Source organism: Pseudomonas sp. GW821-FHT09A09 (assembly GCF_059418405.1).
Map to the genome: position 1 here is coordinate 54477 of NZ_JBWKPU010000016.1, position 55127 is coordinate 109603.

General features: G+C 62.8%; 60 protein-coding genes and 1 riboswitch (1 of these 61 only partly in view). Of the genes, 20 read left to right on the forward strand and 40 right to left on the reverse strand.

What is annotated here, in order from left to right; genetic code table 11:
• Positions 1-88: 88 nt before the first annotated feature.
• A complete protein-coding gene (locus AC07OV_RS16125; protein WP_495092563.1) occupies positions 89-919 on the reverse strand; it encodes an IclR family transcriptional regulator in 831 nt (276 codons plus the stop codon).
• A 244-nt stretch (positions 920-1163) separates the two neighbouring features.
• On the opposite strand from AC07OV_RS16125, the gene AC07OV_RS16130 reads away from it, so the two are divergent.
• From AC07OV_RS16130 to AC07OV_RS16160, 7 genes are read left to right on the forward strand one after another with little or no spacing between them, the layout of a single operon-like run.
• Positions 1164-2192, forward strand: a complete 1029-nt coding sequence (locus AC07OV_RS16130) for an ABC transporter ATP-binding protein (protein ID WP_495092564.1) — start codon at positions 1164-1166, stop codon at positions 2190-2192.
• Positions 2189-3034, forward strand: a complete 846-nt coding sequence (locus AC07OV_RS16135; protein WP_176996544.1) for an ABC transporter permease — start codon at positions 2189-2191, stop codon at positions 3032-3034. The genes AC07OV_RS16130 and AC07OV_RS16135 overlap by 4 nt, the downstream gene beginning before the upstream one ends.
• 4 nt (positions 3035-3038) lie before the next feature.
• Positions 3039-3833 (forward strand): ABC transporter permease, encoded by a 795-nt coding sequence (locus AC07OV_RS16140; RefSeq protein WP_078743198.1) that lies wholly within the window; start codon positions 3039-3041, stop codon positions 3831-3833.
• Entirely contained in the window at positions 3833-4123 is a 291-nt protein-coding gene (locus AC07OV_RS16145; RefSeq protein WP_457409209.1) for a (2Fe-2S)-binding protein, read from the forward strand. Before AC07OV_RS16140 ends, AC07OV_RS16145 begins: the two co-directional genes overlap by 1 nt.
• A complete protein-coding gene (locus AC07OV_RS16150; protein ID WP_495092565.1) occupies positions 4120-5463 on the forward strand; it encodes an FAD/NAD(P)-dependent oxidoreductase in 1344 nt (447 codons plus the stop codon). Before AC07OV_RS16145 ends, AC07OV_RS16150 begins: the two co-directional genes overlap by 4 nt.
• Positions 5460-6557 (forward strand): NAD(P)/FAD-dependent oxidoreductase, encoded by a 1098-nt coding sequence (locus AC07OV_RS16155; RefSeq protein WP_495092566.1) that lies wholly within the window; start codon positions 5460-5462, stop codon positions 6555-6557. Before AC07OV_RS16150 ends, AC07OV_RS16155 begins: the two co-directional genes overlap by 4 nt.
• A 14-nt stretch (positions 6558-6571) precedes the next feature.
• The gene (locus tag AC07OV_RS16160; protein ID WP_176996548.1) at positions 6572-7603 is read left to right on the forward strand and encodes an ABC transporter substrate-binding protein; all 1032 of its coding nucleotides are present in this window, start codon (positions 6572-6574) and stop codon (positions 7601-7603) included.
• A 105-nt stretch (positions 7604-7708) separates the two neighbouring features.
• On the opposite strand, the gene nadE is transcribed toward AC07OV_RS16160, so the two are convergent.
• The 3 genes from nadE to AC07OV_RS16175 are packed head-to-tail and all read right to left on the reverse strand — an operon-like array spanning position 7709 to position 10396.
• Positions 7709-8518, reverse strand: coding sequence for an NAD(+) synthase (nadE, locus tag AC07OV_RS16165; protein ID WP_495092567.1), 810 nt, complete (start codon positions 8516-8518; stop codon positions 7709-7711).
• A gap of 1 nt (position 8519) precedes the next feature.
• Positions 8520-9737, reverse strand: coding sequence for a nicotinate phosphoribosyltransferase (gene pncB, locus AC07OV_RS16170; RefSeq protein ID WP_494998954.1), 1218 nt, complete (start codon positions 9735-9737; stop codon positions 8520-8522).
• Between the two features lie 11 nt (positions 9738-9748).
• Complete coding sequence (locus tag AC07OV_RS16175; RefSeq protein ID WP_494998953.1) at positions 9749-10396, reverse strand: nicotinamidase; 648 nt, start codon at positions 10394-10396, stop codon at positions 9749-9751.
• A 147-nt stretch (positions 10397-10543) separates the two neighbouring features.
• Between AC07OV_RS16175 and AC07OV_RS16180 the strand changes: the two genes are divergently transcribed.
• Entirely contained in the window at positions 10544-11236 is a 693-nt protein-coding gene (locus AC07OV_RS16180) for an NUDIX hydrolase (protein WP_494998952.1), read from the forward strand.
• Between the two features lie 135 nt (positions 11237-11371).
• Here AC07OV_RS16180 and AC07OV_RS16185 read toward each other — a convergent pair whose 3' ends face one another.
• Positions 11372-12145 (reverse strand): L-iditol 2-dehydrogenase, encoded by a 774-nt coding sequence (locus AC07OV_RS16185; protein WP_495092568.1) that lies wholly within the window; start codon positions 12143-12145, stop codon positions 11372-11374.
• A 20-nt stretch (positions 12146-12165) separates the two neighbouring features.
• Positions 12166-13425: an ABC transporter substrate-binding protein gene (locus AC07OV_RS16190; protein WP_495092590.1), complete on the reverse strand. Its 1260-nt coding sequence runs from the start codon at positions 13423-13425 to the stop codon at positions 12166-12168.
• Positions 13426-13702: 277 nt separating this feature from the next.
• On the opposite strand from AC07OV_RS16190, the gene AC07OV_RS16195 reads away from it, so the two are divergent.
• The 3 genes from AC07OV_RS16195 to AC07OV_RS16205 all read left to right on the forward strand — a co-directional run bounded on the left by AC07OV_RS16195 (position 13703) and on the right by AC07OV_RS16205 (position 16802).
• Positions 13703-14641 (forward strand): AraC family transcriptional regulator, encoded by a 939-nt coding sequence (locus AC07OV_RS16195; protein WP_494998950.1) that lies wholly within the window; start codon positions 13703-13705, stop codon positions 14639-14641.
• A gap of 155 nt (positions 14642-14796) precedes the next feature.
• On the forward strand, positions 14797-15759 hold the full coding sequence (locus AC07OV_RS16200) for a nucleoside-specific channel-forming protein Tsx (protein ID WP_494998949.1): 963 nt from the start codon (positions 14797-14799) through the stop codon (positions 15757-15759).
• Positions 15760-15773: 14 nt separating this feature from the next.
• Positions 15774-16802 (forward strand): purine-nucleoside phosphorylase, encoded by a 1029-nt coding sequence (locus AC07OV_RS16205; protein ID WP_494998948.1) that lies wholly within the window; start codon positions 15774-15776, stop codon positions 16800-16802.
• A 97-nt stretch (positions 16803-16899) separates the two neighbouring features.
• Here the strand turns inward: AC07OV_RS16205 and AC07OV_RS16210 are convergent, their stop codons facing one another.
• The 6 genes from AC07OV_RS16210 to AC07OV_RS16235 all read right to left on the reverse strand — a co-directional run bounded on the left by AC07OV_RS16210 (position 16900) and on the right by AC07OV_RS16235 (position 20203).
• On the reverse strand, positions 16900-17859 hold the full coding sequence (locus AC07OV_RS16210) for a quinone oxidoreductase family protein (protein WP_495092569.1): 960 nt from the start codon (positions 17857-17859) through the stop codon (positions 16900-16902).
• A 31-nt stretch (positions 17860-17890) separates the two neighbouring features.
• On the reverse strand, positions 17891-18064 hold the full coding sequence (locus tag AC07OV_RS16215; RefSeq protein WP_176996559.1) for a DUF1427 family protein: 174 nt from the start codon (positions 18062-18064) through the stop codon (positions 17891-17893).
• An 89-nt stretch (positions 18065-18153) separates the two neighbouring features.
• A complete protein-coding gene (locus AC07OV_RS16220) occupies positions 18154-18918 on the reverse strand; it encodes an AraC family transcriptional regulator (protein ID WP_495092591.1) in 765 nt (254 codons plus the stop codon).
• 76 nt (positions 18919-18994) lie between these two features.
• Positions 18995-19165: a metallothionein gene (locus tag AC07OV_RS16225; RefSeq protein WP_176996560.1), complete on the reverse strand. Its 171-nt coding sequence runs from the start codon at positions 19163-19165 to the stop codon at positions 18995-18997.
• A gap of 89 nt (positions 19166-19254) precedes the next feature.
• Positions 19255-19710 (reverse strand): DMT family transporter, encoded by a 456-nt coding sequence (locus tag AC07OV_RS16230; RefSeq protein WP_495092570.1) that lies wholly within the window; start codon positions 19708-19710, stop codon positions 19255-19257.
• A 4-nt stretch (positions 19711-19714) separates the two neighbouring features.
• A complete protein-coding gene (locus AC07OV_RS16235; protein ID WP_495092571.1) occupies positions 19715-20203 on the reverse strand; it encodes a DMT family transporter in 489 nt (162 codons plus the stop codon).
• Between the two features lie 119 nt (positions 20204-20322).
• Here AC07OV_RS16235 and AC07OV_RS16240 point away from each other — a divergent pair, with 119 nt between their 5' ends.
• Both AC07OV_RS16240 and AC07OV_RS16245 read left to right on the forward strand, forming a co-directional pair.
• Positions 20323-21255 (forward strand): LysR family transcriptional regulator, encoded by a 933-nt coding sequence (locus AC07OV_RS16240; protein WP_495092572.1) that lies wholly within the window; start codon positions 20323-20325, stop codon positions 21253-21255.
• A gap of 142 nt (positions 21256-21397) precedes the next feature.
• Entirely contained in the window at positions 21398-21646 is a 249-nt protein-coding gene (locus tag AC07OV_RS16245) for a type II toxin-antitoxin system Phd/YefM family antitoxin (protein ID WP_495092573.1), read from the forward strand.
• A 13-nt stretch (positions 21647-21659) separates the two neighbouring features.
• On the opposite strand, the gene AC07OV_RS16250 is transcribed toward AC07OV_RS16245, so the two are convergent.
• The 3 genes from AC07OV_RS16250 to AC07OV_RS16260 form a co-directional block, all read right to left on the reverse strand.
• Positions 21660-22979: an Nramp family divalent metal transporter gene (locus AC07OV_RS16250; protein ID WP_176996565.1), complete on the reverse strand. Its 1320-nt coding sequence runs from the start codon at positions 22977-22979 to the stop codon at positions 21660-21662.
• A gap of 41 nt (positions 22980-23020) precedes the next feature.
• The gene (locus AC07OV_RS16255; RefSeq protein WP_495092574.1) at positions 23021-24574 is read right to left on the reverse strand and encodes a DUF726 domain-containing protein; all 1554 of its coding nucleotides are present in this window, start codon (positions 24572-24574) and stop codon (positions 23021-23023) included.
• Positions 24575-24661: 87 nt separating this feature from the next.
• Positions 24662-25444: an AraC family transcriptional regulator gene (locus AC07OV_RS16260; RefSeq protein ID WP_495092575.1), complete on the reverse strand. Its 783-nt coding sequence runs from the start codon at positions 25442-25444 to the stop codon at positions 24662-24664.
• A 103-nt stretch (positions 25445-25547) separates the two neighbouring features.
• On the opposite strand from AC07OV_RS16260, the gene AC07OV_RS16265 reads away from it, so the two are divergent.
• Together AC07OV_RS16265 and AC07OV_RS16270 are read left to right on the forward strand one after the other, a co-directional pair.
• Complete coding sequence (locus AC07OV_RS16265) at positions 25548-26435, forward strand: EamA family transporter (protein ID WP_176996568.1); 888 nt, start codon at positions 25548-25550, stop codon at positions 26433-26435.
• A gap of 86 nt (positions 26436-26521) precedes the next feature.
• Positions 26522-26923, forward strand: a complete 402-nt coding sequence (locus tag AC07OV_RS16270; protein ID WP_176996569.1) for a RidA family protein — start codon at positions 26522-26524, stop codon at positions 26921-26923.
• Here the strand turns inward: AC07OV_RS16270 and AC07OV_RS16275 are convergent.
• The 3 genes from AC07OV_RS16275 to AC07OV_RS16285 all read right to left on the reverse strand — a co-directional run bounded on the left by AC07OV_RS16275 (position 26913) and on the right by AC07OV_RS16285 (position 28595).
• On the reverse strand, positions 26913-27809 hold the full coding sequence (locus tag AC07OV_RS16275) for a LysR family transcriptional regulator (protein WP_495092576.1): 897 nt from the start codon (positions 27807-27809) through the stop codon (positions 26913-26915). The genes AC07OV_RS16270 and AC07OV_RS16275 overlap by 11 nt on opposite strands.
• A gap of 122 nt (positions 27810-27931) precedes the next feature.
• A complete protein-coding gene (locus AC07OV_RS16280) occupies positions 27932-28237 on the reverse strand; it encodes an XRE family transcriptional regulator (RefSeq protein ID WP_495092577.1) in 306 nt (101 codons plus the stop codon).
• Positions 28230-28595, reverse strand: a complete 366-nt coding sequence (locus tag AC07OV_RS16285; protein WP_495092578.1) for a type II toxin-antitoxin system RelE/ParE family toxin — start codon at positions 28593-28595, stop codon at positions 28230-28232. Before AC07OV_RS16285 ends, AC07OV_RS16280 begins: the two co-directional genes overlap by 8 nt.
• A 450-nt stretch (positions 28596-29045) precedes the next feature.
• Between AC07OV_RS16285 and AC07OV_RS16290 the strand changes: the two genes are divergently transcribed.
• Together AC07OV_RS16290 and AC07OV_RS16295 are read left to right on the forward strand one after the other, a co-directional pair.
• A complete protein-coding gene (locus AC07OV_RS16290) occupies positions 29046-30854 on the forward strand; it encodes a monovalent cation:proton antiporter-2 (CPA2) family protein (RefSeq protein ID WP_495092579.1) in 1809 nt (602 codons plus the stop codon).
• A gap of 72 nt (positions 30855-30926) precedes the next feature.
• Entirely contained in the window at positions 30927-31496 is a 570-nt protein-coding gene (locus AC07OV_RS16295) for a DcrB/PsbP domain-containing protein (protein WP_178919717.1), read from the forward strand.
• A 135-nt stretch (positions 31497-31631) separates the two neighbouring features.
• Here the strand turns inward: AC07OV_RS16295 and AC07OV_RS16300 are convergent, their stop codons facing one another.
• The 3 genes from AC07OV_RS16300 to AC07OV_RS16310 are packed head-to-tail and all read right to left on the reverse strand — an operon-like array spanning position 31632 to position 33718.
• Positions 31632-32351, reverse strand: coding sequence for an alpha/beta hydrolase (locus AC07OV_RS16300; protein WP_494998938.1), 720 nt, complete (start codon positions 32349-32351; stop codon positions 31632-31634).
• Between the two features lie 11 nt (positions 32352-32362).
• A complete protein-coding gene (gene cobF, locus AC07OV_RS16305) occupies positions 32363-33118 on the reverse strand; it encodes a precorrin-6A synthase (deacetylating) (protein ID WP_176996575.1) in 756 nt (251 codons plus the stop codon).
• A gap of 45 nt (positions 33119-33163) precedes the next feature.
• Positions 33164-33718, reverse strand: a complete 555-nt coding sequence (locus AC07OV_RS16310) for a histidine phosphatase family protein (protein ID WP_494998937.1) — start codon at positions 33716-33718, stop codon at positions 33164-33166.
• 26 nt (positions 33719-33744) lie between these two features.
• Positions 33745-33885: riboswitch (cobalamin riboswitch) on the forward strand.
• A 32-nt stretch (positions 33886-33917) separates the two neighbouring features.
• Here AC07OV_RS16310 and AC07OV_RS16315 point away from each other — a divergent pair.
• Positions 33918-34130 carry a CbtB domain-containing protein gene (locus AC07OV_RS16315; protein ID WP_065905961.1) on the forward strand — a complete coding sequence of 71 codons (213 nt, stop codon included), beginning with the start codon at positions 33918-33920 and terminating at the stop codon, positions 34128-34130.
• A 19-nt stretch (positions 34131-34149) separates the two neighbouring features.
• Positions 34150-34878, forward strand: a complete 729-nt coding sequence (locus AC07OV_RS16320) for a CbtA family protein (RefSeq protein ID WP_494998936.1) — start codon at positions 34150-34152, stop codon at positions 34876-34878.
• Position 34879: 1 nt separating this feature from the next.
• On the opposite strand, the gene AC07OV_RS16325 is transcribed toward AC07OV_RS16320, so the two are convergent.
• Entirely contained in the window at positions 34880-35419 is a 540-nt protein-coding gene (locus AC07OV_RS16325) for a DUF4865 family protein (protein ID WP_176996578.1), read from the reverse strand.
• A 93-nt stretch (positions 35420-35512) separates the two neighbouring features.
• On the opposite strand from AC07OV_RS16325, the gene AC07OV_RS16330 reads away from it, so the two are divergent.
• Complete coding sequence (locus tag AC07OV_RS16330; protein WP_495092580.1) at positions 35513-36379, forward strand: LysR family transcriptional regulator; 867 nt, start codon at positions 35513-35515, stop codon at positions 36377-36379.
• A gap of 248 nt (positions 36380-36627) precedes the next feature.
• Here AC07OV_RS16330 and AC07OV_RS16335 read toward each other — a convergent pair whose 3' ends face one another.
• From AC07OV_RS16335 to fliF, 18 genes are all read right to left on the reverse strand, one after another.
• A complete protein-coding gene (locus AC07OV_RS16335; protein ID WP_495092581.1) occupies positions 36628-37605 on the reverse strand; it encodes a LysR family transcriptional regulator in 978 nt (325 codons plus the stop codon).
• 52 nt (positions 37606-37657) lie between these two features.
• Complete coding sequence (locus tag AC07OV_RS16340) at positions 37658-38599, reverse strand: peptidylprolyl isomerase (protein WP_495092582.1); 942 nt, start codon at positions 38597-38599, stop codon at positions 37658-37660.
• Positions 38596-39075 carry a YbjN domain-containing protein gene (locus tag AC07OV_RS16345; RefSeq protein ID WP_176999480.1) on the reverse strand — a complete coding sequence of 160 codons (480 nt, stop codon included), beginning with the start codon at positions 39073-39075 and terminating at the stop codon, positions 38596-38598. The genes AC07OV_RS16340 and AC07OV_RS16345 overlap by 4 nt, the downstream gene beginning before the upstream one ends.
• Positions 39076-39095: 20 nt before the next feature.
• On the reverse strand, positions 39096-39722 hold the full coding sequence (locus AC07OV_RS16350; RefSeq protein WP_176999481.1) for a DNA repair protein: 627 nt from the start codon (positions 39720-39722) through the stop codon (positions 39096-39098).
• An 18-nt stretch (positions 39723-39740) separates the two neighbouring features.
• Complete coding sequence (locus AC07OV_RS16355) at positions 39741-41441, reverse strand: putative porin (protein WP_495092583.1); 1701 nt, start codon at positions 41439-41441, stop codon at positions 39741-39743.
• 42 nt (positions 41442-41483) lie between these two features.
• On the reverse strand, positions 41484-42188 hold the full coding sequence (locus tag AC07OV_RS16360; protein ID WP_495092584.1) for an energy transducer TonB family protein: 705 nt from the start codon (positions 42186-42188) through the stop codon (positions 41484-41486).
• Positions 42189-42191: 3 nt separating this feature from the next.
• Positions 42192-42617 carry an ExbD/TolR family protein gene (locus AC07OV_RS16365; RefSeq protein WP_176999484.1) on the reverse strand — a complete coding sequence of 142 codons (426 nt, stop codon included), beginning with the start codon at positions 42615-42617 and terminating at the stop codon, positions 42192-42194.
• An 11-nt stretch (positions 42618-42628) separates the two neighbouring features.
• The gene (locus tag AC07OV_RS16370; RefSeq protein ID WP_495092585.1) at positions 42629-44428 is read right to left on the reverse strand and encodes a DUF2341 domain-containing protein; all 1800 of its coding nucleotides are present in this window, start codon (positions 44426-44428) and stop codon (positions 42629-42631) included.
• 24 nt (positions 44429-44452) lie between these two features.
• Positions 44453-46039, reverse strand: a complete 1587-nt coding sequence (locus tag AC07OV_RS16375) for a ShlB/FhaC/HecB family hemolysin secretion/activation protein (RefSeq protein WP_495092586.1) — start codon at positions 46037-46039, stop codon at positions 44453-44455.
• Positions 46040-46101: 62 nt separating this feature from the next.
• Positions 46102-46695: a transposase gene (locus tag AC07OV_RS16380; RefSeq protein ID WP_495092592.1), complete on the reverse strand. Its 594-nt coding sequence runs from the start codon at positions 46693-46695 to the stop codon at positions 46102-46104.
• Between the two features lie 1028 nt (positions 46696-47723).
• Positions 47724-48068, reverse strand: coding sequence for an Hpt domain-containing protein (locus AC07OV_RS16385; RefSeq protein ID WP_176996186.1), 345 nt, complete (start codon positions 48066-48068; stop codon positions 47724-47726).
• Between the two features lie 30 nt (positions 48069-48098).
• Entirely contained in the window at positions 48099-49817 is a 1719-nt protein-coding gene (locus AC07OV_RS16390) for an ATP-binding SpoIIE family protein phosphatase (RefSeq protein ID WP_494998750.1), read from the reverse strand.
• Entirely contained in the window at positions 49814-50119 is a 306-nt protein-coding gene (locus tag AC07OV_RS16395; protein ID WP_494998751.1) for an STAS domain-containing protein, read from the reverse strand. The genes AC07OV_RS16390 and AC07OV_RS16395 overlap by 4 nt, the downstream gene beginning before the upstream one ends.
• Before the next feature lie 172 nt (positions 50120-50291).
• Positions 50292-50741: a flagellar export protein FliJ gene (gene fliJ / locus AC07OV_RS16400; RefSeq protein ID WP_176996189.1), complete on the reverse strand. Its 450-nt coding sequence runs from the start codon at positions 50739-50741 to the stop codon at positions 50292-50294.
• A gap of 3 nt (positions 50742-50744) precedes the next feature.
• A complete protein-coding gene (fliI, locus tag AC07OV_RS16405) occupies positions 50745-52103 on the reverse strand; it encodes a flagellar protein export ATPase FliI (RefSeq protein ID WP_176996190.1) in 1359 nt (452 codons plus the stop codon).
• Entirely contained in the window at positions 52093-52857 is a 765-nt protein-coding gene (fliH, locus tag AC07OV_RS16410; protein WP_176996191.1) for a flagellar assembly protein FliH, read from the reverse strand. The genes fliI and fliH overlap by 11 nt, the downstream gene beginning before the upstream one ends.
• Positions 52858-52867: 10 nt before the next feature.
• Positions 52868-53887, reverse strand: a complete 1020-nt coding sequence (gene fliG, locus AC07OV_RS16415; RefSeq protein WP_016972027.1) for a flagellar motor switch protein FliG — start codon at positions 53885-53887, stop codon at positions 52868-52870.
• Positions 53880-55127 carry the 3' portion of a flagellar basal-body MS-ring/collar protein FliF gene (fliF, locus tag AC07OV_RS16420; protein WP_176996192.1) on the reverse strand. Its footprint extends 528 nt past the window's final position, so only the last 1248 of its 1776 coding nucleotides appear in the window; the start codon falls outside the window, past its right edge — the gene reads right to left on this strand; the stop codon is at positions 53880-53882. Before fliF ends, fliG begins: the two co-directional genes overlap by 8 nt.

The following is a 55127-nucleotide window of genomic DNA, read 5'->3' on the forward strand; positions in this document are numbered from 1 at the left end:
CCCCCCCCCCCCCCCCCCCCCCCCCCCCCCCCCCCCCCCCCCCCCCCCCCCTGCTCCTACATTTGATCTGCGGTGTTGCACCTATTTTTTATCCGCCAAAGGTTTGTGAGGGGCGGCGCAGTGTGGGATCGAAGGGGTTGATCCGCGGCCCGATCGCCGCCGCTTCGCGCTTGAGCAACTCCACCACCATCGGCAACCGGCTCGGCCCCAGCCGGTCGCTGATGGTCGCCACACTCAAGGCCGCCACTGCGTGGCCATCGCGGTTGAGGATCGGCACTGCCAACCCCGCCATGCCTTCGAGCACACCGGTATTGCGCGCCGCGTAACCCAGGGTGCGTACGTTCTCTACCTCCGAACGCAACAGCACTTCGTCATACAGGTGGAAGTCCTTGAGCCGTGGCAGGTTGTAGCGAATCACCGTTTCGCGCTCTTCCTCGGGCAGGAACGCCAGGATCGCCAGGCTGCCCTGCCCCACGCCCAATGCCACGCGCCCGCCGATATCGCCGGTGAAGGTGCGGATCGGGTACGGGCCTTCGCTGCGGTCCAGGCAGATCGCGTCAAACCCCGAGCGCGCCAGCAGGAACAGCGAGTCCCCCAGCGATGCACTCAGGCGCAACATGCTCGGCCGCACCAGGTCGCGCAGGTTGCCGGTCTTGCCCGCATTGGCCGCCAGGGCGAAGAACTCCAGGCTCAGGCGATAGCGCTTGCTGCGCGCGTCCTGCTCGACCATGCCTTCGTCCATCAGGCTGCGCAGCAAGCGGTGAGTGGTCGGTTGCGACAAACCGACCTGCTGCGCCAATTGGGTCACGCGCTCGCCGCCCCCCGGCACCTCACCCAGGGTGCGCAGCAGCGCGAACAGCCGGGACACTCCACCGACGCCGACTTCCCTGGCGTTTTCGTTTCGTTCATTGGAATCCATAACAACAGATCTCTTGGTAAATTCCGGTGAGTGAATAAAACTGAAAATAGTAGTCCGTTCAGTGAAATTCTATCTTTCGCCCATCCTAGTCTTCGTCCTAATCTGCGTCCACCAGGGGCGAAATGAACAACAACCGGCAGCCGACTAAAAGATCGAGCGCCACCGCACCCGCAACACTCTTTTCGCATCTGCCCAAAACAACAAAGCGCGTGTCGACGCGACTTAAAAAAGGTGGAACGCAACCATGGCATTTCTCCAACTCAACGCCTTGAGCAAACGCTACGGCGCCGTCGATGCGGTGGTCGCCACCGACCTTGCGGTGGAAAAAGGCGAGTTCGTGTCCCTGCTCGGCCCGTCGGGCTGCGGCAAGACCACCACCCTGCAAATGATTGCCGGCTTCGTCGACGTGAGCGGCGGGCAGATCCTGCTCGACGGCCGCGACATTACCCACGCCAAGCCCGCCAGCCGTGGCCTGGGGGTGGTGTTCCAGAGCTACGCGCTGTTCCCCCACATGAGCGTGCGCGACAACGTCGCCTTCGGCCTGAAGATGCGCAAAGTGCCCGCCGCCGAGATCGCTGCCAAGGTCAAGACCGTGCTGGAACTGGTGCGCCTGGCGCCCCACGCCGAACGCTACCCGCGCGAGTTGTCCGGTGGTCAGCGCCAGCGCGTGGCCCTCGCCCGTGCCCTGGTAATCGAGCCGCCGGTGCTGCTGCTCGATGAACCGCTGTCCAACCTCGACGCCAACCTGCGCGAAGAGATGCAGTTTGAGATCCGTCGCATCCAGTGCGCGGTGGGCATCACCACCCTGATGGTCACCCATGACCAGGCCGAAGCGCTGTCCATCAGCGACCGCGTGGTGGTCATGCAGGCCGGCCGCGTGACCCAGGTGGATGCGCCCTACAAGCTGTATGAACACCCACGCACGCGGTTCATCTCGGACTTCGTTGGCAAGGCCAACCTGCTGCCCGGCGACTACGACCAACTGGGCGTGCCGCAAGTGCGTCATGAAAGCGGCCACGGCGAGCTGACCCTCAGCCTGCGCCCGGAAAAAATCCAGCTGGTGGATGCAGGTCACGGTCGCCTGCAAGGCAAGGTCCTCGACCGCTACTTCTTCGGCAGCCAGTGGCTGTACCGCATTCACACCCTGCTGGGCGAAATCACGGTGGTGCGCAGCAACGACGGCAGCGCGCCACTGGGCTGCGGCGCCCTCGTGGGCCTGGACTGGCAGGCTGAGCTGCTGCGCGTGCTGGCCACCGATGAGGTGCGCGCATGAGCCGGGGCTACCTGTTGTCGCTGCCGGCCCTGGCGCTGTTCACCGGGCTGCTGGTATTGCCGCTGCTGATGACCCTGGTGCTGTCGTTCAACGTGTTCGACTACCAGGTGGGGGTGAAGGCGGATGAATGGACCCTGGCCCACTACCTGTCGCTGTTCAGCGATGCGTACTTCTACGAAATCTTCTGGCGCACGTTCTGGATCAGCGCGCTGGTGACCCTGCTGTGCGTGGTGATCGGCGTGCCCGAGGCCTACATCCTCAGCCGCATGGGCACCCCGTGGCGCTCGATTTTCCTGATCCTGATCCTCACGCCGCTGCTGATCTCAGTGGTGGTGCGCGCCTTCGGCTGGAGCCTGTTGCTCGGCGCCGACGGGTTGGTCAACCAGGTGATCCAGGCCTTGGGCGGGCGCCCGATGAAACTGCTGTACACGCCCTTTGCGGTGGTGATCGCGCTGGTGCACGTGATGCTGCCGTTCATGATCATCCCGGTGTGGACGTCCTTGCAGAAGCTCGACCCGTCGGCCGAACAGGCGGCGTTGTCCCTCGGCGCGAGCCAGGCCACGGTGATGCGCAAGATCGTGCTGCCGCAGGTGATGCCCGGTGTGCTGTCCGGCACCTTGATCGTGTTCGGCCTGGCCGCCAGTTCGTTCGCGATCCCCGGCCTGCTCGGCGGGCGTCGCCTGAAGATGGTCGCCACGGTGGTGTACGACCAGTACCTCTCGGAACTCAACTGGCCCATGGGCGCGACCATCGCGGTGGTGCTGCTGTTGGTCAACCTGCTGATCATGCTGAGCTGGAACCGCATGGTCGAACGCCGCTACAAAAAGTCCCTGGGGGTTTAAGCGCATGTCCAGAAACGGCCCTTTGGCCCTCGGCTTCCACGGCCTGGTGGTGCTGTTCATGATGGCGCCACTGGTGGTGGTGTGCCTGGTGGCCTTCACCCCGGAAAACACCTTGAGCATTCCAACGTCGGGCTTCTCCCTGCGCTGGTTCCGTGCGGTGTTCGAGCGCGCTGACTTTATCCAGGCGTTCTATAACAGTCTGATCCTGGCCTTTACCGCCGCCAGCCTGGCGACATTGATTGCCGTGCCGGCCGCCTTGGCGATCAGCCGCTACCAGTTCCCGGGGCGCAACTTTTTCAGCGCCCTGTTCCTGTCGCCGATCATCATCCCGCACCTGGTGCTGGGCGTGGCGATGCTGCGCCTGTTCGCCCTGATGGGCGTCAATGGCAGCTTCACCTGGTTGATGCTGGCTCACGTGGTGATCATCACCCCCTACGTGCTGCGCCTGGTATTGGCGGCCGCCATCGGCATTGATCGCAGTGCCGAGCAGGCCGCCGAATCCCTCGGTGCCAGCCGCTTTACGCTGTTTCGCCAGATCACCTTGCCGATGATCCTGCCCGGTGTGGCAGGCGGCTGGTTGCTGGCGTTCATCAACAGTTTCGATGAGGTGACGCTGTCGATCTTTGTCAGCTCGCCGGCCACGCAAACCCTGCCGGTGCGCATGTACGTGTACGCCACCGAGTCCATCGACCCGATGATGGCCGCCGTTTCCGCGCTGGTGATTGCGCTGACCGCCGCGACCATGATCCTGCTGGACCGGGTCTACGGCCTGGACCGTGTGTTGGTGGGGAAACACTGATGGCTTTGTTCAAACGCTTGGCCGAGACCGGGCGCCCTGCCCTGGCCTTCACCCTCGATGGGCAACCGGCGACCGGCTTGCTCGGCGACACCGTACTCACCGCCGTACTGACCTGCGCCGAGCACCTGCGCGGCAGCGATTTCAGTGCCGAACGGCGCGCCGGTTTCTGCCTGATGGGTGCCTGCCAGGATTGCTGGGTAAGGCTTGCCGATGGCCGGCGCGTGCGCGCGTGTTCGACCCTGCTGGAAGCCGGCCAGGCGATCAGCCGCGACCCGGGACGCCAGCCATGAAGCCGGTGGTGATTGTGGGCGCAGGCCCGGCCGGCATCAGCGCGGCGCGCACCTTGCTCGACCATGGCATCAAAGCGTGCCTGGTGGATGAAAGCGTGCGTGGCGGCGGGCAGATCTATCGTCGCCAACCGGCGAATTTCCAGCGCTCGGCCAAGCAACTCTACGGTTTTGAAGCGGGCAAGGCCGAGGCCGTGCACCGCACCATGGACGAATTGGCGCCCTTGATCGACTACCGCCCGGAAACCCTGGTGTGGAATGCCGAGGATGGCCGTCTCGACCTGCTCAAAAACGGCCGCGCCGAAAGCATCGAGTATTCGCAGATCATCGTCGCCACCGGCGCCACCGACCGTATCCTGCCGGTGCCGGGCTGGACCCTGCCCGGCGTGTACAGCCTGGGCGCGGCCCAGATCGCCCTGAAGTACCAGGGCTGCGCCATCGGCGAGCGCGTGGCGTTTTGTGGCAGCGGGCCGTTGCTGTATCTGGTGGCTTATCAGTACGCCAAGGCCGGCGCCCAGGTGGTGGCGGTGCTCGACAGTGCGCCGTTCAGCGCGCAGTGCCGTGCGTTGCCTGCGTTGCTGGGTCAACCGGCAACCTTGGCCAAAGGTTTGTATTACCGCGCATGGCTCACTGCCCACGGCATTCCGGTGCACCAGGGCGCCACGCTTGCGCAGATTGACGGTGAGCAACGGGTCACCGGGATTCGCTGGGGTTCGCGCACCCTGGAATGCGATGCGGTGGCCTTCGCCCATGCCCTGCGCAGCGAGACGCAACTGGCGGACTTGCTCGGCTGTGAGTTCGCCTGGAACGCGTTAAATCGCGCCTGGCTGCCACAACGGGACAGCGCCGGACGCAGCAGCGTGAACGGCGTGTACCTGGCGGGCGATGGGGCCGGGATCATGGGCGCCGACGCCGCACAGATGGCCGGCGAGCGGGCAGCATTGGCGGTACTGGAAGATTCGGGCATCGCAATTGACCAGCGCCGCACCGCCGTACTCGAACAACAACTGGCCGGTATCCAGCGCTTTCGCCATGGCCTGGAAACCGCGTTCCCCTTCCCCGAACAGTGGGCCGCGCAGGCACCGGATAATTTGATCTTGTGCCGCTGCGAAGAGGTCAGCGTGGGCGATGTGCGCGCCGTGGTGGATGAAGGCCACTGGGAAATCAACCGGGTCAAGGCTCACTGCCGCGTCGGCATGGGCCGCTGCCAGGGGCGCATGTGCGGCTTGGCGGCTGCCGAGATTGTGGCCGAGCGCAGTGGCCGGGGCATTGACGAGGTCGGCCGGTTGCGTGGCCAGGCCCCCATCAAGCCCCTGCCGTTTGGCGTGGAGGTGCAGCCATGATCGACGTGATCGTACTGGGCGGCGGGATCGTCGGCGCCTCGGCGGCCTTGACCCTGGCGCAAAAAGGCCAACGTGTCGCACTGGTGGAGCGAGACTTCTGCGGCTCCCATTCCAGCGGCGTCAACTATGGCGGCGTGCGGCGCCAGGGGCGGCCGTTGCATCAACTGCCGTTGTCGCAACGCGCCCATGAACTGTGGGCAGACTTGCCGGGGCTGATCGGCATCGACGGCGAATACGTGCGCTCCGGGCATCTGAAACTGGCGCGCAGCCATGCCGATTTCGCCGCCTTGCAAGCCTATGCCGAACAGACCCTTGGCTTTGGCCTGGGCTTGCAGCTGCTCGACTACACCGAGCTGCGCGCACGTTTCCCGTGGGTGGGCGATATCGCCGTGGGCGCGTCGTTGTGCCCGGAAGACGGCCACGCCAACCCGCGCCTGGTGTCGCCGGCCTTCGCCCGTGCGGCGCAACGCTGCGGCGCCACGGTGTACGAGCAGGCGGAAGTGATCCGCATCGAACACGACGGCCGCCAATTCCAGGTGAGGTGCGCCAATGGCCTGCAGTTGCAAGCGCCGTGGCTGTTGAATTGCGCCGGCGCCTGGGCCGGTACCGTCGCCGCGCAGTTTGGCGAGCCGGTGCCGATCACCTCGGCGCACCCGGCCATGCTGGTGACCGAGCCGTTGCCGGTGGTGATGGACGTGAGCACCGGCGTGGAAGGCGGCGGCATCTATGCGCGGCAGGTCGCCCGGGGCAATTGCATCCTCGGCGGCGGTCGTGGCTTTGCCCTCGGCCCGCAGCAGGCCCGACCGGGGCAAGCGGCGGTGCTGGAGATTTTGCGCAATGCCGGCGAGCTGTACCCGTTTCTCAAGGGTGCCCAGGCGATCCGCACCTGGAGCGGCACCGAAGGTTACCTCCCCGATCATGAACCGGTGATCGGCCCCAGCAGCACCCAACCCGGCCTGCTCCACGGTTTCGGCTTTGCCGGCGCCGGGTTCCAGCTCGGCCCCGCCGTCGGTGAAGCCCTGGCAGAGATCGTCTGCGCCGGGGCCAGCCGGCAACCCATCGAAGCGTTTTCCATCCGTCGTTTCCAAGCCTGAGAGGAAAAACATCCATGAACCCACGTATTGCGCTGTCCTGCTTGTCCCTCGCCCTGCTCGCCTCTACCGCCCACGCCGCGCCCACGCTGTACCTGGGCATGAACGGCGGCACCATGGAACGGGTGTACGCCGACAAGGTGTTGCCCGCGTTCGAAAAGGCCAACAACGTCAAGGTGGTGATCGTGCCCGGCACCTCGTCGGACATCCTCGCCAAGGTCCAGGCCAACAAAGACAATCCGCAGATGCACGTGATGTTCCTTGACGACGGCATCATGTACCGCGCCATCTCCATGGGCCTGTGCGACAAGCTCACGCCGAACCCGACCCTCGACCAGATCCCCGCCAAAGCGAAGATCAAGGAAGAGGCCGTGGCCGTGACCCTCGGCGTGACGGGCCTTGGCTACAACGCCAAGATGTTCAAGGAAAAAGGCTGGGCAGCGCCGACCTCGTGGATGGACCTGGCCGACCCGCGCTTCAAGGACAAAGTGGTGTTCCAATCCCTGGCGTCGTCCACCTTCGGCCTGCACGGCTTCCTGATGTTCAACCGTATCCAGGGCGGCGACGAGACGAACGTGGAGCCGGGCTTCAAGGCCTGGCCAAAAACCATCGGGCCGAATGTGCTGGAGTACATCGCCAGCTCGGCGAAGATCTCCGAGATGGTGCAAACCGACGAAGCGGCGATCTTCCCGCTGACGCCGACCCAGGTCACCACTCAGAAGCTGCTGGGTGTGCCGATGGAATATGCGCAACCCAAGGAAGGCGCGGTGGTGCTGAACGTGGCCGAATGCGTGATTGCGCGCAATGACCAGCCGGAACTGGCGCAGAAACTCGCGGCCTTCCTGCTGACCGCCGAAGCCCAGGCGCCGGCGCTGGAGGAAGGTGACCAGATCCCGTCGAACCCGACCACACCGACCACCGACAAGACCCGCGCGCGGGTGGAAGCGATGCAGGGTTACTTGCAGACGGCGATCTCGATTGATTGGGACAAAGTGAACCTGGCGCGGCCGGAGTGGAATGCGCGGTGGAGCCGCTCGATCGAACGCTAATCAGCATCTCCTGTGGGAGCTGGCTTGCCTGCGTGCTCGTTAACGATAACGCGGGCATTCTGGAGAAACGCGGTGCCGTTGCGATCATCGCCGGCAAGCCGGCGCCTACAGGGGAGTGATGGGTAACGCGCGTTTGTGGGCGGTCTTCAGGTAGGCTTGCTCCACGATGTGGCGTACCCGCTCGCTCACCGGTTCGCCCATCAGGTACGCGTCGATCTCGGCATACGAGCAACCATAAGCATGTTCATCCAGCTTGCCCGGCACCAGTTCTTCCAGGTCGGCGGTGGGGTGTTTGTGCACCAGGTTGTCCGGCGCCCCCAGGGCCGTGGCCAGCAGGCGCACCTGGGTCTTGGTCAGGCCCGACAGTGGCGCCAGGTCACAAGCACCGTCGCCGAACTTGGTGAAGAACCCCATCAAGGCTTCGGCGCCGTGGTCGGTGCCGACCACCAGGCCGTTGTGCAGGTTGGCCACGGCGTACTGGGCGATCATCCGCGCACGGGCCTTGACGTTGCCTTTGATGAAGTCGACATGGGCCGCGCTGGCTTCGCTGGCGGTGAGGCTGGCCATCAGGCCGTCGACACTGGCGGCGATGTTCAGGGTATCGATCTGGTCCGGGGTGATGAAACCCAGGGAGGCCTGGGCGTCACGCTCGTCGGCCTGGGTCTTGTAGGGCAGGCGCATGGCGATGAAATGCGCGGCATACCCTTCGCTGCGCAATTGCTCGGCGGCCAGCTGGCACAGACGGCCAGCGGTGAGGGAATCGACGCCGCCGCTGATGCCCAGCACCAGGGCCTTGCCGCCAGAACTGCGCAAGGTGGCCTTGATGAAGTCGATGCGCCGCTGGACTTCCTTGGCCTCACCGCCCTTGACCAGTTGCCGATTGATGTTCAGTTCCTGTGCGATACGGTCTTGCATGTCACACCTCCACCTTGCCCACATTGAACACTTGTGCTGCGTACTGCAAAAACGAGGCGTCTTCGCAGACGTTCTTGATCGGGTCATCCGAGAACTTCACCACCGGCTCGCCGTGCACCCGCACCAGTTTCATCACGATGCTCAACGGCTCCACGCCTTCCACATCGCAGGCCAGGCTGGTGCCCATGCCGAAACCGAACCTGGCCTTGCCGCGCACGTGACGCAGGATCGGCAGGCATTTTTCGAAGTTCAGGCCGTCGGAGAACATCAGGTCCTTGGTCATCGGGTCGATGCCCAGCTGCTTGTAGCGGGCCAATACCTTGTCGGCCCAGGCGATGGGGTCGCCGGAGTCCTGGCGCAGGCCGTCATACAGTTTGGCGAAGTACAGGTCGAAGTCCTTGAGGAAAAAGTCGGTGCTGATGCAGTCGGTCAGGGCAATGCCCAGGCGGCCACGGTATTCACGCACCCAGTTTTCCAGCGCGGCATTCTGGCTCTCGCGCAGGCGCCCCAGTTGCTGGTGCACCATCAGCCATTGGTGGGCCATGGTGCCGATCAGCGGCAGGTCGAATTCATAGGCAAGGTGCGCGTTGCTGGTGCCGACGAATTGGCCGGGAAAATCACGGCGCATGATGTCGACCACTTCACGCTGGGCCTTGAACGACAAACGCCGGCGCGTGGAGAAATCGGAAACACGCAGGTCGGCCAACTCGTCGCGGCTGAGGTTTTTCTCCAGCCAGTCGAACTTCTGGTAGAGCTTGCGGGTGACGTCTTCCAGGGTCACGTCGGGGTACTTGTCGCGGTTGCGCAGCTCGCTCACCAGGGCCAGCACCGGCTGCTCGAACATGATGCAGTGCAGCATCGGCCCGACCACGCGGATGTTGAGTTGGCCGTCGACTTCACTGACGTGGATGTAACGCAGGTTGAAGCGGAACAGGCCGAGGAAACGCTCGTAGTCCGGGGTGAGGTATTCGCGAAAACGTGGGTTGAACAGAAAACGCAGCTCACCTTCGCGCATGTGCAGGCCGGCCATCTTCTCCAACTCGGCGCGCAGTTCGGGGATCAGGTGGCCGAGTTTTTCCCTGGACCGAACGATGAAGTTGTACTCGACATCGACGTTCGGGTGCTGGTGCAACACGGCCTGCATCATGGTGAAGGTGTAGTAGTCGGTGTCGAGCAAGCCCTGGATCACCGGGGCTTCGTAGTCGTAGGCACTTTCCATGGTGTGTCTCCTTAACGCGCGGCCATCGCGGCCAGTTCTTCGCGGGTGCTGCTGATGACGGCACCGGCCTTGAGCAACGCATTGACGGCCTGCACGCCGCCCTCCTCGCTGATACCCCGGCAGGCCGGCAGGTGCAGGATCACCTCGAAGCCCGCCTTGAGCAGTTGCATCGCGGTGGTCTTGACGCAGTAGTCCAGGGCCAGGCCGCCGACGATTACCCGGCTCACGCCCCTGGCGTTGAGGTACTCGATGACGCCAGTGGAAAGTTTGTCGTGCAGGTCGTGGTAGCAGGCGCCATAGGGGTGCAGGTCGGGTTCGACGCCTTTCCAGATGAAGTAGTCGTACTCATAGGGCGTGGGCAACTCGTCGAGCAAGGTGAAACCCTCGGTGCCCGGTACACAGTGGCTCACCCAGGTCACGTCGGCGTGGGCCAGGCCAGTGGGTTGCAGCATGTCGCTGTGCTGCGTCACCACCCATGGGGCGTGCGGGGTGTGGGCGTCCTTGCTGCCGACGCGGTGGCCGGCAAGGCTGGCCATGTAGTTGAGCTCGGCGCCGATCCTGTCGCCACCGGCCACCGGCAACTCGTTGGGGCACAGGGGCGTGAAGCTCTTCTGGGCGTCGACGTCGAATGAGGCAATGGCAGTTTTCGCAAGGGTCATGGTGGTTCTCCTGTGGCCTGGAAACAAAAGTACACGTCATGTACTTTCATTGCAAGAAACATTTAGTTATCTATGCTGGAGCGAGTACATGACATATCTGCTCGATCCGTTAGACTGTGCCCCGCCACTGTTTACAAGGAATGCCCGATGCCCCTTCACGCCTACCTCCATACCGTCGACCTGTGCGTGCTGTTCTACTGCCGCGCCACCGGCGAGCTGAAACTGCTGCTCAACAAGCGCGACGCCGAACCCTTCGCCGGGCATTGGGCGCTGCCAGGCGTTGTGGTCAATGGCGACGTGCAAGATCTGAGCCTCAAGGATGCGGTGGAACGGTTGCGCGCCAGTGACAAGGTCGGCCTGGCACTGGCCTGGAGCGAGCAAGTGGGCACGGTGGGGGATGCGTTTCGCGACCCACGTTGCTGGTCGTCGTCGACCTATTACCTGGCAATCGTCGCCGACGAGGTGGCGCTGGGCGAGCATCAGGCCTGGTTTTCACTGGATGACGTGGCGGATGGCAGCCTCAAGCTGCCGTTCGATCACAACCTGATCGTGGCGGCCGTGCAGGAGCGGCTGCTGTCCAAATCGCTGTACAGCAGCTTGCCGCTGATGTTTTTGGGTGAGGAGTTCAGTGCACCGGAAGCGACCGCGATTTTTTCCCTGGTGCTGGCGCGGCCGGTGTTGAAGACCAGTATTCGCCAGCGGTTGTTGAAGCTGACTGAGGCGGGGTATCTGCGGGAGACGGGGCGTAAAAAGCACGGTGAAGGTGGCCGGCCGCAGGCGACGGTGGCGGCGCTGAGACCGGGTGAAATCTACTTCTTCGACCGCAGCTTTGCGGAATGAAACACCCCTTGTAGGAGCCCGGCTTGCCGGCGATGGGGCCCCTGAGATTTCTGCAACATCAAAGGTCGCCATCGCCGGCAAGCCGGCTCCTACAAGGTGTGTGGGGTCAGTTCATTCAGTTATAGGTGTGTGGGGTCAGTTCATCCAATTGCCGCCATCGACGTTGTAGGTCTGGGCGACCACGTAGTCGGCGTCCTTCGAGGCGAGGAAGATCGCCATGCCGGTCAGGTCCTCTGCCGTGCCCATGCGCCCGAACGGCACTTCGGCCCCTACCCGCTGCTTCTTCTCGCCAGGCGCCAGGCCTTCATGCTTGGCGAACAATGCATCCACCCCGTCCCAATGTTCGCCATCCACCACGCCCGGGGCGATGGCGTTGACGTTGATGCCTTGCTTGATCAGGTTAAGCCCCGCCGACTGCGTGAGGCTGATTACCGCCGCCTTGGTCGCGCAGTAGATCGCCACCAACGGCTCGCCCCGGCGCCCGGCCTGGCTGGCCATGTTGATGATCTTGCCGCCGTGGCCCTGGCTGATCATCTGCTTGGCCGCGGCCTGCAGGGTGAACAGCGTGCCGGCAACGTTGATCGAGAACAGCCGCTCATAGCTGTCGCGGGTGATGTCGACGATGGGCGCCAGGTCGAACAGCGCGGCATTGTTGATCAGGATATCCAGCTTGCCGGCGTGGGCCACCACGGCGGCAATCGCGCCGTCGATGGAGGCCTGGTCGGTCACATCCATCGCAACGGCATACGCCTTGGGGCCGAGTTCAGTGGCGGTGGCCTGGGCCCGTTGCAGGTTGATGTCGGCGATGGCAACGGTGGCGCCTTCAGCGATATAGGCCTTGGCAAAGGCGCGGCCGATGCCGCGCGCCGACCCGGTGATCAACGCGCTTTTACCTTCCAGTCGTTTCATGAAGTTCGTGTCCTTGGGCATTATTTGGGGTAGCCGGCGCGTTTCATCTCGCGCTCGGTGGTGGACTGGGCTTCGAGCAACGCCTGGTCAACCGACATGCCACCGGTGAGCGCGGCGGAGAACAGCTTGCCCACCGACGTGCCGATCGCCTGGAACTCAGGGATGGTCACGTATTGGATGCCCACGTACGGCACCGGCTTGGCCGACGGGTGTGCAGGGTCGGCGTGCTTCATCATTTCCAGGGTGACCTGGGCAAACGGAGCGGCCTTCAAGTACGCCTCGCTGTAGGTGGACTGGCGGGTGCCTGGCGGTACGTTGGTGATGCCTTCTTTATCGGCGACCAGTTGGATGTAGTCCTTGGACGTGGCCCAGGTAATGAACGCCTTGGCCGCGTCCTTGTGCTTGGAGGTGGCCGGGATGGCCAGGGACCAGGCGTACAGCCAGGAGGAGCCCTTGTCGGTGACCTCGGTGGGCGCGGCGGCGAAACCGACGCTGTCGGCGACCTTGCTCTGGCTCTTGTCGGTGGTGAAGGAGCCGGCGACGCTGGCATCGACCCAGATCGCGCACTTGCCGCTGTTGAACAGCGCCAGGGTTTCGTTGAAGCCGTTGCTGGAGACGCCAGGCGGGCCGTAATTTTTCAGGGTGTTGACGTAATAGTTGGCGGCGGCCGTCCACTCGGGGCTGGTCAGTTCGGGCTTCCACTGCTCGTCGAACCAGCGCGCACCAAAGGCATTGGCCATGGTGCTGAGCAAGGCGATGTTCTCACCCCAGCCGGCCTTGCCACGCAGGCACATGCCGTATTGGTCTTTGTCTTTTGCCGTGAGCTTGGAGGCGAATTCGCCGAGCTGGGTCCAGGTCGGGTGCGCGGGCATGCTCAGGCCGGCCTGTTTGAACAGGTCGGTGCGGTAATAGGTAACGGTGCTTTCGCCGTAGAACGGCAAGGCGTACAGGGTGTTATTGACCGACAGGCCCTGGCGTACCGAGGGGAAAATATCGTCAGCGTCGTACGCGGCTGGCAGCTGCGTCAGCGGTTCCAGCCAGTGCTTGGCACCCCACAATGGGGTTTCGTAGGTGCCGATGGTCAGCACGTCGAACTGCCCGCCCTGGGTGGCGATGTCGGTGGTGAGGCGTTGGCGCAGCACGTTTTCTTCCAGCACCACCCAATTGAGCTTGATGTCCGGGTGCTGTTCTTCAAACACCTTGGACAGGCGCTGCATGCGGATCATGTCGCTGTTGTTGACCGTGGCGATGGTCACGGTGTCGGCGGCGTGGCTGGGCATGGCCAGCGCCAGGCCGGAAAGCAGGAACAACACTTGCGGGAGCTTGCCTTTGCAGATCTGGAACATGGCGGTTTCCACCTGTTGTTTTTGTTGTTGAGGCCTGATTACAGCAGCTTGCCCACCCCCTCACAAACGAATGGCGAATGCCCGACTGATACTTTTTTAACTTATCCACCCGGATCAAAAAAGTATCAGTGCCGGGCGAAACCGGGGGTAGCGCTCACCCGTGCGGGGCGCGTATTTTGAAGTGAGTCCACGCCCACCCAGAGGCCGCATCATGCCTGTCAGCCGCGCCCAGCTGTTCGAGCACCGCCCTGCCGAACTCGAAGTGATCCTGCCCGAGCCGGACCACTGTTTCCGCTGGTTCGAACACGACTACCCCTTTGATCTGGCACGCTGGAACCACCACCCTGAATTCGAAATCCACCTGATCCGCCAGGGCAGCGGCAAGCTGGTGGCCGGCGACTACATCGGCGCTTTCAGTGCGGGGCATGTGGCGTTGATCGGTCCGGACCTGCCCCATGACTGGATCGGCGAACTGGCCCCGGGCGAGTACCTGACCGGCCGCGACGTGGTGCTGCAATTCGACGGCGCTGCCCTCCTCGCCCTGCGCAAGACCCTGCCGGAACTCGGCGATCTGCAGCAGCTGTTCGAAACCGCCCGGCGCGGCCTGGAATTCAGCGACGACACCGCCGTGCAGGCGGCGCAGTTGATGGAGGCCATCGGCAAGGCCCACGGCCTGCAACGGCTGATCCTGTTCCTGCAATTGCTGAACACCCTGAAGAACGCCCCCGTGCAGCACGTCCAGGCACTCGCCAGCCCCTGCTACGCACCGACCCTGGACGCGCGCAGCGCCGAGCGAATCAACAAGGCCTTCGACTACCTGATGCGTGAACTCACCGGCGACTTGCGCCTGTCGGTCATCGCCCAACAGTTGGAGATGAGCGAGCCAGGGTTTTCACGTTTCTTCAAGCGCAACACCGGCCACGGCTTTATCGACCTGATGCGCAAGTTCCGCGTGCAACGCGCTTGCCGCCTGTTGCTGCAAAGCGATATGTCGGTGGCGGATATCTGCTTTGAAGTGGGCTATGCCAACCTGTCCAATTTCAATCGGCACTTTCGCATCGAGATGAACCAGACGCCGAGCGAATACCGTCGCGAAACCGCGATGCACCTGTTCAATCGCATCGAAAAAATGACACCCAGTCATTTCTGATCAAAAGGTCGACTAATCCCCATTTTTTTCAAGCTGATCAACCGATTGAGAGAAGTTGGTACAGCCTGTGCAAACGTTTGCGGAACGAACTTGGCAACCAGGTTCACCTTTACCCGAAGAATCGGGTTCAAACCGCGTACGAATAGGGATTTTCAATGCACCCCACCTCAAGGCGTCCTGCTTCCCTTGGTGTTTCTTTGCTACTGGCCGCCGTTACGGGAGTACTCAGCGCCCCCCTTTTGGCGCAGGAAACACCCATCGATGACTCAGCACAGGGCGAAACACTGAGCCCCGACACGAAAAACCCTGAAGCCAGCCCGGCGAAAAAAGGCGTCTATCTGTCGGAATGGTTCAACCAGGACCTCACACTGATCGGCAGCAAAGACATCAGCTTCGGCCCCAAGCCACAGGATGATGTCTACCTGGAATACGAGTACTTCGGCCGCAAGGGCCCGTTCGAGCTGTACGGCTACATCGATGTGCCGAAGATCCTCGGCATCGGTAACAGTAATGACAAAGGCGTGTGGGACCATGGCTCGCCGGTGTTCATGGAACACGAGCCGCGCATCTCCATCGACTACCTGGCGGGCCGCAGCCTGGCCATCGGGCCGTTCAAGGAATGGTATGTGGCGTTCGACTGGATCTACGACCACGGCAGCAACAAGGCCAACCGCGCCAACACCTTGTACAGCGGCTTGGGCACCGACATCGACACCCACTCGCGGGTCAACCTGTCGGCGAACTTCTATGGCCGTTACCAGTGGGAAAACTATGGCGCCAGCAACGAGTATTCGTGGGATGGCTACCGCGCGCAGATGAAGTACATCGTGCCCATCAGCAGCTTCGACAACGGCGCCTCGCTGACCTACATCGGCTTCACTAACTACGATTTTGGCTCGGACCTGCACAAGGACAATCCGGCGCGTACCGCCAACTCGGTCGTGGCCACCAACGTGCTGCTGTATTCGTTCACCCACCTGCGTTTTACCCTGGTCGGCCGTTACTTCCATAACGGCGGCAACTGGGAAGATGGCAGCGAGTTGAATTTCGGCGAGGGCAACTTCCGCGCCCGTTCCGACGGCTGGGGTTACTACGCCGGCGTGGGTTACCAATTCTGATCAAGGAGCTTTACATGAACGTGTTTACCCGTCTCTCGATTGCCGTGGGCCTGGCCCTGCTGGCCCCTGCGGTATTGGCCGATACGCCGGCGCCGATCAAGCCCAAGGTGATGCTGATCACCATGTTCGCCCCCGAGGCGCAAACCTGGGTCGATCGCCTGGAACTCAAGCGGGAAGTCCGCGTGCCGGGCTTGTCCGCCGAATATCCGGTGATTCGCTGCAACACCCAGGACGTGTGCCTGCTGGTCACCGGCATGGGCCAGACCAATGCCGCCGCGTCCACCCTGGCGCTGGCCTTGTCGCCCAAGTTCGACCTGCGCCAGAGTTATTTCCTGATCGCAGGGATCGCGGGTATCAGCCCTAAACACGGCACTATCGGCACGGCGGCCTGGGCCCATTACCTGGTGGAATTCGGTACCCAGTGGGAACTGGATTCGCGGGACGCGCCAAAGGACTGGCCGACCGGTTACATCGGCATCAACACCAAGGGGCCCAACGAAAAACCACCGTTGGACTACAAGACCGAAGTGTTTGAGCTCAACCCCAAGTTGCAGGCTAAGGCGTTTGCTTTGTCGCAAAACGTCGAACTGACCGAAAGCAAGGAATCCAGCGCCTGGCGCAAGCACTACCCTGCCGCACCGGCCAACCAACCGCCGCAAGTCACCCGCTGCGACACCCTGGCGGGCAATACCTGGTTCTCCGGCACACGCCTGAGCGAGCGCGCCGAGGTCTGGACCAAGCTGCTGACGGACAACAAGGGCGAGTACTGCACCACCCAGCAGGAAGACAACTCCACCTATGAAGCCCTGCTGCGTGCCAGCCGTGAAGGTTTGGTGGATATCCAGCGCCTGGCGGTGGTGCGCGCCGGCTCCGACTTCGACCGGCCGTACCCTGGCTACAGCGAAGTGGACAACCTGCTGAAATACGCAGACCAGGGCGGCTTTGTACCGGCGCTGGAGAACCTGTACCGCACGGGCAACCCGCTGGTGCAGGCGATTCTGAAGAACTGGTCGGCGTGGGAAAAAGGCGTTCCCGAGGCCTGATGATCCCCTGTAGGAGCCGGCTTGCCGGCGATGGCGTCCTCGAAATCGCCATCGCCGCGGTGCGACGACTCGACAAGCCGGCTCCTACAAGGATGTGTCAGGGCAGGAAGATAATCTTGTCCGCACTGCCGCTGTTCACTTCTTCATAGCACTGCAAACCGTCGGCCAGCGCCACTTCGCGCAGGCCGCTTGGCAGGGGCAGCAAGCCCTCGTCAAAGAAGCCGCCGAACTGCTCCAGCATCACAGCGCACTGCTGGCAGTTGTAGAGCAATGAATTGATCCCCACCACCGAACCACCCTTGCGGTACAACGCCAGCGCCGGCAATTGCACGTGGCCGTCAACCGGTGCGGCGATGATCGCGATACGCCCGAACGGCGCCAAGCCAGCAACCGCCGCCGGCAGCCAGAAACCCGTGGTGTCGAAGATCACCTCGGCGCCGCCCTTGAACACCGCATTCACCTGCGCGCCCAACGCCTCCGGCTCTCCCAGGGTGATTGCATCAAAGCCTTGCGCCTTCAGCACCTCGACCTGATCCGCCTTGCGCACCGCGCCCAACACTTCGGCACCGAGAATCTTGGCCAGCGCCAATGCTGCGCTGCCCACCGCCCCGTTCGCGCCGATCACCAACAAGCGCGTGCCCTGAGTAACGCCGCTGCGCGCCAGTGCATCCCAGGCGGTGGTGTATGGCACGCCAAGGCTGGCGGCCTGGGCAAAGCTCAGGTGGGTCGGTTTATGCGCCACGCCTTCGGCGGCCACCGTGAGGTACTGGGCGTGGGAGCCATCGGCAAAAAAGCCGAGGTCGCGGCCAGTGCCCCACACTTCCTGGCCGATCAGCGCTTGCGGGCCGTCCACCACAACGCCGGCGAAGTCACGCCCGGGAATGCGCGGCAATGTGGTGTACGGGAAGCGGCCGAGCACGTTTTTCACGTCGCTGGGGTTCAGGCCGGCCGCCTTGACCTGCACCAGCACCTCACCGGCAGCGGGCACCGGGGTGGCGACGTCGACAAAGCGCAGGGACGAAAGATCGCCGGTGGCGGAAAATTGCAGTGCTTTCATGGCCAATATCCATCGAAGAGAAGGAAAGAATTCAGGACAACCAACCGCTGACCAGCTGCCGGCCCACGGGCCAGAGCTTTTCACCCAGCAGCATGCCCATCAGGCCCACCAGGGCGATGGCGGGTGGCGCGGGCGAACGGAAATCCAGGGCACCGTAGATCACGCCGACCAATAGGCCGATGGCGAGGGAAATCAGGTAGTTCATGGGGGTCATGCCAGTTGGGTGGATGGGCTCAGTGTAGAGAGCCCATTGCTGAAGCATCGGCCAAGTGCTTCAGGATTTCGGCCAAACCCTCAACCGACGTACTGCGAAGGCGCCACGCCGAGCGCGCGACGGAACATGTCGCTGAAACTGCTGGGCGAGTACCCCAGGGAGCGGGCGATGCCGCTGACGGACTGGCCCTGGATCAGCTCCGCCACCGCCGTGGCCAGTTGCACCTGGCGGCGCCATTCGGCAAAGCCCATGCCCAGATGGGTCTGGAACAGGCGCGACAAGGTGCGCACGCTGGCACCGGCGGCTTCGGCGTGCTGTTCGAACGGGATTTCCAGGGACGGCGCCGCCATCACCGCCTGGCAGGCATTCACCAGTCGCCGGTCGGCCTCCACTGGCATGGCGATGCGGATCTGCGAACGGCGTGCCCGTTGCAGTTCCAACAGGGCCAGGCTGACCACCGCATCGTAATACGCTGGCTCGCCGTTATCGCCCTGATCGACCAGGGTGACGATCAGCTCGCGCAACAACCCGCCCACCTCGATCACCTGCACCTGGCGGTCCAGCGTCGCCGCCAGCGCCGGGCGCAGGTAGATATTGCGCATCTGCAGGTCCGAGACCACGCGGATCCCATGCTCCACCCCCGGCGGTAGCCACACCGCACGCTGCGGCGGCACCACCAGGGCTTCGCGGGGCGTTTCGACCCACATCACCCCGCTCATGGCATACAGCAACTGGCCCCAATCGTGGCTGTGGGGTTCCACATACAACCCACGCGGGTAGGTGCGCGCCAACGGTTGCACGGGGACGGCGTGATCAGAGAGGTCGGGAGGTGCGGCCAGGGCCATGAAGAAGGCATCGATCAAGGGTGAGCGGCCATGGTAATGACCGCCACCGGATAATCCGAGCGGATTTTTACAGGTTTCAGCCGTGGGCCGATTTGGCGCACTCGCAACCCGACGCCGAGGCGCAGGGCTCGCCATGGGCATGGTGCTCGGCGCAGCCTTTGCAGCAATAGCCTTTACCGTCCTTCATCACCGCATCCTTGCCCAGTACGCACTTGCAATGGGGGCAGGCACAGGTTTTATCAGCCATGGTCAGACTCCTTTTTCATGGTCGTCCAGGTGCAGCGGGCGCCACACCTTAAGCAGTGACTATAGGCAAGCCATCCGGGTTCAGCGCCGTTAATCGGCCAGACGGCTATTGCTGCGGTACATGAACACCAGCGCCAGCGCCAACAGCAGCATCGCCACGAGTCGGCTGCCCGACAGTTCGATGGCCGGGTTGCCCAGCCAGCCGAAATTATCGATCAGCATGCCCATGCCCAACTGCCCGACGATCACCGCCACCGTCGCCACGGCCGTGCCCACCACCGGCACCGCACCGACCATCACCATCATGTACACCACGCCAAACAAGGCACCGGTGAGTTGCCATTTCGGTACGTCCAGCAGGCTGATGGCCTGGGCCGGTTCAAAGAAGAAAATCAGCAGCGCCGTGCTGATTGCACCGACCGCAAAGGTCAGCAAGCTGCTGCGCAATACGCCCACCGCCTGGCCCAAACGCCCGTTGATCGCGGCTTGCACGCTCAAGACCGCGCCTGCGGCGATCACCAACACCAACAACAAAATCAGATTCATCGCCTTACCCTCGTGCAATCAGAACAAGTGCCGCCACAATCAACGCCAGGGCAATCCAGCGCTCGCCATTGACCCGCTTGCGCTGGGTGCCGAACCAGCCGAAGTGGTCGATCAACACGCTCTTGCCCACCTGCCCTGACAGGATCGCGATCATGGTCATCGCGATACCGATGTGCGGCGTGGCGAGGGTCAACACCACCACATACATCGGCCCCAGGAACCCGCCGATCAACTGCCAGCGTGGCAAGTCGGTCAACGCCGGGCCTTTTTGCGGGCCACTGAACAGCAGCAACAGAAACAAAATCGCCGTACCGACCCCGAAAATGCTCAGGGTTGCCCACAAATGCCCTACTTGCACACCCAACGGCCCGAGCAACCCGGCCTCTACCGACAGGCCCATGCCCGCCAAGATCACCAGCGGCAACAACAGCAGCCGCAAAAAGTTTTTTTTCGGCGTGGCCGAAGCCGCACCCGCCATGGAACTCGCTTGCATACATCACCTGCGCATCAAAGAAAGGAAACATGGCGCGCATTATCCAGTGGCCGTGCTGTGCGATAAATGGGAGCATGCAGACAACACCTTTGCGCAAAACGCACAGCCTGGAGACCACGATGCAGGGCTTGAATGAACTGAGTTTCAAGGCGCTTCGACTGTTTGTCGCGGTACTCGACCACGGCAGCTTTTCTGAAGTCGCCCGCCGCGAGAGCCTGGCGCCCTCCTCCATCTCCCGGCAGATCCAGTTGATGGAACAGGCGCTCGGCCAACAGTTGTTGTACCGGCACACTCGCGCGGTGAGCCCCACCGAAGCCGGCCGCGTGCTCGGGCGCCATGCGCGCTTGATGCTCGAACAACTGGAAAGCGCCAGCCAGGCCCTGCAGGAGCAGGAGCGCGAGCCCAGCGGCCTGGTGCGCATCAACGCGCCGATGGTGTTCGGCCAGCGCCACCTGTCGCCGTGGCTCGGCGAACTCTGCCGGCGTTACCCGAAGTTGCAGCTGGATATCCAGCAGACCGACACCTACGTCGACCCGCTGCAAGACGGCACCGACCTGCTGTTTCGCATCGGCGTACTCAACGATTCCAGCATGCAGGCGCGCATCTTCGCCCCCCAACGCTTTCGCATCGCCGCAAGCCCGGCTTACCTGGCCCGGCATGGCACACCCCGGCACCCCGACGAACTGGCCCACCACCAATGCCTGGCCTACAAAGGCATCACCGGCCAGCAACGCTGGTTCTTCCGCCGCGACCAGGGCGACTGGACCCCGTATAGCGTGAAAGGCCCCATCACCGGCAACCACGCCGACACCCTCACCCACGCCGCCGAACAAGGCCTGGGGCTGGTGGTGTTTCCGTCCTGGCTGATCGGCGGAGGCCTGCGCGCAGGCACCTTGCAGGCGGTGCTCACTGAATACGAAGTGGCGACCACACTGGAGCCGCAGCAGATTGCCGCACTATGGCCAGGCAGCCGCCGGCTGTCGCTGAAGGTGCGCACGGTGATTGATTATTTCGTGGAGTGTTTTGGGACGGTGCCGTATTGGGATCGGTGAGCGATCGGGGTCACATGGCTCACGCTGTTTGAGGAAACGTCCGAGGGCAAAACGTAGGCAAGTTCTGTTTTTGTGGGCCACTATTTTTGGGCGAATGACGCTACCGGCACAATTCGATGACTTCCACTCTTGGATAGCCATCATGACTGCAACACGTTCGGCAATTTCCGTCACTCTACGTCAAGCAAAAGCCGGCCTCTCAGAGTTGGTTGCCCAGGCCGCTGCCGGTGAAACAATCATAATCACCAGACAAGGCAGAGCCATTGCTCGCCTTATAGCCGCTGAACAATCAGCAACGCAACGGATCGGGGCGATGAAAGGAAAGCTGGTTCTTCCTGACAAATTCGACGAACGCTTACCAAGCGAGCTACTGCATGAATTCTACGGGTGAACCAGTCAAACGATCAAAACACCCACTGCCCAATCAACCAGGCATTCGCCCCACTGATCACCGCGAACAAAAACCACGCCAACAGCTTCGTGGGCCAGCGATTCACGAACGGCCCCATCAATTGCTCGTCGCCGGTCATACGGATCAACGGGTACAGCGCAAACGGCAGCTGCAGGCTGAGCACGACCTGACTGAGGATCAGCAGTTTGCCAATGGCGTCGTCGCCCATCAGCCACACGCCGAGGAACGCGGGGATCAGTGCGAGCCCGCGGGTAATGAGGCGGCGTTGCCAGCAGGGAATCCGCAGGTTGAGGTAGCCCTCCATGATCACCTGGCCGGCGATGGTGCCGGTAAAGGTGGAGCTTTGCCCGGAAGCCAGCAAGGCGACGCCGAACAGGATGCTGGCGAACGCGCCGCCCACCAGGGGATCGAGCAAGTGGTAGGCGTCCTGGATCTCGACCACATCGGCATGGCCGGTGTTATGGAAGGCGGCTGCGGCGAGCACCAGGATCGCGGCGTTGACCAGCAAGGCCAGGGCCAGAGAGCCGATGGTGTCGATCCGTGCCAGCTTGACGGCGTCCCGCTTGCTGGCGAGGTCCTTGCCGATCAGGCGGGTTTGCACGATCGACGTGTGCAGGTAGAGGTTATGCGGCATCACCGTGGCGCCCAGAATACCGATGGCCAGGTACAGCGGCGCGGCATCGCTGATGGCCGACAAGGACGGCGCGAAGCCGCTGAGCACGTCCGGCCAATACGGTTTGATCAGTACCAGTTCAATGAAGAAGCACACGCCGATGGTGGCCACCAGCGCCAGCATGATCGCTTCCAGGCGGCGGAACCCACGGTTCTGGAGGGCCAGGATCAGCAACGTATCAAAGGCGGTAATGACAATGCCGGTGGTCAGTGAGACGCCCAGCAGCAAGTGAAACGCCAGGGCACAGCCCAGCACTTCGGCAAGGTCAGTGGCAATGATCGATATTTCCGCCAACACCCATTGGGTGCGAGCCGAGCGCTGGCTATAGCGTTCGCGCGACAGCTGCGCCAGGTCCTTGCCGGTGGCGATGCCCAGCCGCGAACACAGGCACTGCACCGCCATGCCCGCCAGGCTGGCCAGCAACACCACGAACAACAGGCTGTAGCCATAGCGTGAGCCCGCCTCGATGGCGGTGGCCCAGTTGCCGGGGTCCATGTAGCCGATGGAGATCAACAGGCCGGGGCCGGCGAACATCAGCATCCGCTTGAAAAACGAAGCCTTGGGGTCGACGGCGACGGAGCCGGCCACTTCTGGCGGGCAAAACGGGGCGGTAGCGATTTTCGGCAGGCTGAATTTCACGCAGTATCCCAGGCAAACACACAAGACAGGGAAACAGCTTATCAGTCAGACGCGACCGTGCGCATCACCGTGTCCCGGGGCAGGTCGAACGCCTCCACCACTTGCACCACCAGGTCCATCTCCTGGTTCAACGCCTCGCGTTCCATGCGTTGGCGAATCACGCCCACCACCAACACCGCCAGGGTGGTGATCGAGTAAGCCGGGCCGGAAAACGCCCGCACACTGCTCACCAGCAACATCGCCGCCGCCAAGGCCTGGCCCACCACCGGAATGGCCGTGGCCGCCCCGCGCCGCAGCATGAACCCGGTGAGTCCCGCCAGGGCCGTGCCGCTCAAGGCGGTCGTCGCCGAGCGGCCCACGTCGAAGCGATTGAACACACCCTGCTCTTTCTGCGCCGCCGCCTTCAGTTCGGCGTCGAAGGCCTGGCGGTCGGCGCGGCTGAGTTTGTCCTTGTATTGCTCGATGAGTGTTTCCGCGACCTGTGCCTCAATGTCTGCCAGCGCCACACTGTCGAGCGGTTCATCGAACTTGATTCCCAGGCGCTGCGCTACATCTTCGGCGATCTGCCGATAACTCACGCCATGGCCACGGGCCAGGTTCATGAACGTGTCGCCGCCCATGCGCTGCAGTTCAATCGCCAGCTTCAACGGTTCGCGCACGCTGGCATCAATCGACGCACTGCGCTTTTGCGCCATCAGCTCGGCGAGAAACTTCAGTTCTTCGGGGCGGGCCTGCACCAGCGCCGGGAACAACTCGACGTCCTCCTCGGCAAACCGCACCTCAGCACTGCGCTGATCAGAGCGAATCAGGCCGCGACGTTCCTGCAACAGGTCGGTGTATTGCACCACCGTCTTCAACTGCGGCCAGTACGCGGCATGGTCGAAGGTGGCCAGGTGCACATTGGTCACCTTGGCCTTGAGCGCCGGGGTCAGCGGGATTGCATAACGGCCGATGCAGCGCTCGGTGTCCGGCTTCATCGCCAGCGCCCAGTCCTTGCTGGAATGGCAGTTGATCACGCGCCCCTTGAGCGGCGCCGACACCTCGTCCCAAGGGCTCGACGTACAAATCGCACCGCCCATCAACAGCAGGTTGTTCAGCGGCAGCTCACGGGCGATATCCGGGCGAGCCAGCACACTCTTGACCAGGATGCGCGCCCCCAGGGAGTGCCCGATCAGGTTGATGCGCCGCACCGGCAACGCTTCGGCGTGCAGGTAACCGGCCAGCTCCGGCAACAGGGTCTTGGCCACTTCATCGACACGGGCCTCGACACTTTTGTAGTGGTCGAGAAAATACGCGATGGCCTTGCCCACGCCCACAGTGGCCGCGCCCAGGCCACCACCGCCGAGCATCGAACCTATCACCTCCTTGAACGGGGCAAACAGGTTCTCCAGAAAATGCCCCGCCGGCCAGAACAGCATCAGGTTGGTCGAGCCTTCGATGCTGGCCAATTGGTCTTTGAAGCTGCCCAATTGCTGGCGGTTAAAGAACGCCGAGTAACCGTGAACGTAGAGATTGAGCACATCCCCCTGGGGCTCGCCACACAACACAAAGGTGGGCTTGCGGGTGCGGTGCATTTCATCCCACTGGTGCTGCATGGGCCGGTGACTCCTGGTGACGATGGAGGGCGATACTACCAAAGCGCGGCCGCAAAAGAGGTGAATCCTGACCGACGTGTTGAAGATTCAGAACAACGCGGCCGCCTTCGACTTGGCCAGGTAGCGCGCCGGCGACTCGCCCAGGTTGCGCCGGAACATCGAGGTAAAGGCGCTGGAACTGCTGAACCCCAACTCCAACGCCACCGCCGTGATCGAGGCGCCATGACTCAGGCGCGCCGTGGCTTCCAGCAGGCAGACTTGCTGGCGCCAGGCGACGAACGTCATGCCGGTGCTTTCGAGAAAATGGCGGGTGAAGGTGCGCCGGCTCATGTTCGACCAGGCGGCCATTTCATCCAGGGAAATGGTTTGCGTGGGCGCCTCCAGAAAGCGCTGGCAGGCCTGGGCCAGGCGTGGTTCGCCGGGCAGCGGCGCACTCAGGGGTAGCTCGGGCATGGCGCCCATTTCATCGATCAACAGCGTCAGCACACAGCGCTGTCGCTCACTGGCAGGCGCCGACGGCTCGAATGCCAGCGCCGCCTGCAGCAGATGGCGCAACAGTGGCGATACCTCGAAGACCTGGCAACGCGCCTGCAAACCGGCGCGCTCGGCGGCCTGGTCGTCCAGGTAAGTGTTGAGCATCACCACCTCGCCGCGCATGTGCATCTCATGGGGCACGCCGGCGGGCACCCAGATCGCCCGCTGCGGCGGGACCACCCAATTGCCGAGGTCGGTGAACATCTTCAGTGCGCCGGTGGAGGCATACGCAAACTGGCCACGCGGGTGGGTGTGCCGTGGGAAGACGGTGCCGCACGGGTATTCACGCAGGGTGACCAGCGCTTCGGGGACATGGGCATCAAAGGTCGGAATCATGGCCCGATAATGTCAAAGCATGGCCCGACATAGCAAGCGGGCCATCCGGCAGCGCCCTAACCTGTTCGCCATCGAACAGCCCTGCCTGCCCCAAGGATTTCCCATGCACAAGAAACACCTCGCCCTGGCCGTACTCGTCACGCTGATCTGGGGCTTGAACTTTCCCATCACAAAACTGGGCCTGCGCTCGATCGACCCCTTTGTGCTCACGGGCATCCGCTTTGCCCTCGCCGCCTTGCCCCTGGTGTTCTTCATCAAGCGCCCCCGCGTCAACTTCGGCTATGTCGCCGCCTACGGCGTGATCTTCGGCCTGGGCATGTGGGGCGTGATCAATTACGGCATCCAGGTCGGCGTCAGCCCGGGCATTGCTTCGCTGATCATTCAACTCAGCGTGTTTTTCACCCTGGGCTGGGGCTGCGTGTTGTTCAACGAAAAGATACGCGGCAGCCAGTGGGTGGGCGCCCTGCTCGCGCTGATCGGCCTGGGTGGCATCATCGCCACGCAACAGGGTGAGCATGCGGTGCTGGGGGTGATGATGATCGTGTTTAGTGCTCTGGCCTGGAGCGTCGGCAACGTGATCATCAAGCAATCGGGGGTCAAGGAGATCTTCTCGTTCATGGTATGGGCCAGCCTGTTTCCGCCCATCCCACTGGGGCTCATGGCCTGGTGGCTGCACGGCAGCGCGTCGTTCGCCCAGGTGCAGGTCAGCCTTGACCTGACCGCCGTGCTGTCGATCCTGTTCCAGGTGTACCTGGCCACGCACGTGGCCTACTGGGGCTGGAATTCGCTGCTCAAGACCTACCCGGTGTCCACCGTGGCGCCCCTGTCGTTGCTGATTCCCGTGTTCGGCATCGCTAGTTCCGTATTGATCCTCGGCGAGCAGGTCAGCACCACCGAGCTGATCGCCATCGCAATCATCATCACCGGCCTCGCCGTGGGCCTTTACCGCAAGCCAGCTCCGCGCGTGCCGCCCGATTGTGCACACCGATAGACAGTCATGGCAGAAAACCGGGATTTTTCCGCTGCAGCGTGTTCACTAGGATTCACAGGGTCTTCCATTGACCCGAGGTCACCCCCATGAGCACACCTGAATTCTTTGTCACCCCAGGTTATGGCGATTACATGCGCGAGCACCTGCACTATTCCCAGGCGGTGAAAGTCGGCAATCGCATTGAAACCTCAGGCCAGGGCGGCTGGGACGATGAGTTCCAGATCCCTACCGACCTGGCCGAAGAAATCGCCCAGGCCTTTCACAACCTGGAGCGTACCCTCGCCAGCGCAGGCGCCGGTTGGGAGCATGTGATCCACGTCAACTCCTACCACGTCGGCGGCTTCCCGCCCGACGTCAACGAGGCAATGGTCAAGCAGTACCGCCGCTACATGCCCAACCATGCGCCCATCTGGACCCAGGTCGGCGTCGAAGCCTTGGGGTTGCCCACCATGCGCGTGGAGATCCGGGTGACGGCCATCATTCCTTGACGCCGAAGGTGCGGATCACCCACTCGGTAAACACCTTGAGCCGCGCACTCTGGTGGCGATTGGGCGGGTAAAGGATGTGCAGCGGCGTGGGCGGGCGTGACCAGTCCGGCAACACGCGGATCAACTGGCCCGCATCGATGTAGTACTGCACGATTGATGTGAAGTGCTGCCCGACGCCCAGCCCGGCGAGCAGCATTTCCTTGAGCCCGTTGCCTTCGTTGGTCGAGAACGCGCAATCGCCCACTTCAATGCGCTGCTCACCTTTCTCGAAGATCAGGGGTTCAGGCTTGCCGGAACCTGCAAAAAAATAGCCCGCCCGCAGGTGGTTCTGCTCCAGGTCCTGCGGCGAAACCGGCAGGCCACGGCGCTGCAGATAGCTGGGCGCGGCGCAGGTCAGGTACTCCAGGTCGGCCACCTTGCGCCCGATCATCCCCATGTCCTCAAGCTTACCGGCCCGGATCACACAGTCGGCCCCCTCCCCAACGATGTTTACCGCACGGTCGCTGATCCCCAGGGCAACCGTGATATCCGGGTACTCGCGATGAAAATCCACCAGCGCGGGGATCAACAGGCAATTGGCAAACGACGCCGGCGCATCCACCCGCAAATGCCCACGGGGCTTGAGGATCTGCCCACGGGCCAGGCTGTCCACTTCATCCAGCTCCGTCACCAGGCGCCGTGCATGCCCGTAATACTCCAGCCCTTCAGCGGTGGGTGCCAGGGTGCGGGTGGTGCGGTGCATCAACTTGATGCCCAGGTGTTGTTCCAGGTCGGTGATCAGCTTGCTGACCGTGGAACGTGGCAGCGCCAACTGGTCGGACGCCCGGCTGAAGGAGCCGGTGTCGACGACACGGACGAAGGCACGCATGGCGAGGAGTTGGTTCACAGGGGTTATTCCGCGGGTGGGAGTGACGGCTATTGTCCACCAAGTTGCACAATACCGACACAACGCCGGGCAACAAAAAGCCCGGCACTCGGGCCGGGCTCCTGCCCATCACGGTTGCGCCTCTAGCAGGCGAAGTTGTCGATCCTGACCTGGCCATCCGGGAACGTTGCGATTATTTCCAGCTCCCCTCCCATCGCGCGGATGTAATCACGCAAGGTGCTGATGTACATGTCAGTGCGACGCTCCATCTTGGAGACTGCCGCCTGGTTGATGTTCAGCGCTTTGGCCAGGCTCTCCTGGCTCAACTGCTGCGCCTTGCGCAGTTCATGCAACGGCATTTCCTTCAGGTGCTGACGCAGTATCTGCTCGGCATCGGCGCGCGCCTCAGGCGTCATGCGCGCTTGAAGGTCAGCGAATTTTTTAGCCATGGTTACGGCCCTCTTTACGCAATGTTTCCAAATGCACGTCATACAGCTTTTCTGCCATGGGAACGTGCACGTCGTACCAACGGTGCTGTGCAGTTTTATCGCCGCCAATCAACAGAACGGCACACCGCCTGGGATCGAATGCATACAACACCCGAAAAGGCCGACCTGCGTGCTGTACGCGCAACTCGCGCAAGTTGCCATGTCGAGTGCCCTTGATATCGCTGCTATGGGGAAAACGCAGGCCCGGCCCAAAAAGCCCAAGCAGGTCAACGCTGGCAGATACCGACGATTGCTCCCGTGCATCAAGACCGCCCCACCAGTCTGCGAATTCATCCGTGTATTCAATGTCCCAGACCATGCAAATATGCCACCCAAGGAATATAAACTCAAGGGCATAACTTTAGGATCACAGCGGCCTCTGTCACCACCCGGGTTTCTAGGCAAATTGTTTGTACATTCTTCAGCACGCACGTGCTTCCACACTCTCGGCGCTTGCAGGGTTCTTTGAATAGGATTCAAAAAATTCCAAAAAAAACCGCCCTTCCGGGCGGCTTAAGGAACTCGGCTTTGATCAGAAACCGAGGTAGAAATTGACAGTGACAACAACAGATCCTGTGAGCCAAAACGGTAGTCGACCCTCGAAAACGTCAGTGAATTAAATGGTATTAATACTTTCGTAAATGCCCTACAGGAATGGAGACCCACCCCACATCCATCGCTGCACGCGGCAAAAATACAATTATTCAAGATGTAAAAAGCGCTCTAATAGCCCCTGTTTTGATCCGCTTCAACGATCCTGGAGTTCGCAATGCCCCATGAAGGCAACCTGTTACAAGCAGCCGTGGTGTTCCTGCTCGCCGCCGTGCTGACCGTGCCCCTGGCCAAACGCCTGCAACTGGGTGCGGTGCTGGGTTATCTGTTCGCCGGTGTGATCATCGGCCCTTCGGTGCTGGGCCTGGTGGGCAACCCGCAAAGCGTCGCGCAGTTCTCTGAACTGGGCGTGGTGTTGCTGCTGTTTATCATCGGCCTGGAGCTGTCGCCCAAGCGTTTATGGGTGATGCGCAAGGCGGTGTTTGGCGTCGGCCTGGCCCAGGTGCTGCTCACCGGCCTGGTGATGGGCGTGGTGGCGCTGTGGATGTTTGGCCAATCGTGGAACAGCGCCATCGTGCTTGGCTTGGGCCTCGCGCTGTCATCCACCGCGTTTGGCCTGCAAAGCCTGGCCGAGCGCAAAGAACTCAACCAGCCCCACGGCCGCCTGGCCTTTGCGATTTTGCTGTTTCAGGACATCGCCGCCATCCCGCTGATCGCCATGGTGCCGCTGCTGGCTGGCAGTGATCACCCGACCACAGAGGCCCAAGGCTTGCAGCATGTGCTGCAAATTCTCGGCAGCATCGCGGTGGTGATCATCGGCGGGCGCTACCTGCTGCGGCCGGTGTTTCGCATCGTGGCCAAGACCGGCCTGCGCGAAGTGTCCACCGCCACCGCGCTGCTGGTGGTGATTGGCACCGCCTGGCTGATGGAACTGGTGGGCGTGTCAATGGCCCTGGGTGCGTTCCTCGCCGGCCTGCTGCTGGCAGACTCCGAGTACCGCCACGAACTGGAATCCCAGATCGAACCGTTCAAGGGCCTGCTGCTGGGGCTGTTCTTCATCAGCGTGGGCATGGGCGCCAACCTCAGCCTGCTGCTCAGCACGCCGCTGGTGGTGATCGGCTTGACCCTGTTGCTGATCGGCCTGAAGCTGCCCCTGCTGTACGCCGTGGGCCGCCTGGTGGGCGACCTCAACCGCGAAAGCGCGCTGCGCCTGGGCGTGGTGCTGGCGGCGGGCGGTGAGTTTGCCTTTGTGGTGTTCAAGATCGGCCGCGACCAGGGCCTGTTCGACCCCCACCTGTACGACGTGCTGGTACTCACCATCACCCTGTCCATGGCGGTGACGCCACTGCTGTTACTGGTGTGCCCCAAGCTGTTCAAGCCCAAGGCCAAGCCGGTTGAAGTGCCCGAGGAATACCGCACCATCGAAAGCGATGCGCCCCGCGTGGTGATCGCCGGCATGGGCCGCATGGGCCAGATCGTCGCGCGTATTTTACGCGCGCAGAACATCTCGTTCATCGCCCTGGACACCTCGGTGGAAACCATCGAGCTGACCCGCAGTTTCGGCGGCATGCCGGTGTTCTACGGCGACCCGCAACGCCCCGAGATCCTGCACGCGGCCAAGGTTGACCAGGCGGAATTCTTTGTGATCGCCATGGACGACCCGGAAATCAACATCAAGACGGCGGAGCTGGTGCGCAACCTCTACCCGCACATGAAGATCATCGCCCGCGCCCGCAACCGCCAGCACGTTCACCGCCTGGTGGACCTGGACGCGTCACCGGTGCGCGAAACCTTCTACTCCAGCCTGGAAATGAGCCGCCGCACCCTGGTCGGCCTCGGCTTGACCCAGGCCCAGGCCGATGCGCGCATCACCCGCTTCAAGAACCACGACCTGCAAGTGCTGGCTGCCCAGCACGCGGTGTACGACGATGCGGCCAAGGTGATGCAAACCGCCCAGGAAGCCCGGACAGAACTGGCAAGGCTGTTTGAGATGGACCGGCTTGAGGAGGAGTCCGACAAGATGTGAGGCAGCAGATGAACGATATTGCGAATTTTCTGACAGAATACGCCGCAATTTCGTTCATCTCTGGAGCGCTACATGGCCACCCTCACCAAGACCGCCGCCCTGCTGGCCCTCGCGCTCAGTGCAAGCGTTGCCTTCGCGGCCAGCAAACCCGCGCCACAGAAGGCCGACACCCAAACCATCTCGACACTGGGCGGCAAGTTCACCTTCAAGCTGCCCAAGGCGTATGTGGCCGACACGCTGCCCACTGGCAAGGCCGAAGACGGCACCGCCGACACCCAGGGCACGCTGTACGCCAACCAGACCACCAAAAGCGTGGTGATCGTCGCCGAAACCGCGCGTAAAGATGGGGTTACGATCCAGGACAACGACACCCAGTTCCTCGATGGCGCCGTGGCCGGTTTTATCAAGGACCAAAGCGCCGCCCTGCCGGACTTCAAGAAGCAAGGCGAAAAGAAGCTGACCTTCAAAGGCCTGGGCCTGCGCCAAGTCGACAGCACCGCCACCCAGGGCGGCGGCAAGACGCTGAATTCCACGTTCCTAGGCGGTTCGGGTAATCACCTGCTGGTGATCCAGGCCATTTCCCGTGGGGATGATGTGAAGGGACATGCGGAGTTGGTGAAGCAGATCACCGGCGGTAAGTAACCTGATCTCTCTTGCAACTTAGCACCCCTGTGGGAGCTGGCTTGCCTGCGATAGCGGTGTATCAGTCAACGGCGATATCGACTGATCAATCGCTATCGCAGGCAAGCCAGCTCCCACATTTTTTTGAGGTGCGGGTTATTTCAGGCTTTTTTCCAGCCAGGCCTTCAGGTCCTGCACTTCGGCCTCGCTCACGGTATGCGGCATGCCCGGGTAGCCGTGAAATTCCGGTTTCAACCCCAACCCCGTCAGCACTTCGTTCGCCCGCGTCGCCGACGCATAAGGCAGCGCCTGGTCCAGCGTGCCGTGGCCGATGAAGATCGCCAGCGCTCCCAACGCGTCATTCGGTTTCAGCTCGGCCTTGAGCACTGGCAGCACACTGCCACTGAGCGCCGCGATCCCACGTACCAGCTCCGGCTGCCGCAACCCAACCTCGTAGGACATGATCGCGCCCTGGCTGAAGCCCACCAGGAATACCCGGTCGGGCCGGGTGTGGTACTTGGCGGTAGCTTTGGCCACAAAGTCTTCGATGAGCTTGGCGCTGCGCTGCAGGTCGGCCGTTTCGCCGTTGTACTCAGCGTCACCCTGGGTCTTGGCAAACCAGCGATAGCCGTGAGGGTCCACCGGCATGGGCGCCCGCGCCGACAGGTAGGTCCAGGTGGACGGCAGCGCATCCTTGATGCCAAACAGGTCTTCCTCGTTGCTGCCAAAACCGTGCAGGAAAATCACCAACGGCTGGTTGCGCGCATCGGTCTGGGTCTGTTCCAGGTACGCCAACGGCAGGTCGGTGTGCAGCGAATCGTCGGCATGAACAGCGCCAGCCACCAGGGTCAGCGCCAGGGCAAACAATTTGAGCATGGGACGTTACCTCAGGGTTTGCGCAACAAATAGGTGTCCATGATCCAGCCATTGGCCAGGCGCGCGGCCTTGCGCACCCGTTGAATGTCGTCCGCAACGTCGGCCACTTTACCGCTGATCAGGATCTCGTCCGGTGTGCCCAGGTAGGCACCCCAGTAAATATCCAGGTCCTGATCGGCCACGGTACGGTAGGAGTCTTCGGCGTCGAGCATCACCACCAGGGTGTCGGCATCGCTGGCCTGCCCTGCTGCCAACCGGCGCCCGGTGGTGATCTCGACAGACTTGCCAATACGGTTCAGCGGCACTTTGTGCTGCGCTGCCAGGGCCTGCACGCTGGTGATGCCAGGGATCACTTCGAATTCAAAGGTGCAACGGCCACTGGCCAGGATCGCCTGCAGGATCCGAATGGTGCTGTCGTACAGCGCTGGGTCGCCCCAGGCCAGGAATGCACCCACTTCGCCGTCAGACATTTCCTCGTTGATCATGCGCTCGAAGGTCTGCTGTTTGTCGCGGTTCAGGTCCTGCACGGCGGTGGTGTAGTCGATATCACCACGCACACGCTCGGGGCAGTCGGCCTCGACAAAGCGGTAGCCGGGCTCGGTGATGTAGGTCTCGCAGATCTCGCGGCGCAGGTCGATCAACTTGTCCTTGCTCTGGCCCTTGTCCATCAGGAAGAACACGTCGGTGCGGTTGAGCGCCTTCACGGCCTGCATCGTGATGTAGTCAGGGTTGCCGGCGCCAATGCCGATGATCAGGATGCGTTTCATGGGTTGCTCTCATTGCGGGGCGTGGATTTTGCCATGTTCGCGGGGTCAGGCGTGAGTTTCCAGGCGCAGGCGCCACACACGGTTGAAACGCAGCTCGGTGCAGGACAGCGGCTCGACGTCGACCCGGTAGAACATCGACAGCGGCAACTGCAGCACGTGCAACAGCGCGGCACGGATCACAAAGGGATGGGTAACGGCCACGACATGCCCCGGCTGGCTTTCCAGGGCTTTCATCCACTGCCCGACCCGCAGGCAGATCTGGTCCACCGACTCGCCACCGTGGGGCGCGCTGGCGCTGTCAGTGAGCCAGGCATTCAAGGCCTCGCCTTCCAATTGGTCGATGGCCTGGCCTTTCCAGTGGCCAAAATCACCGTCGCGCAAGGCGTCTTCCACCTGTGCGTTGTCTCCGAACAAGCTGGCTGTCTGCCGGGCCCTGGCTTCCGGCCCGCAGATCAGGCGGTGTTTTTTCGGGTAGCGACCGGCCAGGGATAACGCCTCACGCTGCCAGTCCAGCACAACGGGTTCGTCATCGGGAAACCGCCCCTGCTTTTGCGCCAGCGTGGCGGCATGGCAGATCAGGCTTAAACGGGTGGTCTGCATCACAAATTCACTCTGCTTCGGTGCGCAGTCAGCGTAGACTGGCGAAGTTGTTTCAACATGTTACAACGAACATGAAACAGGAAGCCGGTTCAATACCGGCGCGGTCGCGCCACTGTATTCGGCCCCACAGCCGTAAGCCAGACCCTGTTTCAGCTCCCTATGCTTTCCATTTCGGGACGCGTCATCCCTGGAGGTTTTCATGGCTAACACCGCTGCAACCCACCCTGATGTCTATGTGCCAACGATTCCCCTGGGCGAAATCCTCCCCTGGGCAATCTTCGGCGGCCTGCTGTTGATGCTGGCGATCTACTTCGTTGGCGCCGAGCAAGGTGCCACGGCGGTTTTCAAAGGCATGTACGTGCACGAATTCGTCCACGACGGTCGCCACCTGCTGGGCTTTCCCTGCCATTAATCAATAAGAGAGACATGACATGACAGGGCAATTACTCGTTCGCGGGATGCTGGTGGGCCTGCTCGCCGGCGTATTGGCGTTCGGCTTCGCCAAGACTTTTGGCGAACCGCAAATCGACAAGGCCATCGCCTTCGAAGACCAGATGGCACAGATGCACGGCGATACGCCGGAAGAAGAACTGGTGAGCCGCGACGTGCAAAGCACCTTCGGCCTGTTCACCGGCGTGGTGGTGTACAGCGTTTCCCTGGGCGGGATTTTCTCCCTGGTGTTCGCCTACGCCCTGGGCCGCATCGGCAAGGTTGGTCCCCGTGGCCTGGCGGCGCTGCTGGCATTGGCGGCATTTGTAACGCTGATCCTGGTGCCCGGCCTGAAATACCCGGCCAACCCGCCATCGGTGGGCGACCCGGAGACCATCGCCCAACGCACCCAGCTGTTCTTCCTGATGTTGCTGGTGTCGGTCGCGGCCGCCGTGATCGCGACCAACGCCGCACGCAAGCTGATCGCCCGCCGTGGCGTGTGGGCCGGGGCAGTCCTGGGCGTGGCGCTGTACATCGTGATCGTGTCGGTGGCGGGCAGCCTGTTCCCGGTGATCAATGAAGTGCCGGAACAATTCTCGGCCGTGCTGCTGTGGAAATTCCGCGTCGCCTCGCTGGGCATCCAGCTGGTGCTGTGGACCACCCTGGGCCTGGTGTTCGGTGCGGTGGCCGAGCGCCTCTTGAGCCAGCCACGCGCACGCTTGAACTCCTGAACTAGATTCCGGGATGGGCCAGGTAGAACACCTGATAGCCCGTCCCGGGATGCGCCCCATCCAGTGCCTTGGCCGACAAGGTGATCCGCACCAAACGCCAGGCTTGCACATCCAGCGCCAGGAACACCGCAAAGGTGTCACGGCTGTCCGCCACCTGCAGGTTGCGCGCCTTCTCCTCAGCCAGTATCGCGGCCCGGTCCGCCCCCGGCGCCAGTGGCCACTCTTCCCGATACAAACTCAACGCCGCCTGCGCCGGCCCACGTTGCACATCCAGCGGCAGCCAGCTTTCGATATGCGGGCGGCCGAAACTGTCGAGCACTTTCTGGAAGCGTGACCCCAGCAGAAAGTCGGCGGCCTGCAATGGGTCTGACCACAGGTACACCGACGCATACACGTTGCCGCCCTGCTCCTGGGCGATAAAGGCCTTGAACAGCAACCCCTCGGCGTTATCCCACAATGGCCCCAACTGTGCGGCGCGCCGGCGAATCACGCCCATGTCGTAGTCGGCGGGCAAGCGGTGCGAATACTGTTTGGCGAACATATAAAAACTCCCGTGCAAGATGAGGTTCCAGCTTGCGCAGCAGCGATGATTTCAACAAGATATGACCCGATATATGTGCGATAAGGAACTGATATGACTGACGCACCCAAACCCCTGGATATCGACACCGTGCACGCGTTCGTGCTGGTCGCCGATTTCACCAGCTTCACCCGCGCCGCCGAGGCGCTGGACACCTCCCAGGCCGCCATCAGCCTCAAGCTCAAACGCCTGGAAGAACGCCTCGGTTATCGTCTGCTGGAACGCACGCCCCGGCATGTGCGGCTGTCGCCCCAGGGCGAGCAATTCATCGTCGCCGCGCGCGCCCTGCTCAACGCTCACGAACGCGCCTTGGGCGACATGGCCGCCCAAGTGCAGCGACGCCTGGTGATCGGTATCAGCGACCACGTGGCCGGCCCCGACCTGCCGCTGTGGCTCAGCCGCCTGGCGGCCTACGACCCGCTGGTGATCCTCGAGGTGCGCATCGCCTCGTCCCGCGACCTGGTGGCCGCGTTCGACCGCAACGAACTCGACGCCGTGATCGTGCGCAACGAAGGCGACCGCCAAGACGGCGAAGTCCTGGCCGTGGAACGCTTTGGCTGGTTCGCCGCCCCCACCTGGCAACACCCTCCCGGCACGCCGCTGCGCATGGCAACCATGGCCGCACCGTGCGGCGTTCGCCACCTGGCCACCCGCGCCCTGGACGAAGCCCACATCGACTGGACCGAAGTCTTCGTCGGCGGCGGCGTAATGGCCGTGGGCGCCGCCGTGAGCGCCGGCCTCGGCGTCGCCGCCCTCGCCCACCGCGTGGCCCCGCCCGGCGCGGTGGACGTAAGCACGCAATTTGGACTGCCCGCATTGCCCGTCAGTGAAGTGGTGCTCTACAGCCGGATCAGCGATGCACGCTCACGGGAAACCTTGCGCGCGCTGAGTGCAACCTTCCGTGGGGTGCTGCAACGCTGAACCCGGCGCCCGGTTTGGCACATGCCTGATTCACCGAGGCGCCTGCCTCGCCGGCAAGCCGGCTCCTACATTTGGACCGCGCCGACAGTTGGAAACCGGCCAACCCCAATCCCTGTAGGAGCCGGCTTGCCGGCGATGGCATCTGCTCGGAGTGCCTGATGTACCGAGGCGTCTGCATCGCCGGCAAGCCGGCTCCTACAGATCCACACCACTCAGAAGTAGCCGTTACCGCAGAAACGGATATGTACTCAATCGAACCACTCCCGCCGCCCCTCAAACGTCCCCACAATCAACTCCACCACCATCCTCACCGCCTCAACATCCTGCACCCGCGCATTCACCGCCAACCACACCTGCCGCTGCATACTCTCAGCCAGCAACCCCGGCAACGCCACCAACCCCCGGTCAAAACTGCTCATGTAATGCGGCAACAACCCAATGCACGCCCCACAGCGAATCATCTCCAACATCAACGAATACGCCTGCACCTGCACCACCGCCGCCAGCCGCTGCTCCACCACCGCGTTCCAGGGTTGCAACGCCTCCACCTGCACATCAGGCTGCCACTGCACCAGCATGTAATCGTCCAGGTCTTCGACACTGTCCGGCCGCGTGGTCAACCGCGAATACCGCTTGGCGATATGCGGCAAATAGTGCAAACGCGCCAGCGCCCGAGGCGGCTCCGTCGGAAAACTCGGCCCCGGCAACGGCCCGTCGGCATCCGACAGCCACAACACCACATCCGCGTCCACTGCCTGCAAGGACAACTGACTGTCCAGGGAAATGATCTCCAACCGCACACTGGCATTGCGGCGCAGCAAGGCGATCAGATCGCGCCCGAGAATGTCATGCAGGATCGGCTCGGCCACCGCCAGGCGAATCAGCGGTTGCTCCACCACCGGCAAACGCCGCTCATGGGCCAGGGCCACCAGGTGCGCTTGCAACTGCTGACCGTCACGACTGAGCACCAGCCCATTGCCCTGGTAGGTGAACAACGAATGGCGCAGCTGTTCCTCCAACTGCGCCAGGCGTTTGCGCAGCAACGTCGCCTTGATATTCAGGCTGCGCGCCGCCTGCATGAAACAGCCACAGCGCGCGCTCACCAGGAAATAGCGCGCCACCTCCGGTTCGATCTCGTCGGCCTGGGCCAACCAGGCGCTGCGCGGCGCCATCGGTTCACGATAGGGTGCAGCCCCCTGGGGGGCAGACGGTTCTAGAAATGCCATGGGAGACTCCCTGTCTTGTAGGTCTTGTGCATCCAATGCGTGTTTGCGTGTGTTACTCCAGCACCTTGTTCAATTCGGCACCGTCGATGCTCAAAGTGGCGGTATTGAGCATGCCTTCCAGATAGGCCTTGGCAATCTGCTCCTGGCGTTGGGCGCGCAGGGCCTGGGTCAGGCGTTCGCGCAGTTCATCGAGCGTGGCGGTACGTGACGGTTGCTGGCCGATCAGCTTGAGCACATGGAAACCGGCCGGGCTTTGCACCACCTCCGACACGGCCCCTACCTTGAGCCGCGACACCGCCTCGCGTACCTGGGGCACCAGTTGCTGCAACGGTTGCATGCCCGAGTCGCCACCGCGCTGGGCGGTGTCCGGGTCCTGGGAATATTGCGTGGCCAGGGCGGCGAATTCGCCCGGTGCGGCTTGCGCCCTGCGGCTCAGTTCCAGGGCCTGGCGGCGCACGGCGTCGGCGCCTTGTGGGTCGTTGACCGCCAGGAAGATCTGGCTCACCCGGTACATCGGTGGCGTCACCCACTGAGCCTTGCCGCTGTCGTAGGCCTGTTGCAGTTCAGCGGCGCTGGGGTAGTCGGCCGGCACTTGGCTGACCGACAGCATGTAGTCACGGAACACGATCTGCTCGGTGGCGGCGCGGGTCTGCTGCTCCACCTCAGGGCGCTGGCGCCAGCCTTGGGCGTCAGCCTGTTCGAGCACGGCCTTTTGCGCCAGACGCGAACGAATCCAGGTCTCCAGCGCGCCACGATTGCCGCGCAGTTGCTCGCGGGACTCGGCGGGCAAACTCGCCAGCACGCTTTTCAGCTCGGGCACGTCGATCTGCTGGTTGCCCAGGCGCGCCACGGCCGGGCCGTCTTGCAGCGGCTTGCCGGCAGGTGTGGGTTGCTGCGCAGCCACCGGGTCGTTGCCCGGGCGCAAGCCCAGGCCCACCGCAACCACCAGCAACGCCAGGGCACCGGCGCTGACCATCAGGGTTGGCTTTTTCACAGGACTGGCGCCTCTTCACCCTCAGGGGCGGTAGCGGCCTGCGCCTGCAATTGGGCAGCCTGCTGGCTGTACTCGCGCAGGTAGACAATGAACTCCTGCAACAGGCGGTCCCACAGTTCCAACTGGCTGCGCAGGTGGGTAGCGCCGACACCGGCCACCACCACGTCCATTTCCATCAGCAGGAATTCACCCTGCAATGACAGCCGTGCAAAACGGCGCGAAGCGTTCCACACCTGGGCCAGGCCTTCGGGCAGCTCACCTTGTACTCGCAGTGCGCAGCTGTAGGTGAAGTCCACGTAGTTGCCCGGCTCTACCGCCGCATTGCCAAAACGCACGGCAAAGCCGATGCCCTGGCTGGCGCTGAGCAATTGCACAATGCCGTTCTGTTCGGTCTGGTTGACCCGGTAGCCGGCTTCCTGCAGCAGCTCGGTGAGGCTCTGTGGGGTCACGCTGGTGATCAGTTGAACGTCGCTCATCGTAGTCTCTTCCTTGTCGATCAATGATTAAGGGCGGTATGCGGCGCATCGAAGCGGTTTTGGTAAAGCTCGTCGCCAAACCCCTGGGCCAGTTCCTCGAACTTGACCCGCGCGCTGCTGGCGAAGGGTTGGCGGATGCTCATCACTTCGGCCACGTCGATTTTTTCGTAGGCCGCGAGCAACTGCCGGGCCACGCCGTACATCTGTTGATTCTTGACTGAACATTGCTGCACTTGTGTGTCACGTTCAGTCAGTTGCGCCTGCAAGCGGGCGCGCTCGGTTTCCTTGCCCTTGGCCAGCACCAGCAACTCGTCATAGGCCTTCTTGAACTTGCCGATCTGCTCATTGCTCGCCGCCACCTGGGCCTGCGCCTGGCTGTGCAGGTTCTGTTGCTGGCCGGCCAGTTGTTCGGCTACGCCACGGGCTTTTTCCAGTTCGGCGGTCAGCTGCTTGATCTGCGCCTGGGCCTGCTTGGCCTGGTTTTCGGCGGCAATGCGCGCCGCACTGGCCTGGGCCTGTTCGCTTTGCAGCGCCTGCAATTGCTGGGTGGTGCTGCGCAGTTGCGTACGCAGGCGCTCTTCCATGCCTTCCGCCGAGGCCGCCGTGGCGACGAACAGCAACAACAGCCCGCCAATTCGCATGTTCATGTGGCATCTCCCTGCGCATCAGAAGCGCGTGTTGAGTTCCAGTTGCATCACATCCACTTCGAACGGCGCGCCGTACACTTCCGACGCGCTCAACCAACGCGCACTGGCGTAGATGTTCTTGTCGAGGCCGTAGTTGGCGCCAATGAAGTAGCCCTTGGCGTTGGTGCCGCCCAGGTGGAAGGACGAGTCGTTGAAGCCGTCGGGCAAAGCGTCAGGCTGGATGTACTTGTAGCCAGCCAACACGTTCCAGTCGCCGCGCTTGCGCATCTCCAGCGCACTGCCGAGGGTGAACTGAACCATCAACGCATTGCCGCCACTTTCAAACTGGCCCTTGCTGTTGATGTTGTTGACGATCTCGCCTTCGCTGCGCTTGAGCATCTCGCCCTTGTCGTAGGCCAGGTTGTGAATGAAGTTGCCTTGGGTGCGCAACTTGAAGTCGCTCGGCAGCTCGGCGTCCCACGCCAGGTTGAGGTCCAGCACATCGAACTTGGAGGCCAGGCCCACGTACTGCGGCTGCGGGGTCAGGCCAGGCGTGGCTGGGTTGGGCGAGATATTGCGCAGCAGGAACAGACTGTTGCCCTTCTGCATGAAGGCCAGGCGTGAACCATCGGAGTCGCAGCCGGGCGCACCGGCCCAAGGCGCACAAGGGCTGGAGCGCTGGCCTTCGATATCGTCGAAGTGGTAGTAGGCCACCGCGCCCTTCAGGCTGTTGTCGCGGTTGATCTTCCAGTTGGCGCCAATCTGCCCGCCGAACAGCCATTTGGTGTCGCTGTCTTCCTTGTCGAAACCGTTGCTGCTGGCCGCGTCGGAGGTGTACTCCACCGGGAACACACCCAGGGTGCCGAACAGCCCCCACTGGTTATTCAAGGCATGGTTGAAGTTGGCGGCGATACCGTCGAAGTTCAGATCACCCGAATACATCATGTCGGTGGAATAGAACGGGTTGGCGAAACGACCGGCCGTGAGGGTCACGTCCTGCGTGGCCTTCCAGCTCAGGTAGCCCTGGTCGAGCCAGATGTCCTTCTTGCCAAAGCCGCCCCCCAGGGTCTGGGTGGTGGATACCGGGTTGTTGTCCGAGCCGGTGCCGATGCGGATACCCGCGGTCCATTCCGGCGAGATCACCGCTTTCATGCCCAGGCGGGCACGCAGGCGGAACAGGTTTTCCCGGTCCTTGGTGGTATTGAGCAGCGGCGGTAACTTGGTGTTGGTGTCTTTGTTGACGTCGTACGGCCCGCTTTCATTGAGCTTGGCGTAATCGACCAGCTCATTGCTGTTGTTGCCCGAGAAGTAGCGCGACTCGTCCCGCAGGCGAATGTCGCCGTCAAAGCTGATGCGCGACACCCAATCGGGAAAGGTGTTGGGCTGGGCCCAGTTTTCATTCTTGGCGGTGGCCATGACTTCGGCCTTCACCTGATCACGGATCTGATCACGCACCGCTTGCGGCACGTACTGCACCCGCACATCCCCAGGTGCTGCCACCGGGCCGCTGGCAACCACCGGCGCGGCGTTGGCCTGGCGCGCCTGCTGGGCTTCTTTTTCGGCCTGGGCGATCAGCCCGTTGGCGGTGTCCTGGGTCAACACGCCCTGCTGCACCAGCAGGCGGATCAGGTTGATGGTGACGTTTTCCGAGGGGGCGACCGGCGCTGCTGTCGCCTGGCCGACCAGGGTCGCGATGACCATGCCAACCGCCAGGGTCAGTCGATTCACGGGGGAAATCATGTGTACGCAACTCCTGTAAAAAACCGTAGAAAGAGGGTTCGATCAATCCGGACGCCGGCCCTTGAGGGACAAGCGCATGGGCAGCGTCAGCGACGCCGGCGGCTTCTGTGTGGCGCGCGGTGCCTGCACCAGCGCGAGCATCTGGGCGTCGGTCTCACTGTCACCACTGGACTTGGCCACCACCGCCCGCGTGACCTGACCATCCGCGCCCAGCCACAGGTCGATCTGTATGGCAAAGGCCTTCTTGCGCAGCTCCCGGTCCTCGCGCATCAGGCGCTGGTAGGTGCCCGCCAGGTACTGTTTGTAAGTGCCAGTGCCCAACCCGCCGCCGCCACTGCCCGCCATGCCGCCGCCCTTGCCGGCGCCGATGTTGAAACCATCGTTGCCGGACTGCGCATCGCCATCGATCTGCATCGGGTTGGCCAAGTCGTCCGCCGGTGAAGGCGGTGCCTCTTCGGCCGGCTTAACCTCTTCGGGTTCGGGGCTGGGTACCGGCTCCGGCACCTTTTCTTCCACCTGGGGCTCGGGTTCCTTGGGTTTTTCCGGCGGCGGTGGCGGCGGTGGCGGCAACGGGATAATCGTCGGCACCTTGGGCGCTTCACGCCGCACGCCACTCATGTCATTGGCCCACTGCCACAAGAACCAGGCGGCCACGGCGCCCAGCAGCAGGCCAGCGCCCCATTTCAACGGGCGCAACGGCGGCTTCTTCTTCACTGCCAGGGGCGCGATCGGGATCTGTGCGGTCATGACTCAGCCCTGGCTCGGTTTGCCGGTGACCAGCCCGACCTGGGACAGCTCCAGCCGTCGCAGCAAATCGAGCACTTCGATCACCTTCTGGTACTGCACCAACGCGTCGCCGCGCACGATCACCGGGAAGTCCGGGTTCAGCGCTTTCTCGATGCGCAGGCGCTCTTCCAGCTCACCGAGGGTCACCGGGTACGCATCGAGGAACACCTGACCGCCGTCGTTGACGGAGATAGCCTTGGTCTTGGCCTCCGACAACGACACCGAGGCGCTGGCCTTGGGCAGATGGATCTGGATACCCGAGACCTGGGCAGTGGCGGTGAGGATGAACATCACCAGCACCACCATCAGCACGTCCACCAGGGGCGTGATGTTGATGCTGTCGACGGCGGCGTCTTCTTCATCGTCGTGGGAGGCGTTTACGGAAGCCATGGCGATTCTCCTCAGGCCGGCACGGTGGCGTGGTGCTCGCGGCGATGGGCCGCTTCACTGGACTGGCTCTCGCCGTGCATCTCCGCCAGGCGAGTGATGAACTCGTCGACGAACACGCGCATGTCGGCGCTGACTTCCTTGTTGCGCGTGATCAGGCGGTTGTAGCCAAACAGCGCCGGGATCGCGACGAACAGGCCCATGGCCGTGGCCAGCAAGGCCGCCGCCATGCCCGGTGCAATGGCGTTGATGTTCACGTCACCGGCCATGGCCGTGCCGAGGAACACCACCATGATCCCCAGCACGGTGCCGAGCAGGCCGATGTACGGGCCGCCGGCGATGGCGTTGGACAAGGTCGAGAGCTTGGCACTGAGGGCCTGGTTTTCGCGGGTACGCACGCCGTCCATGGAGCAGCGGATCGCTTCGATGGTGGCGGCCGATACCGACGAGGTGTCGGCGCCCTGGGCACGGCGGGTGCGGATCTCCTTGACCGCCACGCGGTACAGGCGCCACAGCGAAGAATGGGTGAGGCGCTCGGCCAACACGTCATCGTCGTAGTACATTTCCAGGCGCGTACCGATCTGTGCGAACTGCTCGCGGAACACTTCGTTGGCACTGCTGACGCGGCTGACCATGCGGTTCTTGCGCAGCATGATGAACCACGACTGCACCATCATCGCCACCAGCACCAGGATGATCACCCAGGCGTCCACCGGCACGGCCTTGAGCAAGAAGCCCAGGCTGCCGAAGCCAAATCCCGACTGTTCTTCATCCACCCCGTAAGCCACCAGTTTCGACTCGGCGCCCTGGGCACTCGCGTCAGCCAGCAGCAACGTGGCCGGACGGGCCACCTTGGACAGACGCAGCTCATCAATGGCGCCGGCAAACGGCAGGTGACCACTGGCGGCGTCCGGCAGGTCGGCGCCGATGGCCAGCTGCGAATTGAACGCCGGCAGCGCGACCGCCAGGCTCGCGGTTTCGCGGCCATTGACGTACAGCGCGATTTTTTGGCCCTCGGCGGTGAACGCCAGGTGCTGCCATTGGCCCGGGTTCAGCGGTTGGGTCGACACCGCACGCTGGCCATCGACGTCCACGAACGGCATACCCTGGTTCAAGCCGAGCAACAGGCTGTGGCCACCGTCACGTCGGGCGAACACCACTTGCTCGCCGCTGGCCTGGTCCAGGCGCAGCCAGGCGCTGAAGGTGAATGCGCCACCAGCCGCCTGTTGCAGCGACGGGCTGGCAGGCAACATCAGCGGTTGGCCACTGAGTTGCAGGGCGCGGCCGATGACGCCATCGATGCTTGCGCCGGTGGCGTTCAGCGCGGTGTTGGCGTAGGCCGTGGTGTCCCGGGCTGGCGTGCCGTTGGCGCCGTCAAAGTGAAACAGTGCGGTGTAGTTCGGATCGAAGGTCAGTTGGCCGTTGGCGGTCGCCGTTGCCTTCTGGTTGCCGTAGTACATCCACAGGTCCTGGCGCTGGCCACCCTCGACCTTGGGCACATCGACCCAGATCAGCGCCATGCCCATCAGCGGGTCGAAGCTTTCGATCTGGTGATTGAACACGGTCTTGTCATCGGCACTGACAAAGCGCAGGTCGGCGCCGTCATCCTTGACCCCGTCAAAGGAGAAGTTGCCGGTGTGCAGGCGCACCAGCAGCGCAGTGCGGCCCAGGGCCTGGTTGATCGCCGCGCCTTGGGCAGTGGTATCGACCGAAATCTGTTTGCGGTAATGCCAGTCGTCCTGCCACCAGGCATGGGCGGTGGCCGGGAGCGTGAAGCCCAGGCAGATCAACAGGCTCAGGAATAGGCGTTGCATGGGTGAAGTCTCCGGAAGAAAAAGTCAGAAAGTCGCCTGCACACTGAAGTGCAGTCGCGAGTCCTGTTTCTGGGTGTTCGGTCCATCGAGCAGCGGGTAACCCCAATCCAGGCTGCCGGACAACCATTTGCTCAAACTGGCGCGGGTGCCCAGGCCGATACTGGCCAGGCTGTATTCGTCTTCTTGCTCGGGCAGCGGGTCGTGCAGGCGCAGGCGTGCGCCTTCGGCGAACGCATAGAAGCGCCATTCCTGCACATAGCTGCCCAGGTACTTGGCCAGGGACGGCGTGCGCAGTTCCTGGGAAAGCAAATAGCCCTCGTCGCCAGTGCGCTCCGCCGCCAGGTAGCCGCGCACCGAAGTGGCGCCGCCAGCGGAATACTGCTCGTTGGAAACCAGCGGCCCCGAGGCCAGCTGGAACGCCGCCTTGGTTGCCGACTGCCAATCGTTGGTGAAGGTGTAGGTGTAATTGAGATCGCCCTTGAGCACCGCGAAACTGGCGCTGGCCTTGTAGCGCTTGTAGTCGAACTCTTCGGCGTCGCTGCCGTAGCCGAAAAACGCACGAGTCCCCACGATCAGGTTCAAGCCCAGGCCGAGCTGGGATTGTTCGGTGTAGCGGTAGCCGTTGTAACCGAGGGTGAACGGCGCGTACTTGAGCGGCACCTGGTCGCTGCTGGAGCCGAACTTCATTTCTTCGTCGAAGTCCTTGAAGTCCACGCCGAAGGAGAACGAGTTGGCCCAGGCGCCCGCCGCCGGCAGGTTGTAGATCGCCGATACGCCGTAGGAATGGCCCTTGCCCAACACGTTGCTGCCGCCGATGGTGGCGATGTTGCTGTCGGACTGGTAGCCAGAGAACTGCAGGGTCCAGCGCTCATTCAGCGGCGCGCTGTAGGAGCCCGACCAGACCTTGGCATTGCTGCTGTCCTCGGGCGCCGTGAAGTAGGTCAGGGAAATGCTGTGGCCCAGTTGCCACAAATTGTCGTACCCCAGGGTGGCGACCGAGCGCAGCTTCTCGGTGTCGGCGCTGTAGTCGTTGTTCAGGCCGAGGCTGGCGTGCCAGGGGTTCTGGTCTTCCACCTGCAGGTCCACGTCCATGGTGCCGGGGCGTGCGCCTTCGCGTACCAGCGGCGTGACCTGACGCCCCGCCCCTCGGTTGAGGCCGGCCAGCTGGGTTTGCACCGTGGCAAAATCCGGCACGGCGCCCTCCTCCAGCGCCGGCACCTGCTCGCGGATTTCCACCGGCGAATAGTGCTTGGCACCGACCACACGCACGCGGCCGACTTTGGTTTCGCTGACCTGCAAATAGACGATGCCGTCATCGACCTTCTGCTCGGGCAACTCGACAAACACCGACTGGTAACCCCGCGCCTGATAGATCTTCTGCAACGCATCGCGTGCACCCTCGATATCGTCGAGGGTCTTTTGCGGACCGAGGAACGGGTACACCGCTTCCTCAATGGTCGCCGCGTCGAGCACGGTATTGCCGCGCACGAAGTACTCGTTGACGTCCACCCGGCGTGCCGGCGCGTCCCCGGCCTCTTCGGCCAGCACCGGTTGGGCCAAGGCCCCCAGCGTCAGGCACAGCGCCAGCGTTGACTTGAACAGATGCTCCACACCGCCCCCTGGTTTTCTGAAAAAGTTGTATGCCTTCGCCGATTGCACGGCGTTCGGCCTGCTCAATTGCTGGTGGTCGAAAGATGGCTGTGCCGGGCCAGCCAGGTGTGCAGCAAGGCGAAGTTCAACGAGAACTCCGGCATGTGCAGCAAGGCGCCACAAAACACTTCACCGATGATTTTCTGGATGAGCTGTACCGCGTGCGGGTTGTTCAGCAGCGTGGCGATATCCCGCTGCAGGACTTGGATGCTCCATACCCGTTGGTTCAGGTCGAGGCCGACGAACCAGCGAAACAGCAGGTTGTAGTTGAGCTGCTCGTGCAGCTGTTGTTCGCTGGGTACCGAATACAGCAGTTGCAGCAGGAGGATGTGCACCACGGTGTGCGGCGCGATGGACATGCCAGGGTCGGTCTGGAGCAGATCACGGTGGCTGTCGAGCACCTCGTCGATCTGCGGGCGCAACAGCACCAGCGAGTGCCCGGAGGGGATGTAGCTGGACACTTCCTTCAAGGCGCCCTGCCAGTCGTCCTGGGAGACGATCCACACCCACGGCGCGCCGTAGCGGTATACCGAAACCGGCTTCTTGCGCGCAGCTTCGACGATCTTCGACAGGCGCTGGTCGAGCTCCTGCATGCCTACTTTCGAATAACGTTCCATAGTTCCCATTTGCCCCACTCCTGGCGTCCTGCTGACGGCTTGGGAGACGACTTTTGATCGTATCCAGCGCGTTACACAGGAGAGACGGGAGGGGGTGGGAGCTACCGAACTTTTGTCATGAAAGCTTCATTTTGGATTGAGTGGGGGGCAATTTTTTGGGGGGCTTGGGGTGGGGGTATATCCGTTATTTGGGGGATGGCGGCTTATGGTTCCGCCCTTACGGCGGCTCACTTTGGAAAAGCCGGAATGCCGGCCCAGCCCAAAGTAAGCAAAGGGCTCTTGCCCCAACACTCGGCACCTCGCTCACGCTCGGTGTGCCCGTAATCCGACAGAGATTTGGGGGGCCGCCGCCACGCGCCATCCATGGCGCGGGGCGGCTAAGCCGGCGTCCTGCCGGCTTACCCCCCAAATCCCTGCCGAATTCCGGCCAGCGTGTTTGACGGGGCGCCCAAGATCAAAATCAAGAGCACAGCGGCCTGACAGCCGGCTTGAGTGGTGTAGAGCAAAGGCAAAGGCAAAGGCAAACGCGGTCCACTGTAGGAGCAGGCTTGCCGGCGATGGTCGCCAACGATGACGCAAAAAACCAGGCAAAACGCTGAGCCCCACTGTGGGAGCTGGCTTGCCTGCGATGGCATCTACTCGGTGTGCCTGAATCACCGAGGTGTCTGCATCGCCGGCAAGCCGGCTCCTACAGGGGAATGCGATCAACAACGCTACCGGTCGGCTACCAGGCCGCCGCGTTTGCTTTTGACTTTGATCTGGGGCGCCCCGTCAAACACGCTAGCCGAACGCAGGCTTTGGAGCGTGGGTAACCCGGCAGGACGCCGGGTTAGCCGCGCTGGGCCAAGGATGGCCCATCGCGGCGGCCCACGCTCCAAAGCCGGAGTGAGGGCACACCGAGCCTAGGCGAGGTGCCGAGTGTTGGGGCAGAGCGTTTTTGGTTACTTTTGGCGCTCTTCCAAAAGTGACCCGCTGTAAGAGCGGAACCCTAAGCAGCCGTTACCGCAGCAACGGATATGTACACAGAGTCAAACCCCAAACCGCCCCCGCTCCGACTCATAAAGCGGCCGAACCAAAGCAAACTCATGATCAATCTGATCCACCAAATCCCCCAGGTCCGCCGCAGCCCCCGCCGACTCAGCCTCCAACCGCTGACACAACTGCGCCAACCGCACCGCCCCCAGGTTGCCACTGCTGCCCTTGAAGCTATGGGCAATCCGCCCCAACGCCTTGGCATCATCCCGCGCCTTGCGCAGCGCCTCGATACGTTTTTGCGAATCGTCGAGAAAGGTATCGAGCAACTTGGGGTACTCGCCTTCCATGACTTCCTGCAAACCCGAAAGCACGTCCGGGTCCAGATGAATCTCAGCCACTTGCTCGCTCCTTGATCAAGAATCGGCGGATTATGCCAGAGCCCCCCAGCAAAACTCCACGCAGACACTGCGCCCACCATCGGACCAGCGTACATCGCTGCTCAGTTGACGCACCAGGCTCAAGCCCCGGCCTGACAAACGGTCAACATCCAGCGGCCGGGCCAGTACCTGTTCCACGTCGAACCCGGGTCCGCTGTCTTCGATGCGCAGCGACATCCTGCCGCCCGTAGCGGTCGGCACGACCTGCACATGCACCCGCACATAACCGCTGTCCAGTTGCGCCAGGCGCTCATTGCGCTGGCGATAATAGTGGGCAAACCCCTGGGCATCGCGTTTGAGCCGGGAGTCCAGGCCCAGCACGCCGTGCTCCAGCGCATTGGAATACAGCTCGGCCATAACACTGTAGAGCGCCCCGCTCTGCTCCCGCAGGCCATGGATCTCCAGCAACAGTTGCAGCAGGTACGGCAGCGGGTTGTAGCTTTTGAGGGTCTGCCCGCGGAATTCGAAACTCACCGACCAGTCCAGCGGGCACGACTGGCCGCTGTCGGCATACAGCGGTTGCGCCGTGCGCAACGACTGGCCGGGCTGCAAGGTGATCTCGACCAGGCTGACGTCATCGCGCACTTCACCGCGAAACGCGGCCAATGCCTGCTCGATGTCTTCGAACAGCAGGTCGGGCTCGCGGTTGGCGGCAAACACTTGCTGCAGGCGCTCGACGCCAAACAACTGGTCATTGGCGTCAGCGGTATCCAGCACGCCGTCAGACAGCAAAAACACCCGGTCGCCCAACGCCATGGGCCACACCTCGGTGCTGTCATCAAACGCTTGCGCCGACAACACCCCCAACGGCAAATGCCGCGACTCCAGCGGCGTGCGCTTGCCGGTGGCAACTTCATGCACATAGCCTTCAGGCATGCCGCCGTTCCACACCTCGACCACGCGCCGCTGGGCACTCAGGCACAACAGCGTGGCACAGCAGAACATGTCCACCGGCAGGATGCGCTTGAGCTTGGCGTTCATCTCGCGCAGGGTCTGCGCCAGGCCGTAGCCCTTGGCGGTCATGCCGTAGAACACTTCCGCCAAAGGCATGGCGCCGACGGCTGCCGGCAAGCCGTGACCGGTGAAGTCGCCGAGCAATACGTGCATGTCACCGGACGGCGTATAGGCCGCCAGCAACAGGTCGCCGTTGAACAGCGCATAGGGCGATTGCAGGTAACGGATATTCGGCGCCGCGTTGATGCAGCCCGAGTGCGCGACCTTGTCGAACACTGCCTTGGCCACGCGCTGCTCGTGCAGGAGATAGTCATGGTGCTTGGCGATCAGGTCACGCTGCTGCAACACCGTGGCCTGCAGGCGACGCAGGCGGTCCATGGCGTTGATCTTCGCCGCCAGGATCAGTTGGTTGTAGGGCTTGGGCAGGAAGTCATCGCCGCCCGCATCGAGGCAGCGGGCCAGGGCTTCGCTTTCGCGCAAGGAGGTCAGAAAAATCAGCGGCACCAGCTCTTCGCCTGCCAACTGCTTGATCCGGCGGGCCGCCTCGAAGCCGTCCATCACCGGCATCAACGCGTCCATCAACACAAGTTGCGGACGCTCGCGGGTAAACACTTCGACCGCTTCAAGGCCATTGGTGGCCGTGAGCACCTGGTGGCCCTGGCGCCGCACAATCGTCGACAGCAACAGCAGGTCCGCCGCGCTGTCTTCGGCGATCAGGATCGTGAGCGGTTCCGGGACGGGGGCCAGGGCGCTCAACTGATGTCGAACAGTTTGTCGAAGTTGGAAATGGCGAGGATCTTGCGCACATCGGAATTGCTGTTGACCACCCGCACTTCCGACTCATCCCCACCCGCGTGGTCGCGCAGCAGCAGGAGCATGCCCAGCGCCGAGCTGTCCATGTAGGTGGTTTCTTTCAAATCGACGACGTACAACTCCGGCACTTTGTAGAAGCGCTCGTAGGAATCGCGAAACGTCTGGTGGCTGCCGAAATCGAACCGGCCCTTGATCGCGATCGTCAACTTCTTCCCGTCCAGGGATACTTCTGACTCGACTGACATGCGACTGCTCCTTGTCATTGGCAATGACACAAGGTTTAGCAGGCGAACCGCATCTGAGCAACACAACAAATCAACTGTAGGAGCCGGCTTGCCGGCGATGGCGGTCTATCGGCTGGCTCATCAGCGCCTGATAAACCTTTATCGCCGGCAAGCCAGCTCCCACAGGTGATGGTCAGAACTGGGATTGGCGCGGGAGGCGCTGGGAGAGTTCGTCGAGCAGCTTTTGCTCGCGCTTGTCTTCGATGGCGCGGGCTTCGTCGATGTAGCGCTGTACCAGTTTGCGCAGGCCCTCGACGCGGGCAAACGCGGCTTGCCAGCTTTCACGGGCTTTATCGAGGTTGTTCTGGTGCCAGGCCAGGCTCTGGCGCTGCTGGCCGACTGCGGTTTCCAGCTGATTGAGAAAGCCTTGGTAGCCCATCAACCACTGGCCGGACACGCCTTTGCTGCCGCGTTCGATCCACTGCTGCTGGTACTCGCCGCGAAAACGTTCCAGGTCGCCCAGTTTGCTTTCAGCCAGGCGGACCTGGCCCTGGAAATAACCCAGGCGTTGCACCGCGGTTTTCTCGGCCTTTTCGGCCATGTCCACCACTGGGGCCAGACGCGACGAACGAGTGCTGGCCATGGCTTAACCGCCTGGCGCCGGGGCGAAGATCGTACCCAGGTGCGCTTCGCTCTCGCCCATGCTGATCTTGTCGTTGAGGCCCTGGCGCAGGTAGGTCACCAACTGCGGTTGCAGGGCAATGGCCAGGTCGGTCTCGCGGTCACCACCGGCCACGTAGGCGCCGACGCTGATCAAGTCGCGGCTCTGCTGGTAACGCGACCACAATTGCTTGAAGTGCTGGGCACGGGTCATGTGTTCCGGCGTCACCACGGCCGGCATCACCCGGCTGATGGAGGCTTCGATATCGATGGCCGGGTAGTGCCCTTCTTCAGCCAGGCGCCGCGACAGCACGATGTGGCCGTCGAGCACGCCCCGCGCCGAGTCGGCAATCGGGTCCTGCTGGTCGTCGCCTTCAGACAATACGGTGTAGAACGCGGTGATCGAGCCGCCCCCGGCCTCGGCATTACCGGCACGTTCCACCAGCTTGGGCAGCTTGGCGAATACCGACGGCGGATAACCCTTGGTAGCGGGCGGCTCGCCGATGGCCAGGGCGATTTCCCGCTGGGCCTGGGCGAAGCGGGTGAGCGAGTCCATCAGCAACAGGACGTTCTTGCCCTTGTCGCGAAAATATTCGGCGATGCGCGTGCAATACATCGCCGCACGCAGGCGCATCAGTGGCGCATCGTCCGCTGGCGAGGCCACGACCACCGAGCGCTTGAGGCCTTCTTCACCCAGGCTGTGCTCGATGAATTCCTTCACCTCGCGGCCCCGCTCGCCGATCAGCCCCACAACAATGATGTCGGCCTCGGTAAAGCGGGTCATCATGCCCAGCAACACCGACTTACCCACGCCGGTACCGGCGAACAGGCCCAAACGCTGGCCACGGCCGACCGTCAACAATCCGTTGATGCTGCGAATGCCCACGTCCAGCGGCACGCTGATGGGGTTGCGGTTGAGCGGGTTAATGGTGGGGCCGTCCATCGGCACCCAGTCTTCGGCCTTCATGCCGCCCTTGCCGTCCAGCGCACGGCCAGCGCCGTCGAGCACGCGGCCGAGCATGCTCATGCCCATCGGCAAACGGCCGGTGTCGGCCAACGGCACCACGCGCGCACCGGGGGCAATGCCCGCCAGGCTGCCCACGGGCATCAGGAAAATCTTGCTGCCGGAAAAGCCCATCACCTCGGCCTCGACTTGTACCGGGTGATAGCTGTCGTCGTTGATCACCATGCAGCGGCTGCCCATGGCGGCGCGCAGGCCTTCGGCTTCGAGGGTCAGGCCGACCATGCGCAACAGGCGCCCTTCGAGGATCGGCTGGCCGGGCAGCTCGGTGGCCTCGGCGTAACCGCTCAGGCGCTTGGCGAAACTGGTGCGATCAAGGCGCATCGGGGGCGTCCAGTTCAACGCTCAGGTCAGGCTCGGCCGGGTGCAGGGCCTGTTCGTGAAGTTGATCGAACAGCTTGGCCATGATCTGGCTGATGCGGGTTTCCACCGTCGCATCGATGCGGCTGTGTTCGGTCTCGACGCGGCAACCACCGGGCTGCAGCGAGGCGTCTTCGACGATGCGCCAGGTTTCTTCATGGCGCTCGCGCAAGGCTTTGACCTGTTCGAAATCCTGGGGGTTGATGTACAAGCGCACATTGCCGACGCCCAGGGGCAGCAGCTTGAGGGCTTCGCGCATCACGCTTTCGATATGGCTGGAATCCAGCACCAGCTCGCGCTGGATGACTTGGCGGGCGATATGCTCCACCAGGCCGACCATGGCTTTTTCGATCTGCGAATCCTGCTCGGCAATCGGATCGAACAGCGTACCCATCAAGCGCTCCAGGCTGGCCAGCTTGACGCTCAGTGCGGCTTCGGCTTCCTGGCGGACCTTGAGGGTGGTGCTGCGAAAACCGTCCTTTTCACCGGCGGCGAAGCCTTCGTTGTAGGCCTCCTGACGGATGGCCTCCACCTCTTCGAGGGTCAGTGGCTGGACTTCGTCCAGCGGCACTTCCTCGGACTCCGCCGGCAGCTCGGGCTCGGGTTCCGGCTCGGGCTCCGGCACATGGGGATCGAAGCTGGGCAACGACCAGATGTCGAACCCGCCGACATCCCGCGCGCGAATCAGATCGCTGGGCGCCTCATCTTTGTTCGACATCAGAGGCGCCTTAGATCATTTCTTCGCCGCCCTTCCCGCCGAGAACGATTTCTCCGGCTTCGGCCATACGGCGGGCAATGGTGAGGATTTCTTTCTGCGCGGTTTCCACGTCGCTGACGCGTACCGGGCCTTTGGCTTCCAGGTCGTCGCGCAACAGTTCCGAGGCACGCTTGGACATGTTCTTGAAGATCTTCTCTTTGACGTTTTCGTCCGACCCCTTGAGGGCCAGCACCAGCACGTCCGAGGACACCTCGCGCAGCAACGCCTGGATGCCACGGTCGTCGACGTCGGAGAGGTTGTTGAACACGAACATGAGGTCTTCGATCTGGGTGGACAGGGTGTCGTCGATCTCGCGGATCGAGTCCATCAACTGGCCTTCGACCGAACTGTCGAGGAAGTTCATGATGTCGGCCGCACGCTTGATACCGCCCAGGGTGGTGCGCGATGCGTTCGAGTTGCCGGAGAACTGCTTCTCCAGAATGGTGTTCAGTTCTTTCAGCGCCGCCGGTTGTACGGTGTTCAACGACGAGACGCGCAGGATGATGTCCAGGCGCACCTTGTGGTCGAAATGGCCGAGCACTTCGCCGGCCTGGTCCGGGTCCAGATACGCCACCACGATGGCCTGGATCTGCGGGTGCTCGTAGCGGATCACGTCGGCCACGGCGCGCGGTTCCATCCACTTGAGGCTGTCCAGGCCGCTGGTGTTGCCACCCAGCAGGATGCGGTCGATCAGGCCGTTGGCCTTGTCTTCGCCCAGGGCCGAGGTGAGCATCTTGCGGATGTAGCTGTCGGAGCCGACGCCCAGGCTGGTCTGGTCGCCGACGATCTCGACGAACTCGCTCATCACCTGCTCGACTTGCTCGCGGTGCACATTGCGCATCTGCGCCATGGCCACGCCCACCCGTTGAACCTCTTTGGGGCCCATGTGGCGCAGCACTTGGGCGGCGTCGGTTTCACCCAGGGACAGCAGCAATACAGCGGCTTTGTCGACCTTGGTGAGCTTGGCAACAGCGGCTCGATTATCACTCATCTGCGTTGATCCACTCTTTCACGACCTGGGCCACACGGCCCGGGTCTTCTGCCACCAGACTCTTGATTGCGTTCAGCTGAGCGTCATAGCCTTCGCTCGGGCTTGGCAACAGGATGCTTTGCGGGCCGCCGAGGCTGACGCGGTCGTTGGCCAGTTCGCCGTCCAGGCCGCCCATGCCACCCAACTCGACATCGCCACCTGCCAGGGCAAGCTGTTTCTTGCCATTGCCGGTGATGTTGTTGAGCACCGGGCGCAGCACACCGAACACCAGCACCAGGATGAACAACACGCCCAGCACTTGCTTGACGATGTCCCAGAACCACGGCTGGGTGTAGAACGCCGGGTCGGCGATCACTTCGCCACGCTCGGCGGAGAACGGCATGTTGATCACGCTGACGCTGTCACCACGGCTGGCGTCGAAACCGACGGCGTCCTGCACCAGGCGAGTAAAGCGTGCCAATTCATCGGCGCTCCACGGCGCACGGGTAACCGCGCCGTCAGCCGGGTTGACCTTGACCTGGTCATCCACCACCACCGACACCGACAGGCGATTGATCTTGCCCTGTTGCTGCTTGGTGTGGCTGATGGAACGGTCGAGTTCGAAGTTCTTGGTCGACTGGTTACGCTTGTCCGACGGGTACGGCGCGAGCATTGGCTGGCCGGTAGCCGGGTCCATGATCTGCTGGCCGTTGGCGTCCAACAGTGGCTGGCCAGGCTGTACCGCACCGGCCGAAGCGGTAGCGCCACCGGTAGTCTGCGGCGCCGAAGCAGGCGACGGCGGCTGGTTGCTCAGGGCGCCCGGCACACCTTGCGGGCCATTGCTGGCGGTGCGTTGTTCGTTGGTCGACTGCTCGCTGCGCAGGGCTGGCTGATCGGGGTTGAACTGTTCGGAGGTCGACTCTACGGCGCTGAAGTCCACGTCGGCGGAGACTTCAGCTTTGTAGCGGTCGTTGCCCAACACCGGTTGCAGGATGTTATGCACGCGCTGGGTGAGCATGCTTTCCATGCGGCGGCTGTAGTCGAACTGTTTGCCGGCCTGGGTCAGTGCAGAGTTCTCGGCCTGGTCGGACAGCAGGTTGCCCTTCTGGTCCACCACGGTAATTTGCGACTTGCTCAACTCGGGCACGCTGGTGGCGACCAGGTTGATGATCGCCAGGACCTGGCCAGGCTCCAGGGAGCGGCCGGCAAACAGCTCAACCAACACCGAGGCGCTTGGCTTGCGTTCGTCACGCACGAACAC

Coding starts and splice junctions, on each gene's coding strand:
- AC07OV_RS16125 (WP_495092563.1), bottom strand. CDS start 919: ATGGATTCCAATGAACGAAACGAAAACGCCAGGGAAGTCGGCGTCGGT.
- AC07OV_RS16130 (WP_495092564.1), top strand. CDS start 1,164: ATGGCATTTCTCCAACTCAACGCCTTGAGCAAACGCTACGGCGCCGTC.
- AC07OV_RS16135 (WP_176996544.1), top strand. CDS start 2,189: ATGAGCCGGGGCTACCTGTTGTCGCTGCCGGCCCTGGCGCTGTTCACC.
- AC07OV_RS16140 (WP_078743198.1), top strand. CDS start 3,039: ATGTCCAGAAACGGCCCTTTGGCCCTCGGCTTCCACGGCCTGGTGGTG.
- AC07OV_RS16145 (WP_457409209.1), top strand. CDS start 3,833: ATGGCTTTGTTCAAACGCTTGGCCGAGACCGGGCGCCCTGCCCTGGCC.
- AC07OV_RS16150 (WP_495092565.1), top strand. CDS start 4,120: ATGAAGCCGGTGGTGATTGTGGGCGCAGGCCCGGCCGGCATCAGCGCG.
- AC07OV_RS16155 (WP_495092566.1), top strand. CDS start 5,460: ATGATCGACGTGATCGTACTGGGCGGCGGGATCGTCGGCGCCTCGGCG.
- AC07OV_RS16160 (WP_176996548.1), top strand. CDS start 6,572: ATGAACCCACGTATTGCGCTGTCCTGCTTGTCCCTCGCCCTGCTCGCC.
- nadE (WP_495092567.1), bottom strand. CDS start 8,518: ATGCAAGACCGTATCGCACAGGAACTGAACATCAATCGGCAACTGGTC.
- pncB (WP_494998954.1), bottom strand. CDS start 9,737: ATGGAAAGTGCCTACGACTACGAAGCCCCGGTGATCCAGGGCTTGCTC.
- AC07OV_RS16175 (WP_494998953.1), bottom strand. CDS start 10,396: ATGACCCTTGCGAAAACTGCCATTGCCTCATTCGACGTCGACGCCCAG.
- AC07OV_RS16180 (WP_494998952.1), top strand. CDS start 10,544: ATGCCCCTTCACGCCTACCTCCATACCGTCGACCTGTGCGTGCTGTTC.
- AC07OV_RS16185 (WP_495092568.1), bottom strand. CDS start 12,145: ATGAAACGACTGGAAGGTAAAAGCGCGTTGATCACCGGGTCGGCGCGC.
- AC07OV_RS16190 (WP_495092590.1), bottom strand. CDS start 13,425: ATGCCCAGCCACGCCGCCGACACCGTGACCATCGCCACGGTCAACAAC.
- AC07OV_RS16195 (WP_494998950.1), top strand. CDS start 13,703: ATGCCTGTCAGCCGCGCCCAGCTGTTCGAGCACCGCCCTGCCGAACTC.
- AC07OV_RS16200 (WP_494998949.1), top strand. CDS start 14,797: ATGCACCCCACCTCAAGGCGTCCTGCTTCCCTTGGTGTTTCTTTGCTA.
- AC07OV_RS16205 (WP_494998948.1), top strand. CDS start 15,774: ATGAACGTGTTTACCCGTCTCTCGATTGCCGTGGGCCTGGCCCTGCTG.
- AC07OV_RS16210 (WP_495092569.1), bottom strand. CDS start 17,859: ATGAAAGCACTGCAATTTTCCGCCACCGGCGATCTTTCGTCCCTGCGC.
- AC07OV_RS16215 (WP_176996559.1), bottom strand. CDS start 18,064: ATGAACTACCTGATTTCCCTCGCCATCGGCCTATTGGTCGGCGTGATC.
- AC07OV_RS16220 (WP_495092591.1), bottom strand. CDS start 18,918: ATGGCCCTGGCCGCACCTCCCGACCTCTCTGATCACGCCGTCCCCGTG.
- AC07OV_RS16225 (WP_176996560.1), bottom strand. CDS start 19,165: ATGGCTGATAAAACCTGTGCCTGCCCCCATTGCAAGTGCGTACTGGGC.
- AC07OV_RS16230 (WP_495092570.1), bottom strand. CDS start 19,710: ATGAATCTGATTTTGTTGTTGGTGTTGGTGATCGCCGCAGGCGCGGTC.
- AC07OV_RS16235 (WP_495092571.1), bottom strand. CDS start 20,203: ATGCAAGCGAGTTCCATGGCGGGTGCGGCTTCGGCCACGCCGAAAAAA.
- AC07OV_RS16240 (WP_495092572.1), top strand. CDS start 20,323: ATGCAGGGCTTGAATGAACTGAGTTTCAAGGCGCTTCGACTGTTTGTC.
- AC07OV_RS16245 (WP_495092573.1), top strand. CDS start 21,398: ATGACTGCAACACGTTCGGCAATTTCCGTCACTCTACGTCAAGCAAAA.
- AC07OV_RS16255 (WP_495092574.1), bottom strand. CDS start 24,574: ATGCAGCACCAGTGGGATGAAATGCACCGCACCCGCAAGCCCACCTTT.
- AC07OV_RS16260 (WP_495092575.1), bottom strand. CDS start 25,444: ATGATTCCGACCTTTGATGCCCATGTCCCCGAAGCGCTGGTCACCCTG.
- AC07OV_RS16265 (WP_176996568.1), top strand. CDS start 25,548: ATGCACAAGAAACACCTCGCCCTGGCCGTACTCGTCACGCTGATCTGG.
- AC07OV_RS16270 (WP_176996569.1), top strand. CDS start 26,522: ATGAGCACACCTGAATTCTTTGTCACCCCAGGTTATGGCGATTACATG.
- AC07OV_RS16280 (WP_495092577.1), bottom strand. CDS start 28,237: ATGGCTAAAAAATTCGCTGACCTTCAAGCGCGCATGACGCCTGAGGCG.
- AC07OV_RS16285 (WP_495092578.1), bottom strand. CDS start 28,595: ATGGTCTGGGACATTGAATACACGGATGAATTCGCAGACTGGTGGGGC.
- AC07OV_RS16290 (WP_495092579.1), top strand. CDS start 29,046: ATGCCCCATGAAGGCAACCTGTTACAAGCAGCCGTGGTGTTCCTGCTC.
- AC07OV_RS16295 (WP_178919717.1), top strand. CDS start 30,927: ATGGCCACCCTCACCAAGACCGCCGCCCTGCTGGCCCTCGCGCTCAGT.
- AC07OV_RS16300 (WP_494998938.1), bottom strand. CDS start 32,351: ATGCTCAAATTGTTTGCCCTGGCGCTGACCCTGGTGGCTGGCGCTGTT.
- cobF (WP_176996575.1), bottom strand. CDS start 33,118: ATGAAACGCATCCTGATCATCGGCATTGGCGCCGGCAACCCTGACTAC.
- AC07OV_RS16310 (WP_494998937.1), bottom strand. CDS start 33,718: ATGCAGACCACCCGTTTAAGCCTGATCTGCCATGCCGCCACGCTGGCG.
- AC07OV_RS16315 (WP_065905961.1), top strand. CDS start 33,918: ATGGCTAACACCGCTGCAACCCACCCTGATGTCTATGTGCCAACGATT.
- AC07OV_RS16320 (WP_494998936.1), top strand. CDS start 34,150: ATGACAGGGCAATTACTCGTTCGCGGGATGCTGGTGGGCCTGCTCGCC.
- AC07OV_RS16325 (WP_176996578.1), bottom strand. CDS start 35,419: ATGTTCGCCAAACAGTATTCGCACCGCTTGCCCGCCGACTACGACATG.
- AC07OV_RS16330 (WP_495092580.1), top strand. CDS start 35,513: ATGACTGACGCACCCAAACCCCTGGATATCGACACCGTGCACGCGTTC.
- AC07OV_RS16335 (WP_495092581.1), bottom strand. CDS start 37,605: ATGGCATTTCTAGAACCGTCTGCCCCCCAGGGGGCTGCACCCTATCGT.
- AC07OV_RS16345 (WP_176999480.1), bottom strand. CDS start 39,075: ATGAGCGACGTTCAACTGATCACCAGCGTGACCCCACAGAGCCTCACC.
- AC07OV_RS16350 (WP_176999481.1), bottom strand. CDS start 39,722: ATGAACATGCGAATTGGCGGGCTGTTGTTGCTGTTCGTCGCCACGGCG.
- AC07OV_RS16355 (WP_495092583.1), bottom strand. CDS start 41,441: ATGATTTCCCCCGTGAATCGACTGACCCTGGCGGTTGGCATGGTCATC.
- AC07OV_RS16360 (WP_495092584.1), bottom strand. CDS start 42,188: ATGACCGCACAGATCCCGATCGCGCCCCTGGCAGTGAAGAAGAAGCCG.
- AC07OV_RS16365 (WP_176999484.1), bottom strand. CDS start 42,617: ATGGCTTCCGTAAACGCCTCCCACGACGATGAAGAAGACGCCGCCGTC.
- AC07OV_RS16370 (WP_495092585.1), bottom strand. CDS start 44,428: ATGCAACGCCTATTCCTGAGCCTGTTGATCTGCCTGGGCTTCACGCTC.
- AC07OV_RS16380 (WP_495092592.1), bottom strand. CDS start 46,695: ATGGAACGTTATTCGAAAGTAGGCATGCAGGAGCTCGACCAGCGCCTG.
- AC07OV_RS16395 (WP_494998751.1), bottom strand. CDS start 50,119: ATGTCAGTCGAGTCAGAAGTATCCCTGGACGGGAAGAAGTTGACGATC.
- fliJ (WP_176996189.1), bottom strand. CDS start 50,741: ATGGCCAGCACTCGTTCGTCGCGTCTGGCCCCAGTGGTGGACATGGCC.
- fliI (WP_176996190.1), bottom strand. CDS start 52,103: ATGCGCCTTGATCGCACCAGTTTCGCCAAGCGCCTGAGCGGTTACGCC.
- fliH (WP_176996191.1), bottom strand. CDS start 52,857: ATGTCGAACAAAGATGAGGCGCCCAGCGATCTGATTCGCGCGCGGGAT.
- fliG (WP_016972027.1), bottom strand. CDS start 53,887: ATGAGTGATAATCGAGCCGCTGTTGCCAAGCTCACCAAGGTCGACAAA.